The organism is Sulfitobacter delicatus (assembly GCF_900102535.1).
In the GTDB taxonomy this organism is placed as follows: domain Bacteria; phylum Pseudomonadota; class Alphaproteobacteria; order Rhodobacterales; family Rhodobacteraceae; genus Sulfitobacter; species Sulfitobacter delicatus.
This window is the reverse complement of the sequence record NZ_FNBP01000002.1, coordinates 573,638-628,443: the sequence shown is the minus strand read 5'-3', so window position 1 is coordinate 628,443 and position 54,806 is coordinate 573,638. Positions and strand designations below refer to the sequence as shown.

General features: G+C 62.2%; 57 protein-coding genes (1 of these 57 cut by a window edge). 26 read left to right on the top strand and 31 right to left on the bottom strand.

Annotation, left to right across the window (positions count from 1 at the left end; translation table 11 throughout):
* The first annotated feature begins 68 nt into the window (after positions 1-68).
* Positions 69-569, top strand: a complete 501-nt coding sequence (locus tag BLS57_RS06295) for an Lrp/AsnC family transcriptional regulator (RefSeq protein ID WP_093740248.1) — start codon at positions 69-71, stop codon at positions 567-569.
* Position 570: 1 nt separating this feature from the next.
* On the opposite strand, the gene BLS57_RS06290 is transcribed toward BLS57_RS06295, so the two are convergent.
* The 5 genes from BLS57_RS06290 to lgt form a co-directional block, all read right to left on the bottom strand.
* Positions 571-1,326 (bottom strand): Hint domain-containing protein, encoded by a 756-nt coding sequence (locus BLS57_RS06290; protein ID WP_244153608.1) that lies wholly within the window; start codon positions 1,324-1,326, stop codon positions 571-573.
* A 296-nt stretch (positions 1,327-1,622) separates the two neighbouring features.
* Positions 1,623-1,766: a hypothetical protein gene (locus BLS57_RS19725; protein WP_167356380.1), complete on the bottom strand. Its 144-nt coding sequence runs from the start codon at positions 1,764-1,766 to the stop codon at positions 1,623-1,625.
* Between the two features lie 270 nt (positions 1,767-2,036).
* Positions 2,037-2,792 (bottom strand): peptidoglycan editing factor PgeF, encoded by a 756-nt coding sequence (pgeF, locus tag BLS57_RS06285; RefSeq protein WP_093740246.1) that lies wholly within the window; start codon positions 2,790-2,792, stop codon positions 2,037-2,039.
* Positions 2,789-3,847 (bottom strand): class I SAM-dependent methyltransferase, encoded by a 1,059-nt coding sequence (locus BLS57_RS06280; RefSeq protein WP_093740244.1) that lies wholly within the window; start codon positions 3,845-3,847, stop codon positions 2,789-2,791. Before BLS57_RS06280 ends, pgeF begins: the two co-directional genes overlap by 4 nt.
* Positions 3,844-4,728 carry a prolipoprotein diacylglyceryl transferase gene (gene lgt, locus BLS57_RS06275; RefSeq protein ID WP_093740380.1) on the bottom strand — a complete coding sequence of 295 codons (885 nt, stop codon included), beginning with the start codon at positions 4,726-4,728 and terminating at the stop codon, positions 3,844-3,846. The genes BLS57_RS06280 and lgt overlap by 4 nt, the downstream gene beginning before the upstream one ends.
* A gap of 95 nt (positions 4,729-4,823) precedes the next feature.
* On the opposite strand from lgt, the gene BLS57_RS06270 reads away from it, so the two are divergent.
* The 5 genes from BLS57_RS06270 (at position 4,824) to BLS57_RS06250 (ending at position 8,010) form a co-directional block, all read left to right on the top strand.
* Positions 4,824-5,066, top strand: coding sequence for an accessory factor UbiK family protein (locus tag BLS57_RS06270; protein ID WP_093740242.1), 243 nt, complete (start codon positions 4,824-4,826; stop codon positions 5,064-5,066).
* 319 nt (positions 5,067-5,385) lie between these two features.
* Positions 5,386-5,886 carry a type III secretion system chaperone family protein gene (locus BLS57_RS06265; protein ID WP_093740239.1) on the top strand — a complete coding sequence of 167 codons (501 nt, stop codon included), beginning with the start codon at positions 5,386-5,388 and terminating at the stop codon, positions 5,884-5,886.
* Positions 5,887-5,916: 30 nt separating this feature from the next.
* A complete protein-coding gene (proC, locus tag BLS57_RS06260; RefSeq protein WP_093740237.1) occupies positions 5,917-6,732 on the top strand; it encodes a pyrroline-5-carboxylate reductase in 816 nt (271 codons plus the stop codon).
* Positions 6,725-7,063: a tRNA-binding protein gene (locus tag BLS57_RS06255; RefSeq protein ID WP_093740235.1), complete on the top strand. Its 339-nt coding sequence runs from the start codon at positions 6,725-6,727 to the stop codon at positions 7,061-7,063. The genes proC and BLS57_RS06255 overlap by 8 nt, the downstream gene beginning before the upstream one ends.
* On the top strand, positions 7,060-8,010 hold the full coding sequence (locus tag BLS57_RS06250; RefSeq protein WP_093740233.1) for a 2-hydroxyacid dehydrogenase: 951 nt from the start codon (positions 7,060-7,062) through the stop codon (positions 8,008-8,010). The genes BLS57_RS06255 and BLS57_RS06250 overlap by 4 nt, the downstream gene beginning before the upstream one ends.
* On the opposite strand, the gene BLS57_RS06245 is transcribed toward BLS57_RS06250, so the two are convergent.
* Positions 8,007-8,588, bottom strand: coding sequence for a thymidine kinase (locus tag BLS57_RS06245; RefSeq protein WP_093740231.1), 582 nt, complete (start codon positions 8,586-8,588; stop codon positions 8,007-8,009). The genes BLS57_RS06250 and BLS57_RS06245 overlap by 4 nt on opposite strands.
* Positions 8,589-8,709: 121 nt before the next feature.
* Here BLS57_RS06245 and arsH point away from each other — a divergent pair, with 121 nt between their 5' ends.
* Complete coding sequence (gene arsH, locus BLS57_RS06240) at positions 8,710-9,426, top strand: arsenical resistance protein ArsH (protein WP_093740229.1); 717 nt, start codon at positions 8,710-8,712, stop codon at positions 9,424-9,426.
* Positions 9,427-9,454: 28 nt separating this feature from the next.
* On the opposite strand, the gene BLS57_RS06235 is transcribed toward arsH, so the two are convergent.
* Positions 9,455-10,579: a beta-ketoacyl-ACP synthase III gene (locus tag BLS57_RS06235; RefSeq protein WP_093740227.1), complete on the bottom strand. Its 1,125-nt coding sequence runs from the start codon at positions 10,577-10,579 to the stop codon at positions 9,455-9,457.
* A gap of 184 nt (positions 10,580-10,763) precedes the next feature.
* Here BLS57_RS06235 and BLS57_RS20020 point away from each other — a divergent pair, with 184 nt between their 5' ends.
* Entirely contained in the window at positions 10,764-11,261 is a 498-nt protein-coding gene (locus BLS57_RS20020) for a BrnA antitoxin family protein (protein WP_167356379.1), read from the top strand.
* Positions 11,262-11,578: 317 nt separating this feature from the next.
* Here BLS57_RS20020 and carB read toward each other — a convergent pair whose 3' ends face one another.
* The 3 genes from carB to BLS57_RS06215 all read right to left on the bottom strand — a co-directional run bounded on the left by carB (position 11,579) and on the right by BLS57_RS06215 (position 17,155).
* Positions 11,579-14,938, bottom strand: a complete 3,360-nt coding sequence (carB, locus tag BLS57_RS06225) for a carbamoyl-phosphate synthase large subunit (RefSeq protein ID WP_093740223.1) — start codon at positions 14,936-14,938, stop codon at positions 11,579-11,581.
* Between the two features lie 105 nt (positions 14,939-15,043).
* A complete protein-coding gene (locus BLS57_RS06220; RefSeq protein ID WP_093740221.1) occupies positions 15,044-16,279 on the bottom strand; it encodes an SAM-dependent methyltransferase in 1,236 nt (411 codons plus the stop codon).
* 93 nt (positions 16,280-16,372) lie between these two features.
* Complete coding sequence (locus tag BLS57_RS06215; protein ID WP_093740219.1) at positions 16,373-17,155, bottom strand: alpha/beta fold hydrolase; 783 nt, start codon at positions 17,153-17,155, stop codon at positions 16,373-16,375.
* 45 nt (positions 17,156-17,200) lie between these two features.
* Between BLS57_RS06215 and BLS57_RS06210 the strand changes: the two genes are divergently transcribed.
* Positions 17,201-17,584, top strand: coding sequence for a hypothetical protein (locus BLS57_RS06210; protein ID WP_093740217.1), 384 nt, complete (start codon positions 17,201-17,203; stop codon positions 17,582-17,584).
* A gap of 15 nt (positions 17,585-17,599) precedes the next feature.
* On the opposite strand, the gene BLS57_RS06205 is transcribed toward BLS57_RS06210, so the two are convergent.
* Positions 17,600-17,998: a (R)-mandelonitrile lyase gene (locus BLS57_RS06205; protein WP_093740215.1), complete on the bottom strand. Its 399-nt coding sequence runs from the start codon at positions 17,996-17,998 to the stop codon at positions 17,600-17,602.
* Between the two features lie 272 nt (positions 17,999-18,270).
* Complete coding sequence (gene glyA / locus BLS57_RS06200; protein ID WP_093740213.1) at positions 18,271-19,548, bottom strand: serine hydroxymethyltransferase; 1,278 nt, start codon at positions 19,546-19,548, stop codon at positions 18,271-18,273.
* Between the two features lie 184 nt (positions 19,549-19,732).
* Between glyA and BLS57_RS06195 the strand changes: the two genes are divergently transcribed.
* Together BLS57_RS06195 and BLS57_RS06190 are read left to right on the top strand one after the other, a co-directional pair.
* The gene (locus tag BLS57_RS06195) at positions 19,733-20,494 is read left to right on the top strand and encodes an NAD kinase (RefSeq protein WP_093740211.1); all 762 of its coding nucleotides are present in this window, start codon (positions 19,733-19,735) and stop codon (positions 20,492-20,494) included.
* Between the two features lie 247 nt (positions 20,495-20,741).
* Positions 20,742-20,939 (top strand): CsbD family protein, encoded by a 198-nt coding sequence (locus BLS57_RS06190; protein ID WP_093740209.1) that lies wholly within the window; start codon positions 20,742-20,744, stop codon positions 20,937-20,939.
* A gap of 64 nt (positions 20,940-21,003) precedes the next feature.
* Here the strand turns inward: BLS57_RS06190 and BLS57_RS06185 are convergent, their stop codons facing one another.
* From BLS57_RS06185 to BLS57_RS06175, 3 genes are all read right to left on the bottom strand, one after another.
* A complete protein-coding gene (locus BLS57_RS06185) occupies positions 21,004-22,245 on the bottom strand; it encodes a saccharopine dehydrogenase family protein (protein WP_093740207.1) in 1,242 nt (413 codons plus the stop codon).
* 20 nt (positions 22,246-22,265) lie between these two features.
* The gene (locus BLS57_RS06180) at positions 22,266-23,360 is read right to left on the bottom strand and encodes a carboxynorspermidine decarboxylase (protein WP_093740378.1); all 1,095 of its coding nucleotides are present in this window, start codon (positions 23,358-23,360) and stop codon (positions 22,266-22,268) included.
* 200 nt (positions 23,361-23,560) lie between these two features.
* Positions 23,561-25,453 carry a propionyl-CoA synthetase gene (locus BLS57_RS06175; protein WP_093740205.1) on the bottom strand — a complete coding sequence of 631 codons (1,893 nt, stop codon included), beginning with the start codon at positions 25,451-25,453 and terminating at the stop codon, positions 23,561-23,563.
* A gap of 168 nt (positions 25,454-25,621) precedes the next feature.
* Between BLS57_RS06175 and BLS57_RS06170 the strand changes: the two genes are divergently transcribed.
* Both BLS57_RS06170 and BLS57_RS06165 read left to right on the top strand, forming a co-directional pair.
* Positions 25,622-26,377 (top strand): MipA/OmpV family protein, encoded by a 756-nt coding sequence (locus tag BLS57_RS06170; RefSeq protein WP_167356378.1) that lies wholly within the window; start codon positions 25,622-25,624, stop codon positions 26,375-26,377.
* 141 nt (positions 26,378-26,518) lie between these two features.
* A complete protein-coding gene (locus BLS57_RS06165; protein WP_093740201.1) occupies positions 26,519-26,629 on the top strand; it encodes a malic enzyme in 111 nt (36 codons plus the stop codon).
* A 57-nt stretch (positions 26,630-26,686) separates the two neighbouring features.
* On the opposite strand, the gene BLS57_RS06160 is transcribed toward BLS57_RS06165, so the two are convergent.
* Complete coding sequence (locus tag BLS57_RS06160; RefSeq protein ID WP_093740199.1) at positions 26,687-28,960, bottom strand: NADP-dependent malic enzyme; 2,274 nt, start codon at positions 28,958-28,960, stop codon at positions 26,687-26,689.
* Between the two features lie 209 nt (positions 28,961-29,169).
* On the opposite strand from BLS57_RS06160, the gene BLS57_RS06155 reads away from it, so the two are divergent.
* From BLS57_RS06155 to BLS57_RS06135, 5 genes are all read left to right on the top strand, one after another.
* Entirely contained in the window at positions 29,170-29,562 is a 393-nt protein-coding gene (locus BLS57_RS06155) for a cytidine deaminase (RefSeq protein ID WP_093740197.1), read from the top strand.
* Positions 29,563-29,565: 3 nt separating this feature from the next.
* Positions 29,566-30,870: a thymidine phosphorylase gene (locus BLS57_RS06150; protein WP_093740195.1), complete on the top strand. Its 1,305-nt coding sequence runs from the start codon at positions 29,566-29,568 to the stop codon at positions 30,868-30,870.
* Entirely contained in the window at positions 30,870-32,060 is a 1,191-nt protein-coding gene (locus tag BLS57_RS06145) for a phosphopentomutase (RefSeq protein WP_093740193.1), read from the top strand. The genes BLS57_RS06150 and BLS57_RS06145 overlap by 1 nt, the downstream gene beginning before the upstream one ends.
* Positions 32,061-32,127: 67 nt before the next feature.
* Complete coding sequence (gene upp / locus BLS57_RS06140) at positions 32,128-32,769, top strand: uracil phosphoribosyltransferase (RefSeq protein WP_093740191.1); 642 nt, start codon at positions 32,128-32,130, stop codon at positions 32,767-32,769.
* Between the two features lie 90 nt (positions 32,770-32,859).
* Complete coding sequence (locus BLS57_RS06135) at positions 32,860-34,311, top strand: SPOR domain-containing protein (RefSeq protein ID WP_093740189.1); 1,452 nt, start codon at positions 32,860-32,862, stop codon at positions 34,309-34,311.
* A gap of 72 nt (positions 34,312-34,383) precedes the next feature.
* Here BLS57_RS06135 and BLS57_RS06130 read toward each other — a convergent pair whose 3' ends face one another.
* Together BLS57_RS06130 and BLS57_RS06125 are read right to left on the bottom strand one after the other, a co-directional pair.
* Positions 34,384-35,397 (bottom strand): hypothetical protein, encoded by a 1,014-nt coding sequence (locus BLS57_RS06130; protein ID WP_093740187.1) that lies wholly within the window; start codon positions 35,395-35,397, stop codon positions 34,384-34,386.
* 87 nt (positions 35,398-35,484) lie between these two features.
* Positions 35,485-37,110, bottom strand: a complete 1,626-nt coding sequence (locus BLS57_RS06125; RefSeq protein WP_093740376.1) for an AMP-binding protein — start codon at positions 37,108-37,110, stop codon at positions 35,485-35,487.
* Positions 37,111-37,204: 94 nt separating this feature from the next.
* Here BLS57_RS06125 and BLS57_RS06120 point away from each other — a divergent pair, with 94 nt between their 5' ends.
* Entirely contained in the window at positions 37,205-38,137 is a 933-nt protein-coding gene (locus tag BLS57_RS06120) for a DMT family transporter (protein ID WP_093740185.1), read from the top strand.
* On the top strand, positions 38,134-38,778 hold the full coding sequence (locus tag BLS57_RS06115) for a sulfotransferase family protein (RefSeq protein ID WP_093740183.1): 645 nt from the start codon (positions 38,134-38,136) through the stop codon (positions 38,776-38,778). The genes BLS57_RS06120 and BLS57_RS06115 overlap by 4 nt, the downstream gene beginning before the upstream one ends.
* A gap of 201 nt (positions 38,779-38,979) precedes the next feature.
* On the opposite strand, the gene BLS57_RS06110 is transcribed toward BLS57_RS06115, so the two are convergent.
* From BLS57_RS06110 to BLS57_RS06075, 8 genes are all read right to left on the bottom strand, one after another.
* Positions 38,980-41,184 (bottom strand): 3-hydroxyacyl-CoA dehydrogenase NAD-binding domain-containing protein, encoded by a 2,205-nt coding sequence (locus tag BLS57_RS06110; RefSeq protein WP_093740181.1) that lies wholly within the window; start codon positions 41,182-41,184, stop codon positions 38,980-38,982.
* Positions 41,185-41,204: 20 nt separating this feature from the next.
* Positions 41,205-41,501, bottom strand: coding sequence for an acetyl-CoA acetyltransferase (locus BLS57_RS06105; protein ID WP_093740179.1), 297 nt, complete (start codon positions 41,499-41,501; stop codon positions 41,205-41,207).
* Positions 41,501-42,715, bottom strand: coding sequence for an acetyl-CoA C-acetyltransferase (locus BLS57_RS06100; protein WP_093740177.1), 1,215 nt, complete (start codon positions 42,713-42,715; stop codon positions 41,501-41,503). The genes BLS57_RS06105 and BLS57_RS06100 overlap by 1 nt, the downstream gene beginning before the upstream one ends.
* 17 nt (positions 42,716-42,732) lie before the next feature.
* Positions 42,733-43,371, bottom strand: a complete 639-nt coding sequence (locus BLS57_RS06095) for a glutathione S-transferase family protein (RefSeq protein WP_093740175.1) — start codon at positions 43,369-43,371, stop codon at positions 42,733-42,735.
* Positions 43,372-43,504: 133 nt separating this feature from the next.
* Positions 43,505-44,656 carry an acyl-CoA dehydrogenase family protein gene (locus BLS57_RS06090; protein WP_093740173.1) on the bottom strand — a complete coding sequence of 384 codons (1,152 nt, stop codon included), beginning with the start codon at positions 44,654-44,656 and terminating at the stop codon, positions 43,505-43,507.
* 17 nt (positions 44,657-44,673) lie between these two features.
* The gene (locus tag BLS57_RS06085) at positions 44,674-44,886 is read right to left on the bottom strand and encodes a hypothetical protein (protein ID WP_093740171.1); all 213 of its coding nucleotides are present in this window, start codon (positions 44,884-44,886) and stop codon (positions 44,674-44,676) included.
* Positions 44,887-44,936: 50 nt separating this feature from the next.
* Positions 44,937-46,718, bottom strand: a complete 1,782-nt coding sequence (locus BLS57_RS06080) for an acyl-CoA dehydrogenase C-terminal domain-containing protein (RefSeq protein ID WP_093740169.1) — start codon at positions 46,716-46,718, stop codon at positions 44,937-44,939.
* A gap of 58 nt (positions 46,719-46,776) precedes the next feature.
* Positions 46,777-47,178: a MerR family transcriptional regulator gene (locus BLS57_RS06075; protein ID WP_093740167.1), complete on the bottom strand. Its 402-nt coding sequence runs from the start codon at positions 47,176-47,178 to the stop codon at positions 46,777-46,779.
* A gap of 205 nt (positions 47,179-47,383) precedes the next feature.
* On the opposite strand from BLS57_RS06075, the gene BLS57_RS06070 reads away from it, so the two are divergent.
* Together BLS57_RS06070 and BLS57_RS06065 are read left to right on the top strand one after the other, a co-directional pair.
* Positions 47,384-48,130 carry a helix-turn-helix transcriptional regulator gene (locus BLS57_RS06070; RefSeq protein ID WP_093740165.1) on the top strand — a complete coding sequence of 249 codons (747 nt, stop codon included), beginning with the start codon at positions 47,384-47,386 and terminating at the stop codon, positions 48,128-48,130.
* A gap of 105 nt (positions 48,131-48,235) precedes the next feature.
* Positions 48,236-48,481 carry a hypothetical protein gene (locus tag BLS57_RS06065; RefSeq protein WP_093740163.1) on the top strand — a complete coding sequence of 82 codons (246 nt, stop codon included), beginning with the start codon at positions 48,236-48,238 and terminating at the stop codon, positions 48,479-48,481.
* 18 nt (positions 48,482-48,499) lie between these two features.
* Here BLS57_RS06065 and BLS57_RS06060 read toward each other — a convergent pair whose 3' ends face one another.
* On the bottom strand, positions 48,500-48,880 hold the full coding sequence (locus tag BLS57_RS06060; protein ID WP_093740161.1) for a MerR family transcriptional regulator: 381 nt from the start codon (positions 48,878-48,880) through the stop codon (positions 48,500-48,502).
* Positions 48,881-48,998: 118 nt separating this feature from the next.
* Here BLS57_RS06060 and BLS57_RS06055 point away from each other — a divergent pair, with 118 nt between their 5' ends.
* From BLS57_RS06055 to BLS57_RS06045, 3 genes are read left to right on the top strand one after another with little or no spacing between them, the layout of a single operon-like run.
* Positions 48,999-49,421, top strand: coding sequence for a PaaI family thioesterase (locus tag BLS57_RS06055; RefSeq protein WP_093740374.1), 423 nt, complete (start codon positions 48,999-49,001; stop codon positions 49,419-49,421).
* Positions 49,418-49,930 carry a PaaI family thioesterase gene (locus BLS57_RS06050; RefSeq protein ID WP_093740159.1) on the top strand — a complete coding sequence of 171 codons (513 nt, stop codon included), beginning with the start codon at positions 49,418-49,420 and terminating at the stop codon, positions 49,928-49,930. Before BLS57_RS06055 ends, BLS57_RS06050 begins: the two co-directional genes overlap by 4 nt.
* A gap of 31 nt (positions 49,931-49,961) precedes the next feature.
* The gene (locus BLS57_RS06045; protein ID WP_208597528.1) at positions 49,962-51,299 is read left to right on the top strand and encodes an MATE family efflux transporter; all 1,338 of its coding nucleotides are present in this window, start codon (positions 49,962-49,964) and stop codon (positions 51,297-51,299) included.
* Here the strand turns inward: BLS57_RS06045 and arsC are convergent.
* Genes arsC through BLS57_RS06025 form a run of 4 tightly spaced genes read right to left on the bottom strand, consistent with a single transcriptional unit; the run spans position 51,296 to position 53,452 of the window.
* On the bottom strand, positions 51,296-51,637 hold the full coding sequence (gene arsC / locus BLS57_RS06040; RefSeq protein WP_093740155.1) for an arsenate reductase (glutaredoxin): 342 nt from the start codon (positions 51,635-51,637) through the stop codon (positions 51,296-51,298). The two genes, BLS57_RS06045 and arsC, sit on opposite strands and share 4 nt — an antisense overlap.
* The gene (locus BLS57_RS06035; protein ID WP_093740153.1) at positions 51,634-52,677 is read right to left on the bottom strand and encodes a quinone-dependent dihydroorotate dehydrogenase; all 1,044 of its coding nucleotides are present in this window, start codon (positions 52,675-52,677) and stop codon (positions 51,634-51,636) included. Before BLS57_RS06035 ends, arsC begins: the two co-directional genes overlap by 4 nt.
* On the bottom strand, positions 52,674-53,105 hold the full coding sequence (locus BLS57_RS06030) for a DUF1330 domain-containing protein (RefSeq protein ID WP_093740151.1): 432 nt from the start codon (positions 53,103-53,105) through the stop codon (positions 52,674-52,676). The genes BLS57_RS06035 and BLS57_RS06030 overlap by 4 nt, the downstream gene beginning before the upstream one ends.
* Positions 53,102-53,452 carry a DUF952 domain-containing protein gene (locus BLS57_RS06025; protein WP_093740149.1) on the bottom strand — a complete coding sequence of 117 codons (351 nt, stop codon included), beginning with the start codon at positions 53,450-53,452 and terminating at the stop codon, positions 53,102-53,104. The genes BLS57_RS06030 and BLS57_RS06025 overlap by 4 nt, the downstream gene beginning before the upstream one ends.
* Positions 53,453-53,582: 130 nt before the next feature.
* Between BLS57_RS06025 and BLS57_RS06020 the strand changes: the two genes are divergently transcribed.
* Positions 53,583-54,806, top strand: partial view of a bifunctional metallophosphatase/5'-nucleotidase gene (locus tag BLS57_RS06020; protein WP_093740147.1) — the 5' portion only. It continues 333 nt past the right edge of the window; only the first 1,224 of its 1,557 coding nucleotides appear in the window; its start codon is at positions 53,583-53,585; its stop codon lies off the right edge, out of view.

Sequence of the window (54,806 nt, the reverse complement as noted above, 5' to 3'; positions counted from 1 at the left end):
CTAATGTGAAACTTTATTGCGCGTGCCCTGTGGGCTGCTATAAGAATCGAAAATTCATTGAGGGTAATATGGCGGGTACACGACTAGATCCGATCGACCGGATGATCTTGGCCGAATTGCAATCCGATGGCCGGATGACGAATGTCGAACTGGCCAAACGTGTGGGGATCTCCGCGCCGCCTTGCCTGCGCCGAGTTCGAACGTTGGAAGAGCAAGGCTATATCAAAGGCTATCACGCCGATGTCGATGCCCGCGAGTTAGGGTTCGAAGTTCAGGTTTTCGCGATGGTTGGGCTGGCCAGTCAGGCCGAAGCCGATCTAAGCGCTTTCGAGGAAAAATGCCGCGGTTGGCCGTTGGTGCGCGAGTGCCATATGCTTAATGGCGAGGTCGACTTTATTCTGAAATGTGTGGCGCCTGACCTGTCCAGCTTTCAGAGCTTCCTAACCGGAGAACTGCTCACGACGCCGAATGTTGCCAGCGTAAAGACCAGTCTGGTGATCCGTGGGGCCAAAGACGATCCCGGCGTGCCTTTCGATGTGCTGGAAGCCCGGCTGGCGACTGCACCCTAACTCAGTGAAGGTCGCCCTCCGGTGCGGCTTCGGGCGCGCGGGGATGGGCCAGTGGGCCAAAATCAGTGGCATGGCCAATCTGCGGAAACATTGACAGAAACCTGTCGCGCAGATTTTGCGTGACCGCCCGCGTGGCTTGCGCACCGGGGTGGAAGGTCTCCATCTCCAGCCCGCCAGCTTTAATCACCGCGTGACGTGACAGGCAAATGTGGAACAGGCGTACCGGAGTCGGCGGCACCACTTCGATTACATTCACACCGTCAATAAACTCGCGCACCGGCGTGAGCAGCCGCGTGCCACCGGCCTCGGCCCGCAGGTGATGCGGCGTATGCAGAACACGGGCAGCGGGACCAACGGTGAGGAATGAACTGGGGCGACCCTCGCCAAAGCTATCCGACATGATCCGGATGAGGGGCATCCGTCGCCCTGCATCTGCGGGGATGAAGTTGCTTGACCCGATCCAGACCAACTCTGCTGGCTCACCGGAGGATGTGTTGATCATATCGCCCGGCTGGAGGTCTTCGATCGCGACATCGCCCTGCACGGTCTGGATCAACGTCCCACGCGCAAAAGCCGCAAAGGCGGCTTCAAAGAGCGGCAGCGCCGGGGCGTTGTCCTGCCCGATGAAAAGCGACCCGTCTGCACGCAGAGCCGCAACCTCGTAGTTGCGCATCGGCATGGGCGCAGGGCGGGTGTCATCTCCCTCGGGGGCGCTATTGGTCGGGCGGCGGTTGGCCATGGCAGCGGTCGGCGTCATTTTGAAACCTCTTGATCAGTCACATCCGCATCGGCCCCCACCGACGGCACGGAAATGAAGCGATGTCATTTCATGTGGTCTGTAAGATCAAATCGCCATGTTGTCGGCACATTGTCAAAGTTTCCGCGACATTAAGGTTGGATTTCAGGATAATTTGGCGCAAAGCTGCCGTTCTGTTTCCGCAGCGCTCTCAGCACCTGCCACATTTAGGCAGAAAAATACCCCCCGGCGCGAATCAACGCGGCGGGAGGCTGTTTGGGACACCGGCTCGGCGAGCCGCCCGGTGCTGGGAGAAATTAGGCGGTTTTGCGGGCAAGCGGAGCGGCGTTGCGCTTTGCGATGAAAGCCGCGCGACGTGCGCCGCGTGCCCAAGGCATGACGGTGTCGTTCTTGGCGGCGGTTTCGACGACCGACTTGATGAAACGCTGGTTCTTTTTCATAGCTCTGTTCCTCTTGCGCTTATCGGGGCATTTGCCCGGCTTGAGATCACTATGGCAGCGCAATCGGGCCGGTTTTTGACGATCCAAGAAAAGCTTGAACGATGAGTAGGTGCGCTTCTGGATGATTTGTGGAGATTTTGCCGTAATTCGAAAGGCTAGTCGAAACAGTATGTTAGCTGACTAAGGCAGTGTCGAGGTGCACCATCCACGCCGCTATCGGTCAGCAATACGGCGCAAAGGGGGCAGGGATCGCCGCAGTCGTGCCGGGGTTCAGAGGGTAATGGCCGAGATCAGCCGCCCGTAATCGGCTTCTTTCGCATGGGTGGTGCGGCGGTAGGAGTAGAATCGCTCAGGATCGCCATAGGTGCAGTGGCGCGTCCATTCTGCATGACCCACGCCAGCAGCGCGCAAGCGGTTCAGGCCAAAGCCCGGCAGGTCAAACAGCAGCCTGTCCCCATCGCCTTGGGTGAAGTAGCGGGCAAAGGCCGGGTCTTCGGCCATGAAGTTGTCCATGAATTCCGGCCCGACCTCATAGGCCCGCTGGCTGATCGACGGGCCGATCACGGCAGTAATTTTATCACGCGTAGCACCGAGGTCGACCATGGCATCGACCGTGGCGTCTAATATCCCATCAAGCGCACCACGCCAGCCGGCATGGGCCGCGCCGATTACACCGGCTTCGGCATCGCCGAAGAGTACAGGCTGGCAATCAGCGGTCAGGACCGACAGCGCGATGCCGGGGGTTTTGGTGACAAGCGCGTCCGCGCGGGGTTTGTCCTGCGGCGGCTCGGTCACGGTAACGACGGTTGCGGAATGCACTTGATGAACGCCGGCAAGGTGACCGGGTTGCACCCCCATCGCCTCGGCTGCGCGGGCACGGTTAATGCTCACGATCTCGGACTGGTCGGAGCTGCCGCTGCCGCAGTTCAGTCCGGCAAAAACGCCCGAGGATGCGCCGCCGCGCCGGGTAAAGAACCCGTGTCGAAAGTCGGCGAGTGCGTCTGATGTCAGTATTTCCAGCGTCATGCTTCGGTCCCCGGAGGCGGGGCTTGGCCGGTCGGGTAGAGCCCCATCACTTTGAACAGGTTTCCCATTTCCGTGGGGTGCGTCAACCGCCGATGTGCAGCGATGTGCGACTGGAGGGGGGCGCCGGTCAAGCCTTGAGCCAGCTTTTGCGCACGGTCCGTGATGCCGAGACGTTCGAGAAAGACCCCTTGCGGGGCGAGGCGGCTATAGGCGCAGGGGCAAGCCAACGCCAAAGCTTCGAAATCGACATGGGCGGTCAGGTCGGCCTGTCCGGGGGTGGCCAGCGGGTCGGCCGGGGCGTGCTTCTCCAGCGCCTGCAGCGTATCGCCGAGCGCGCGCCAATCGCCGTAGTCGATGATCAGCGCTGCACCGCTTCGTTTAGCAATGCGGTCGCCGATCTCTTCCACGACCTCTGTCGCTGGACCGCGCAATTCGACGAGATCGCCGTCCTTCGTGTCTTCCATCCGATGCGACAGGGCAGGCTGCGGAGCGACAGGGCCGAGGCCAAAAGTTAGTTTGCCGTCAGCGGCGCCGACAAGACGTTCCGCCCAGCCATCGCCCTGCCGTATGAACTGGCGAATGGGAAGGGCGTCAAAGAACTCATTCGCGATCAGATACAGCGGCGCATCTGGCAGATCGGCGATGCTGTCGCACCATATAATATCATGGCCCGCAAGCGTTTCGCGCTGTGCCGCGCGTAGGGTAGGGGAGGCCTCGACCAAACAAATCTGTGCCGCATCAATAAACCCTGGCACCCGCGCGCAGGCACGCAGCGCATCGGCCATCAGCGTGCCGCGTCCGGGGCCGAGCTCGGCCAGCGTAAAGGGGCTAGGCGTGCCCTGATCCAGCCAGCTTTGTGCGAGCGAAAGGCCGACCAACTCACCAAACATTTGGCTAATCTCAGGCGCGGTGGTGAAATCGCCCGCTTCACCAAAGGGATCGCGCGTCGTGTAGTAGCCCCATTCGGGGTGCAGCAGGCAGGACTGCATATAGGCGTCGAGCCGCATGGGTCCTTCCAACGCAATACGCGCCAGCAGATGGTCCTTTAAGCTCATGCGCGCCGCCGTGCGCGCAGGATGAAGAAGACGCCGACGGCGATCATTGGCAGCGAGAGAATCTGCCCCATGGTCAGCCCCCAGCCGCCGACTTGCCACGCCAGGCCCAGAGGATTGCCCGGGGTGACAAATTGCGCATCGGGCTGGCGCAGAAACTCGACAGCAAAACGCGCAGCACCGTAGCCCGCGAGGAAAGTGCCCCCGATCAGACCGGGCATCTTCAGCGCCCCACCCCGCCATGCCATCCAGATCAGCAACCCTCCGAGCAGCAGACCTTCAAGCAGCGCTTCGTAAAGCTGCGAGGGGTGGCGCGCACAGATGCCTGCTACGTCTGGGCAATATTGTGCGGCCCCGCCGGGGAAAGCGATGCCCCAAGGCACATCGGTCGGACGGCCCCAAAGCTCGGCATTGATGAAATTCGCCAGCCGCCCAAGAAACAGCCCCGGCGCCAGCCCGAGAGAGACCATATCCCCGGTCGAGATAACCGGAATGCGATGCCGCCACGTATAGAACAGCCCCGCAAGAATCACACCAAGCGCGCCCCCGTGGAAGGACATCCCGCCCTCCCAAAGCTGCAGGATCGCTGCGGGGTTCGACAGGTAGTAGGCCGGTTGGTAAAACAACACATAGCCCAAGCGCCCCCCGAGGATCACACCAAGGATGACCCAGAAAAGCAGGTCCTCGACCTGTCCGGGCTGCATCACCGGGCTGTTGTTCTTCCACAATTGCGGACGTTTCACTGCCGCCGTGGCGATGCGCCACCCCAGCAGAATGCCCACGATATAGGCCAGCGCATACCAGCGCAGCGCAAAGGTGGTGCCAAACAGGCTAACCGAGAAGATTTCCGGCGCGATGTCGGGGAAGGGGAGCATGGCTATCATGTCGCTGATTGAGCAAGGCCGCGCGGGGAAGTCAACCTTGCGGGTAAGGGCTGCGCGCCCCATATAGAGGCTAACATGACATCCGGAGGCCAGACATGCAGACCCGTAACAAGTTTTTCGACGACGTTTCACAGATGATGACAAATGCGATGGGCGTGGCCCAGGGCGCCAAGGATGAGGCGGAGACGGCCTTTAAGGGCATGCTGGATCGTTGGCTCGCAGATCGCGACTTTGTGACCCGCGAAGAGTTCGACGCCGTGCGTGCAATGGCGCAGAAGGCCCGCGAGGAAAATGAATCGCTGAAAACGCGTCTGGAAAAGCTCGAAGCTAAAGGCTGACCCAAAGGGCCCTTATCGCTCAGACGGACGCTTTACTGCTGCCCCCGCCGGGGCAGTGGCTCAATTTGCTAGGACGTTTCGGTCCAGCCCAGAAATTACCCCATTCCCCCAATCCTAGATGTTTTCCGCGACTTACCCACAATTTATTGCGGTTATCCCCTACGATTTGTGTTTATCCCCAAGAAAAACCTTGCCAGATCGGCCCTGCCGGACCACCATATATTGTATAGGCGAGGTAAAGTTACACGTCTATTTGTGCAGGCTTCCATGGTTGGTAGCGTCCCGGCGCTCCGCCCGGAACAGATTGAGAGGTGGCGAAATGGCCCTGTCCGAGCATTACCTTGAAGAAGACATTCACCCCATTGATATCGTGGAAAATTTAGCAGCCCATCACGATTGGGAATTCGACCGCGTGGCGGACGACCAGATCGCTATGGCTGTAGAAGGCCAGTGGCGGACCTATTCCATCACCCTTGCTTGGTCCGCTTATGACGAGACCCTACGTCTGATCTGCACATTTGAGATGGAGCCCCCGGCGGAAAAATTGCCAAAGCTTTATGATTTGTTAAACCTCGTGAATGATCAATGCTGGGCAGGCGCTTTCACCTTCTGGGCCGATCAGCAGCTGATGGTTTACCGCTACGGCCTTGTCCTGTCGGGCGGCCAGCATGCAGGGCCCGAGCAGATCGACACAATGATTGGCGCCGCTGTGATGAGCGCTGAACGCTACTACCCCGCGCTGCAATTGCTGGTTTGGGGCGATCAATCTCCCAAAGCCGCGATGGATGTCGCCATTGCAGAGGCTTACGGGCGGGCGTAACAAAGTCCCCGAACAACTTCGGGGGGAACGATGAAAGACAGCAGAGTAGCGCGTGACGGTTTGGTTTTACTGGGCTGTGGCAAGATGGGTTCTGCGATGCTTGCGGGCTGGCTGGCCCGCGGGCTGCCAGCAGGTGCAGTCTGGGTGGTGGACCCGAAGCCCTCGGACTGGTTGCAGGGCACTGGGGTAAACCTGAATGCCAAGCTGCCCGCGGCCCCGGCTGTTGTGCTGGTTGCCGTAAAACCGCAGATGATGGCCGAAGCGCTGCCGACCCTGCAGACCATGGGCAATGGCGATACGCTCTTTGTCAGTGTCGCCGCAGGCACAACCATCGGGTATTTCGAGAGCATCCTCGGCGCTGAGACGCCGATCGTCAGGGCCATGCCCAACACGCCCGCCGCTATCTCCAAAGGGATCACCGCGATCGTCGGTAATGCGAAGGCAGGAAGCCGGTCGTTGGACGAAGCAGAAGCGCTTCTCAGTGCTGTGGGCGAGGTTGTGCGCCTTCAAGAAGAAGCGCAGATCGACGCTGTCACCGGGGTCAGTGGCTCTGGCCCGGCCTATGTTTTCCACATGATCGAATGCATGGCCGCCGCTGGCGTCGCACAGGGGTTGCCTGAGGAACTGGCGCTGCAATTGGCCAAGGCAACCGTCGCGGGCGCAGGGGCTTTGGCGATGGAGGCCGAGGAGGACCCGGGCCAATTGCGTGTGAATGTCACAAGCCCGAACGGCACGACGCAGGCAGCGCTAGAGGTGCTAATGGATGCGCAAAACGGCTTCCCCGCTTTGCTGGACCGCGCCGTCTCCGCTGCCGCTGATCGTTCGCGGGAGCTTGCCAATGGCTGAGATTTCCTTCGACGATTTTCTGATAGTAGACATCCGTACAGGAACGGTCACCCGCGCCGAAGCTTTCCCCGAAGCGCGCAAGCCTGCAATCAAACTCTGGGTCGATTTCGGGCCCGAGATCGGCGAGCGGAAGACGTCTGCCCAAATCACTGCGCACTATACGCCTGAGATACTTGTGGGCCGTCAGGTCGTGGCGGTGGTGAACTTCCCACCCCGGCAGATCGGACCGTTCATGTCCGAAGTATTGGTGCTCGGCCTGCCGGACGCGGATGGCGAGATCGTGTTGCTTTCGCCGGATCAAAAAGTGCCTGATGGAGGGCGGATGCATTGAAAAAGATATTGATTGCCAGACCTTTGACCGACGAAGTGACAGAGGCGCTTTCGGGTTGTGACGTCACCGTTCGCCAGGAGACTGCGCCCCTAAGCGCCGATGAATTGCGTGCAGCACTTCGGGACTATGACGCGGTGATGCCGACGTTGGGAGATGCCTTTTCGGCTGAGGTCTTTGCAGATGTGCCCCAGCCGCGCTGCAAGCTGCTCGCCAATTTCGGTGTCGGCTATAATCACATTGACGTCAACGCCGCCCGCGCCGCCGGGGTGGCGGTCACCAACACCCCCGGCGCGGTGACGGACGCTACGGCAGACATCGCCATGACATTGATGCTCATGTGCGCCCGTCGTGCGGGTGAGGGCGAGCGGCTGGTGCGATCCGGCGCTTGGGAGGGCTGGCATCCGACCCAAATGTTGGGGCTTCATCTGAGCGGGAAACGGGTCGGCATTGTCGGCATGGGGCGGATCGGTCAGGTGATTGCGCAGCGTTGCCATTTCGGCTTCGGCATGGACATCAGCTATTTCAACCGTAGTGCCAAGGACTTGGCTTTCCCGGCAACGCGTGTCGAAAGCCTTGAGGAACTGGCGGGCAAGGTTGATGTGCTCGTCGTAGCCGTCCCCGGCGGTGCTGAAACGCGTCATCTGATTGGCGCGACAGTTCTCGCAGCGATGCAGCCCCATGCGCTCCTGATCAACATTGCCCGCGGCGATGTGGTGGAAGAGGCGGCCTTGATCGACGCCCTGCAAGCCGGGCGGATCGGCGGTGCGGGGTTGGATGTTTATGAGTTCGAACCCAAGGTGCCGCAGGCGCTCCGCGACCTCGACAACGTCGTGCTGCTGCCGCATTTGGGCACGGCAGCTCTAGAGGTGCGGGTCGATATGGGGTTGATGGCGGTCGCGAATTTGCAGGCTTTTCTTGACGGTCAGCCCTTGCCGAACGCCGTCTAGCTGTCACCCACAGCAGCGCGCCAATGACGGCGGCAGAGCGAGACATAGGTCTCATTGCCGCCGATCTGCACCTGCGCACCAGCCCGCATGACATGGCCTTCGGCGTCTTGGCGCACGACCATCGTCGCCTTCTTTCCACAGTGGCAAATGGTGCGCACTTCGCGCATCTCATCGGCCAGCGCGAGCAGGGCAGCGGAGCCGGGGAAGAGCTTGCCTTGGAAGTCGACACGCAGGCCGTAGCACATGATCGGCACGCCTAGGTCATCGACGGCGCGGGCGAGTTGCCAGACCTGCTCGGCTTCTAAAAACTGGGCTTCGTCGATGAAGATACAGGCGCAGGGGCCGTCGGCGAGGCGGGCTTTGACCTTGGCCAAGAGGTCTTCTCCGGGGCCGAAAGTATCCGCCTTTTGACCGATGCCAATCCGCGAGGCGATGCGGCCTTCGCCTGCGCGGTTGTCGAACTGCGCGGTCAGCAAATAGGGCACCATGCCGCGTTCCACGTAGTTATGCGCGGCTTGTAGCAGCACCGTGGATTTACCGGCATTCATGGTCGAGTAGTTGAAGTAAAGCTTGGCCATGGGTCGGGTGTTACGCCGCCCGCCGAGGCGGATCAAGATTGAATGACCAAGGCGGGCTGCGGGATGACATCGGGGCGGCGAGGGGGTAAGGGGCAAGCAGGTTCTTATTGGGGATAGCGTGATGACAGATGGCTTGGACAACCTGCGCAAAGAGGCATTGCCGCAGATTGATGTGGCGGCATTGAAGGCGGCAGATGATCCGGGGCATAAGCCACGGATTTTGTTGCTATATGGCTCGCTGCGCGAAGTCAGCTATTCGCTCAAAGCGGCGCAGGAAGCGGCGCGGATATTGGAATATCTAGGTTGCGAGACCCGTATATTTGACCCGTCCGGTCTGCCGCTGCCGGATGACGCGCCTGCGGAGCATCCGAAAGTCGTGGAACTACGCGAGCTGGCCGTTTGGGCCGAGGGTATGGTCTGGTCCAGCCCCGAGCGGCATGGGGCGATGACCTCGATCATGAAAGCGCAGATCGATTGGCTGCCGCTGTCGCTGAAAGGCGGCATTCGCCCGACACAGGGCAAGACGCTGGCCGTGATGCAGGTCAGCGGTGGGTCGCAATCCTTTAACGCGGTGAACCAGATGCGTATTCTAGGCCGCTGGATGCGGATGGTGACGATCCCCAATCAATCCAGCATCCCAAAGGCGTGGCTGGAGTTCGACGAGGGCGGACGTTTGCCGCAGGGGCCGTTTCTGGCCCGCATTGTCGACGTGATGGAGGAACTGGTTAAGTTCACATGGTTGGTGCGTGGCCGGGCGGAGTACCTCGTTGATCGTTATTCAGAGCGCGTGGAAAGCGCTGACGAGGTTCATAAGCGAGTATCGTTAAAAGACACTTAACCTGCGGTGATCCGCAGCCCGGAAACGCTTAGTCGCGTTTCCGGACGAGGACGGAGCCCACTGAATAGCCCGCGCCGAAGGAGCAGATCAGTCCTGTGTCACCATCCTCCAAGTCGCTGGAATGTTTGGCAAAGGCGATGATCGACCCGGCAGAGGAGGTGTTGGCGTAGTCTTGCAGGATGTTGGGCTGTTCACCCGGTTCCGGCTCGCGGCCCAGCACTTTGCGGCCAATAAAATCATTCATGGATTTGTTGGCTTGATGCAGCCAAACCCGTTTCAGATCAGAGGATTGCACGTCGTTGTCGGCCATGTGGTTGCCGATATGTTCGGCGACCATGGGCAGCACTTCTTTGAAGACTTTGCGGCCGTTTTGCATGAATTGCATGTCGCGGCGGTCAGCCAGACCATCGGGGCGGGAGCGGCGCAGGAAGCCGTTGTTGTTGCGGATGTTGTTGGAATAGTCGGTCGCGCAACGTGTTGAAATGATATCGAAACAGGGGCCGCTTGCGTCTTCGGCGCGTTCCACCAGCGTGGCGGTGGCAACGTCGCCAAAGATGAAATGGCAGTCCCGGTCGCGCCATTCGAGGTGGGCGGAGCAGATCTCGGGGTTGACCACCAAGGCGGAGCGGATGGAGCCGGAGCGGATCATGTCGGCGGCGGCTTGGATGCCGAAGGTGGCGGAGGAGCAGGCCACGTTCATGTCGAAGGCGAAGCCTTTGATTTCCAATAGGTCTTGGATTTCGATGGCGACGGCGGGGTAGGCGCGCTCTAGGTTGGAGGCGGCGCAGATGACGAGGTCGACATCCGCGGCGGTTTTGCCCGCTTGGGCGAGTGCTTTTTGAGCGGCGTCGACGGCCATTTCGGCCATGAGGGACGGCTCTTCGTCGCTGCGCTGGCGCAGCAGGGGGTGCATGATATTGGGGTCGAGAATCCCTGATTTATCCATGACATAGCGCTGCTCGATGCCGCTGGCTTTGACGATGAACTCCTCGGACGAATGGGGCTTGGGCGCGATCTTGCCGGCCTCAATCGCTTCGGCGTTTTCAGCGTTATAGAGGTCCGCGTAGGCGTTGAAGGCTTCGACCAGTTCGGCGTTGGTGATGGTCTGTTTCGGGGTGAAAACGCCCGTGCCGGTGATGGCGGCTTGGTACATCAGAAGTATCCTTTCTCGCCAAAGGCTTGGCTCATCTTGTTCATTTGGTTGGGCCATGGGGATTAACCCTTTGGTCATTGTCACAGCCTGTACACCGGGCGTGCACGGCGCGTGCATACGGTGGTCAGAGATTATTTTAACGAACTTGCAACAGACTTGCCACGGCTTTGACACAGGAGGACCTATGGCCAAGCGCGGGCATGTGCAGCGGATGCATATGAACTATTTTACCGACGTCATGCAGCAGGTGAAATGGGACGTGCATCAGGCGGTCTTGGACAATGGGGCGGTGCCCGACGACTGGCACGAGATTGCGCGGGCGCGGGGGCGGCGGCCCAAGGTGCGGCTGACGATCCGGCTGGAGGAGGATGTGGTGAAGTTCTTTCGCGCCATGGGGCGGGGCTATCAGGAGCGGATGAACGATGTGCTCCGGGCCTGGATGCATGGGCGGTTGGCCGGGGTGATCAACGGGCCGGAGGCGGAGGATTTGGAGGTGGCGTTGTTGATGCAGTATTCGCGGCCGCGGACGGGGGAGGTTGAGATGGCGCATCACGGGGTGGTGCGGCGGGATGACGGGCGGCTCTATTCGTTGAATGAGGAGCGGTATTTGGCGGAGGAGGAGTTGACGGGGGACGCGGAGGCGCTGGGGGTGTTTCGGTCGTGTCGGGGTGGGGAGGGGTGAGGGGGCTTGGGAAGAGAGTGGTGAGGGGGGCGCCCTCCCTGGGGGGCGATTTGGTTCGTGTATGAGGCGGGTGCGGGGGCAGGAGGCGCTTGGGGTGTGGGGAGAGTGACGTTGCAAGATCGCCCTCCGGGGGGAGGGAGGGCGATGCCCGGTGTGCCACCGGGCGGGTGGGTGGCTGACAGGTTCGGCGCTAGTCGCCGACGGTAGAACGGTGAGTGCTAGGGGGCGGAGCGTGTGGGGTTAGCCCCGGTGCTCCGCCCGTTCGAAGCTCAGACTGTCCACTGGACAGTCTGCCCACGCGAGCGCGGGATCGCTTCTCACCCCTGCAAGGCCTTCACCCCGATCTCATCCTCAGCCTGCGCCTTGATCGCCAAAGCGGCGGCATGGGCGCCTGCGGCGGTGGTGAAGTATGGGATCTTGTCGTAGAGCGCGATGGAGCGGATCGACTTGCTGTCTTCCACCGCCTGCGCGCCTTCGGTGGTGTTCATCACCAGATGCACGTCGCCGTCCTTCATCAGGTCGGTGATGTCCGGGCGGCCTTCGTAGACCTTGTTCACCACGTTGCACGCATGGCCGTTCTCGGTCAGCCATTCCGCCGTGCCGCGGGTGCCGATGAGGGTAAAGCCCTGGGCCAGCAGAATTTCTGCGGCGGCTAGCATGTCCGCGCCCTTGTCGGTGTCCTTGACCGAGAGGAAGGCACAGCCCTTGCGCGGCAGGGGGTTGCCTGCGCCCATTTGGGCTTTCAAGAACGCCCGCGGGAAGTCGCGGTCCCAGCCCATGACCTCGCCGGTGGAGCGCATCTCTGGCCCCAAGAGCGTGTCGACGCCGGGAAAACGGGCGAAGGGCAGCACGGCTTCTTTGACCGAGAACCATGGCATGTTGGGGTCCGCAAGTGTCATCGGGTCGCCCAGCGGCAGGGTGTCCTCATAGGCGGCGGAGGCGTCGTAGGGGGCGCGCAGGGGGAAGTTGGCTAGAGGCTCTCCGGCCATGATGCGGGCGGCGATGGAGGCGATGGCAGAATCCGTCGCCTTGGCCACGAAGGGCACGGTGCGCGAGGCGCGGGGGTTGACTTCGATGAGGTAGATCTCGCCGTCTTTGACCGCGAACTGGATGTTCATCAGGCCGACGACGTTGAGCGCCAATGCGAGCGCACGGGTCTGCTCTTCGACCTCGGCGATGATCTCGCGTGGGAGCGAATAAGGCGGCAGGGAGCAGGCGCTGTCGCCGGAGTGGACGCCGGCCTCTTCGATGTGCTGCATGATGCCCGCGACATGGACATCTTTGCCGTCGCAGAGCGCGTCGACGTCCAGTTCCACGGCGCCCGAAAGGTAGCTGTCGAGCAACACGGGGCTGTCGCCGGAGACGACCACGGCGTTGGTGATGTAGCGCTCAAGGCTGGCTTGGTCGCGGACGATCTCCATCGCGCGGCCACCCAGAACGTAGGAGGGGCGGATGACCAGCGGGAAGCCGATCTCCTTGGCGATTTCCATCGCTTCGGCGTCGGAATGAGCGATGCCGTTACGGGGCTGCTTGAGGCCAAGGTTCAGGACAAGCTGTTGGAAACGCTCACGGTCTTCGGCCAAATCGATCATGTCGGGCGTGGTGCCGAGGATCGGGATGCCCGCTTCTTGCAGACCGTTGGCAAGCTTCAGCGGGGTCTGGCCGCCGAACTGGACGATGACGCCGTGCAGCGTGCCGTTTTCCTGCTCGACGCGCAGGATTTCCATGACGTGCTCGAAGGTTAGCGGCTCGAAATACAGGCGGTCCGAGGTGTCATAGTCGGTCGAGACCGTCTCGGGGTTGCAGTTGACCATGATGGTCTCATAGCCCGTGTCGGTCAGCGCGTAGCAGGCGTGGCAGCAGCAGTAGTCGAACTCGATGCCTTGGCCGATGCGGTTGGGGCCACCGCCGAGGATGACGACCTTTTTGCGGTCCGACGGGCGCGCTTCGCATTCGGCTTCGCCCATGAGCGGGGTCTCATAGGTTGAGTACATGTAGGGCGTCTGCGCTTCGAATTCGGCGGCGCAGGTGTCGATGCGTTTGAAGACGGCTTTGACGCCGAGGGCGAGGCGGGCGTCGCGGACGGCGGCTTCGCGCTGGTCGGTCAGGATGGCGAGGCGGGCATCGGTGAAACCCATCATCTTGAGGTCGCGGAAGCTGTCGCCGTCGGTCGGCAGACCGTTTGCGCGGATGGCTTCTTCGGCCTTGATGATCTCGCGGATACGGGCGAGGAACCACGGGTCAAACATGGTATGCGCGTGCAGATCGACGTCGCTCATGCCGTGGCGCATGGCTTGGGCGATGGTGCGCATGCGGTCGGGGGTCTGGGCGGTGATCGCTTTGACGAGTGCCGCGGTGTTCTCCGGCGCGTCGTTCGGCAGGTCGGCGTTGAAGCCTTGGATAGCGATCTCGTCAAAGCCGGTGAGGCCGGATTCCATGGAGGCGAGGGCTTTTTGCAGGCTCTCGTGGATGGTGCGGCCAATCGCCATGGCTTCACCGACGGATTTCATCGCGGTGGTGAGATGCGGCTCGGCGCCGGGGAATTTCTCGAAGGCGAATTTGGGGATTTTGGTGACGACGTAGTCGATGGACGGCTCGAAAGACGCGGGCGTGACACCGGTGATGTCGTTGTCGAGCTCGTCCAGTGTGAAACCCACGGCGAGTTTCGCCGCGATCTTGGCGATGGGGAAGCCGGTGGCTTTGGAGGCCAGCGCCGAGGAGCGGGAAACGCGGGGGTTCATTTCAATCACGACCATGCGGCCATCGGCGGGGTTCACGGCCCATTGCACGTTGGAACCGCCGGTCTCCACGCCGATCTCGCGCAGCACGGCGATCGAGTGGTTGCGCATGATCTGGTATTCTTTGTCCGTCAGCGTCAGGGCCGGGGCCACGGTGATGCTGTCGCCAGTGTGGACGCCCATCGGGTCGATGTTCTCAATCGAGCATACGATGATCGCGTTGTCGGCGGTGTCGCGCACGACTTCCATCTCGAACTCTTTCCAGCCGAGCAGGGACTCGTCGACGAGGATTTGGCCCATGGGGGAGGCGTCCATGCCCGAGCGGCAGTAGAATTCGTAGTCTTCGCGGTTATAGGCCACGCCACCGCCGGTGCCGCCCATGGTGAAGGCGGGGCGGATGATGGCGGGCAGGCCCACATATTCCAGCGCTTCGAGGGCGAGGTTCACGCCTGCGGCGAGGTCTTTCTTGCCGTCGTCGCGCATCGGCGCGGTGACGATGGTGGCTTTAGGGTTTTCGATGCCCAAACGGTCCATCGCGTCGCGGAAGAGCTTGCGGTCTTCGGCCATCTCGATGGCTTCGCGCTTGGCGCCGATCATTTCGACGTTAAATTTCTCCAGCACGCCCATTTCTTCGAGCGCGAGCGATGTGTTCAGGCCGGTTTGGCCGCCCATGGTGGGCAGCAGCGCGTCGGGGCGTTCTTTTTCGATGATTTTGGCGACGATCTCGGGGGTGATCGGCTCGATGTAGGTGGCATCGGCGAGGCCGGGGTCGGTCATGATCGTGGCGGGGTTGGAGTTGACGAGGATGACGCGGTAGCCTTCCTCTTTCAGCGCCTTACAGGCCTGAGCGCCGGAATAGTCGAACTCGCAGGCTTGCCCGATAACAATCGGCCCCGCACCAATGATCATGATCGACTGGATGTCGGTACGTTTTGGCATGGCGGCCCCCTAAATTTGCAAATTGTCCTGCCTTATAGGGATGGCGGCGGGGGCTGCAAGGGGGGAATGGGCCGGGGCCTTGGAAAAAAGGGGTTTGGCGCGGGTTCAGCTTGTCGTTGCGCGCTGCGGGGGCAGGCGGCTTGGGTGGCGGTAGAGGTAATCGCGCGTCAGCGGTACCGAATCGCGTTTGCGGGCCAGTTGGAATTGATAGACGGCCTGGGCCTGATGCTCGAAAGAGGCAATGCAGATGGCGAAGTAGTAGCGGAACATGGCGAGGAAACGGTCGTCATACATCTCGCGCAGCTTGTCACTGTTGGCCTCAAACCGTTTGCGCCATGCCCGCAGGGTGCGGGCGTAGTGCAGGCGCCAGATTTCAATGTCGCTTTGCCACAGGCCGGCGCGCTCCATCGGGCCTGCGATTTCCGACAGCGACGGGACGTAGCCCCCCGGGAAGATGTATTTGTTGAGCCATGCGCTATGCGGCATCGGCGGTGCGCTGCGGCCGATGGCGTGGATGAGGGCGATGCCATCCGGGGTCAGCAGATCGTGCAGTCGGGTGAAATAGGTGTCGAAGTTGGGCAGGCCGACGTGCTCCAACATGCCGACGCTGACGATACGGTCAAAGATGCCTTGGGTGTCGCGGTAGTCTTCGAGGAAGAATTGCACGCGGTCAGAGAGACCCTCGGCCTCGGCGCGGGTGCGGGCGGTGCGGAGTTGGTTTTCCGATAAGGTGATGCCGGTGACACGCACGTCATAGTCGCGGGCCAGCGTCAGCGCGAGGCCACCCCAGCCGCAGCCGATGTCGAGCACATGTTGGCCCGGCTCAAGGCAAAGCTTAGCGGCGATATGGGCTTTCTTGGCCTCTTGCGCGGCTTCGAGCGACATTTTTGGATCGGTGAAATAGGCGCAGGAATATTGCATGTCGGTGTCGAGGAAGAGGCGGTAAAGCTCATCCGACATATCATAGTGATGCGCCACATTGGCCCGCGCCCGGACCGGGCTGTTGCGTTGCACGATGCGGCGCAGGTGGTAGCGGAAGCGGTCCGAGGAGACGACCCAAGCGGGCATGTCGCCCGCGTCGCGGTTGCGCAGGAGCACGCGCAGCAGGTCGTCGAGATTGGTGTCGATCAGGACCAGCGAACCGTCCATGAAGGCTTCGCCCAAGGCCAGTTCGGGATGCAAACATAGGGCGCGGATGGTGGCGGGATCGTTGATGGCGATCTGCACCGTTTCGCCAATGTCGGGGCCGTAGTGGCGGCTGTCCCCATCGGGGAAACGCACCAGCAATCGGTCGCGTACCATCATGCCGTTCAGAAGTTGGTCAAGCAGTCCCTTCCACATGTCTTCCCCCATGCGCTGCCCAGAGGGGTCGATGCAGGTGCCACGTCCCCATGATACGCCTATAGACTACGCGAAAAACGCGTTTTGGTCAATTCAGACAGGGTCTTGGGGCAGGTCGGCGTCAAGGAAGACGCGCAGGGCAGCTTCGAACTCGCGGGGTTTTTCGGCGTGCAGCCAGTGGCCTGCGTCGGGGATTTTGGCAAAGCGGGCTTGGGAGAAGAGGTCTTTGATCGGGGCGCGGTGCTCGGGGCGGACATAGTCCGACGCGCCGCCCGACAGGAACAGCGTTGGCCCGTCGAACTGGCCTGAGACATCCTCGGGCCAGCCGATGATTTGCGGCATCTCGGCCTCCAGCGCGTCGAGGTTGAGCCGCCAGCGTTTGCCGGGAACATCCAGCGATTGGGTGAAGAAGCTTTGCAGGGCGCGTTCGACTCCTGCCTCGGCCAGTTGCGCTTCGGCGTCCGAGCGGCGTTCGACGCGGGCAAGGTCGACGTCGCGCATGGCGTCGATGAACATCTGTTGGGTGTGGCCATAGGCGACGGGGGCGATGTCGGCGACCACGACGCGGCGCAGCAGGTCTGGGCGGGTGAGGGCGAGCATCATCACCGCCTTGCCGCCCATGGAGTGGCCGCAGATATCCACTGGGCCGCCGAGGTGTTCGATGAGTTCGGCGAGGTCTTGGGCGAGGTCCGCGTAGCTGTGGCTGTCGTGATGCGGGCTGTTGCCATGGTTGCGCATGTCGACGGTCACGGTGCGGCGCGTATCGGCGAGGCGTTTGGCGATCACGCCCCAGTTGCGGCCCGAGCCATAGAGCCCGTGGACAATGAGCAGCGGCGGGGAGGCGGCGGTGTCGCCATATTCGGTGTAATTCAGCATGGGGGCAAATTAGGGCCATTGCAGGCCGGGGGCCAGAGCGATTAGATGCGCGCCATGATTGATGCCAATGAATTCACCAGCCGGGCCGAAGCCCTGCGCGCTTTGTTCAAAGACAAGCTGCGGATCAAGTCGCATGACCTGCATCAGGCCTTTGGCCGTGCCGGGCGGGATTTGCCGCGGGGGCTGAGGGCCGATGGGCGGTTGCTGAGCCGCACTGAGCGGGTGGTTGGCAATCCGCTTATTGCGCGGCAGTTGGAGCCGACACCGGTATGGGCCGCGCTGGACCGGGTGAACGCGCATCTGCGGGCGGTGGATGTGGGCTATCGCCGTCGCGGGCGGCTGTTGGATATTGCCGCGACGGTGGCGTTTAATCTGATCGTGGTGATTGCGGGTTTTGTGCTTTGGCTGTGGTGGCGCGGCTACGTCTGAGCCGCGCTGATTGGCTTAGGCCGGGTCGTAGTCTGCGTCTGAGACTTTTTCCAACCATTCGACCGCTTCGCCGACCTGCGCTTCTTGCAGGGCGATATGGGTCATCGTGCTGTCAGGTGCGGCACCGTGCCAGTGTTTTTCGCCCGCATCAAACCAGACGACATCGCCTTCGTTAAGCGTTTGCACCGGGCCGCCTTCGGTCTGGGCGCGGCCTGTGCCTTGGGTGACGATGAGCGTTTGGCCCAAGGGGTGGACGTGCCACGCAGTGCGGGCGCCGGGCTGGAAGGTGACGCTGACACCGCGCAGCCGCGCCGGAGCGGGGGCGGAGATCAGCGGGGTCATTTGCACCTCGCCGGTGAAGTAGTCTTCGGGGCCGGGCTCACTGGGGCGGCTGTTTGCGGGGTGGACGATCATATGGGTTCTCCTTTGGGGGAGAATGTGGCGCGGTGGTGGGGGATCGGCAAGGGATAGCGTTGAGTTAGAGGGCGGCGCCAGACCGCGGGTGGGCATCGGATCAGACGTGGTTGCCACTTTATCTGTCAGGTTTGATGTGTGGTCGCGAGGGAGTGCTTAGTCGCTAAAGCGCCCGCCCATGGGGCGGTCGGGCGCTGCCCGGCGGCGCGGGGCGCCTTGATTCCGGGCTGGAGTGGCAGATGGCCCCCGCAGTGCTGCAGGGGCCAAGTGTTTCAGAGGTTCGGATACATCGGGAAGTTCTGGCACATCGCCTCAACCTCAGCGGCCACCTTGGCCTCAACCTCAGCATTTCCCTCAGCCCCATTGGCGGCCAGCCCATCAACCACTTCGATGATCCAATCCGCGATCTGGCGGAACTCAGCCTCACCAAAACCGCGCGTCGTGCCTGCGGGAGAGCCCAGACGAATGCCCGAGGTGACCATCGGCTTTTCGGGGTCAAACGGCACGCCGTTCTTGTTGCAGGTGATATGCGCCCGGCCCAGCGCTTTTTCAGTGTCGTTGCCTTTGACGCCTTTGGGCCGCAGATCAACCAGCACCACATGGGTGTCGGTGCCGTGGGTCACGGTGTCGAGCCCGCCTTTGATTAACTGGTCCGACAGCGCTTGTGCATTGGCGATGACCTGTTTGGCGTAGTCTTTGAAACCCGGTTGCAGCGCCTCGCCAAAGGCCACGGCCTTGGCAGCGATGACATGCATCAGGGGGCCGCCCTGAATGCCGGGGAAGATGGCCGAGTTGACCTTTTTCGAGATCGCCTCGTCATTGGTTAGGATCATGCCACCACGCGGGCCGCGCAGGGTCTTGTGGGTGGTGGTCGTCGCGACATGGGCGTGGGGGAAGGGCGAGGGATGCTCGCCTGCGGCCACGAGGCCCGCGAAATGGGCCATGTCGACGAGAAGATAGGCACCGACGCTGTCGGCAATCTCGCGCATTTTGGCAAAGTCGATCTGGCGCGGGATGGCGGAGCCGCCGGCGATGATCATCTTGGGCTTATGCTCAGTGGCCAGTTCGGCGACCTGGTCATAGTCCAGCAGGTTGTCTTGTTTGCGCACGCCGTATTGCACCGCGTTGAACCATTTGCCGGATTGGTTCGGCTTGGCCCCGTGGGTCAGGTGGCCCCCGGCATCAAGGCTCATGCCCAGAATGGTGTCGCCGGGTTGCAGCAGGGCGGTGAAGACGCCTTGGTTCGCTTGGCTGCCGGAGTTTGGCTGCACGTTGGCGAATTGGCAGTCGAAGAGCTTGCAGGCGCGCTCGATGGCGAGGTTCTCGGCCACGTCGACATGTTCGCAACCGCCATAGTACCGACGGCCCGGATAGCCTTCGGCATATTTGTTGGTCATGATGCTGCCCTGCGCTTCGAGCACCGCAGTGGAGACGATATTCTCGCTGGCGATCAGTTCGATCTCGTCGCGCTGGCGGCCCAGTTCGTCGCGGATGGAAGCGGTGATGGCGGGGTCGGAATCAGCTAGGGATCTGGTGAAGAAATCGGACATCTGAGGTTCCTCTATGGGGGCAGGTTGCGCGTGTTGCCTATCGGAAACATTGCAAAAGGTGAAGGCTGTAAACCGACCGATGGGAAGATATGTGCGGCAGCGCTGGTGGTGTGCGGAATAATGTGATTGTTTTGGCCCCAAACGCCGACCATCGGAAACTTTGCTCCCGGATAGATCGCCCGCCATGTCGCAGAAAATCGCCTTTGTTGCCAGCCGCGCCAGCGTCGCTCAGACCGCGCGGGCCGCTTTGATCGGGCGCTATGGGGATGTGAGCCCCGCGGAGGCGGATGTGATCGTGGCGCTGGGCGGGGACGGCTTCATGTTGCATACGCTGCACAGCACGCAAGAGTTGGACGTGCCGGTCTATGGGATGAACCGGGGGACCATTGGGTTCTTGATGAATGAATATCACGAGGACGCGTTGCAGGAGCGCTTGGCGGCGGCAGAGGAAGCGGTGATCAATCCGCTGGTCATGGAGGCCACGCATATCGACGGCAGCCGCGCGACGGCGCTGGCAATCAATGAAGTGTCTTTGCTGCGCGCTGGGCCGCAGGCGGCGAAGCTGCGGATCACCGTGGATGGGCGCCAGCGGATGGAGGAGCTGGTCTGTGATGGGGCGCTGGTGGCGACGCCTGCGGGGTCGACGGCCTATAATTATTCCGCGCATGGGCCGATCCTGCCGATTGGCGCGGATGTGCTGGCGTTGACTCCGGTGGCAGCGTTCCGGCCCCGGCGCTGGCGCGGGGCGTTGCTGCCCAAGAGCGCTACGGTGCGGTTTGATGTGCTGGAGGCGGATAAGCGCCCGGTGATGGCAGATGCGGACGGCAAGTCGCACCGGAATGTGGCGACGGTTGAGATACGGTCAGACCCGACGATTTCGCATCGGATTTTGTTTGATCCGGGGCATGGGTTGGAAGAGCGGTTGATCTCGGAGCAGTTTAACTAGTCCCGCCCGGCGGCACGCCGGGCAGCGTCTTGTATTAGGCAAGCTTCCAGCATGACCCGCCCCCCTGGGGCGGCGCTTTCAGCACCACCCCGCGGGCCGGCGCTGCCCTCTGCTATTCGATGCAATGCTGGCGAGTGGCGGCCCATTGCCTACTCGGCAAAGTGGAGGAACCACGGACTCCCCCTTCGCGTTTCCCCTATGAAAGCGGCTTTTCCGCATTTCACAGCCAAAGAAAAGGAGACCTGCAATGAATTGGGATCGTATCGAAGGCAATTGGAAACAGATGACCGGCGCGGCGAAGGCGCAATGGGGTGATCTGACGGACGACGAAATCACAGAGACCCGCGGCAACCGGGAACAACTGGTTGGCAAGGTTCAGGAACGCTATGGCGTGGCCAAGGATGAGGCTGAGCGCCAAGTGGATGACTTCGCCGCAAAATACTAAACCGCGCGGCCATCGAACATAGAAAAAGGCGCCCAGATCGGGCGCCTTTTATGTGTCGGTAGCTTTAAGCTTTATGCCACTCGCGGTCGCCCTTGTCGTCCTTCACACGGGTCGGCAGGCCGATGTCATCCAGTAGGGTGAAGAGCGGCTTGGGGTCCAGCTCTTCGACATTGACCATCGTGCCGGTGTCATAGGCGCCATCGGCAATCAGCATCGCGAAGGCCACGGGCGGCACGCCAGCGGTGTAGGAAATACCCTGCGAGCCGACCTCATTATAGGCGTCCTTGTGATCGGCGACGTTGTAGACAAAGACTTCAACCTCTTCGCCGTCCTTCACGCCTTTCACCAGATCGCCAATGCAGGTCTTACCGGTGTAGTTCGGCGCAAGGCTGGACGGATCGGGTAGCACGGCCTTCACGACCTTCAGCGGCACGACTTCCAGCCCCTCGGCGGTGGTCACTGGCTGCTCGGACAGAAGGCCGAGGTTCTGCAAAACAGTGAAGACATTGATGTAGTGGTCCCCAAAGCCCATCCAGAAACGCACGTCGGCCTCGGGGTAGTTCGCGGCCAAGGAATGCACCTCGTCATGGCCCGACATATAGGCCTTTTGCTTGCCGACGACGGGCAGATCCCATTCGCGGCCCACTTCGAACATCTTGTTCTCTTTCCATTCGCCTTCTTGCCAGCTGTAGACGGTGCCGGTGAATTCGCGGAAGTTGATTTCCGGGTCAAAGTTGGTCGAGAAATACTTGCCATGATCGCCCGCGTTGATGTCGACGATGTCGATGGATTTCACTTCATCCATGAACTCATCGACGGCGAAACGGGCGAAAGCGTTGACCATGCCGGGATCGAAACCAGCGCCCAAAATCGCGGTCACACCGGCTTCGGCACAGGCCTCTCGGCGCTTCCATTCGTAGTTGCCATACCATGGCGGTGTCTCGCAGATTTTGCGGGGGTCTTCGTGGATCGCGGTGTCGATATAGGCGGCGCCGGTCTGGATGCAGGCTTCGAGCACGGTCATGTTGACGAAGGGCGAGCCGACGTTGATGACGATCTGGCAGCCGGTATCTTTGATGAGCGCTGCGACGGCGGCGGTGTCCATACCGTCGACTTCATGCGCATTAAACACGCCGTCCTGTTTCATCGCGTTCTTCTCATGCACGCTGGCGATGATCGCCTCGCATTTTGAGACCGTGCGGCTGGCGATATGCAGATCGCCCAATTTGTCGTTATTCTGCGCGCATTTATGCGCCACAACCTGTGCGACGCCGCCCGCGCCGATGATAAGAACATTGCGTTTCATGTAGGGTACCTCTCTCAATGTCACGACAGGGCGGCGGCGAAATCGTCATAGTCGAAATCGCGCACCATTCGGGTGGTTCCGTCCAACTCGCGGATGGCGATGCTGGGCATCTTGACGCCGTTGAACCAGTTTTTCTTGACCATCGTGTAGCCAGCGGCGTCCTGAAAGGACAGCCGGTCGCCCGCCTTTAGCGGCGCGTCAAAGCGGAACTCGCCGAAGATATCGCCCGCGAGACAGGATTTGCCGCAGATCATCCATGCGTGGTCGCCCGTATCGGGCGCGATCTTGGCGGGTTCGCGGTAGATCAGCAGATCGAGCATATGCGCCTCGATGGAACTGTCGACCACGGCGAGGTTCTTGCCGTTGAACATCGTGTCCAAGACGGTGACCTCCAGCGTCGCGGCCCCGGTGATCGCGGCTTCACCCGGTTCCAGATAGACCTGCACGCCAAAGGCTTCGGCAAATGATTTGAGACGCAGGGCGAGGCGGTCGAGCGGGTAGTCTTTGCCCGTGAAATGGATGCCGCCGCCGAGGCTGATCCACTGCATCTTGTCGAGCACTGCGCCGAAGCGGTCTTCGATCAGGGTGAGCATCTCGTCGAAGCGCTCGAAACTGTCGTTCTCGCAATTGTTGTGGAACATCAGCCCGGTGATCCGGTCCGAGACGGCGTCGATCGCCGCCGGGTCATGCTCGCCCAGACGGCTGAAGGGGCGGGCGGGGTCGGCGAGGTCGAACTCCGAGGTCGAGACGCCGGGGTTCACGCGCAGGCCGCGAATGTGGCCTTGGGACTGCGCATCGAATTTGTCGAGTTGGCCGATGGAGTTGAAGATGATCTTGTCAGCATGGCCCAGCACTTCGGCGATCTCGTGATCGGCATAGGCGACGGAATAGGCGTGGGTTTCGCCGGGGAATTTTTCGGCGCCCAGTCGCACTTCGTAAAGCGATGAGGAAGTCGAGCCGTCCATATACTCGGACATGAAGTCGAAGACCGACCATGTGGCGAAACATTTCAGCGCCAGCAGGCAGCGGGCACCGGAAAGCGCGCGCAGGCGGGCGATCTTTTCGAGGTTGTCCTTCAGGTGGGACTTGTCGATCAGGTAATAAGGGGTCTGCACTGTCAAACCTTTCTGGGCATGGCCCGCCGAGCATGTCGTCATGGTCTGCGCCGGGAATGGTGCATTGCGGGGGCGCTTCGCATATTTTGGCCGCAGCGCGCAATTCAAAAAATGCGACCGGGGCGACGCAGATGCCGACACCTTGGCCCGTAAGGGTAGAGGCCGCGCTGCTGGGGGCAAGCGCGGCTTATGGGGGAGGCTCAGCTTTTGGGGTAGCCGATGGTGCCGAGCGCCTCGCGGATTTCATCCAGAATGGCGGGATCGTCGATCGTCGCGGGCGGTTTGAACTCCGCCCCGTCAGCGATCTTGACCATCGTCGCCCGTAGGATTTTGCCCGAGCGGGTTTTGGGCAGACGGTCCACCACCACCGCGAGCTTGAAGGACGCCACGGGGCCGATCTGCTCGCGCATGCGTTTGACGCACTCGGCGACGATTTCGTCATGGGGGCGGTCCACGCCTTTGGTCAGGCACAAAAAGCCCACGGGCAATTGCCCTTTCAACTCATCGCTGACCCCGACCACGGCGCATTCGGCCACATCGGGGTGCCCGGCGAGGACTTCTTCCATCGCGCCGGTCGACAGGCGGTGGCCCGCGACGTTGATCACATCATCGGTGCGCGCCATGATCCAGACATAGCCGTCTTCGTCGATCATGCCCGCGTCGCCAGTCTCGTAATAGCCGGGGAAGGTGGTGAGGTAGGATTTGCGGAAGCGCTCTTTGGCGTTCCACAGGCCGGGCAGGGTGCCGGGGGGGAGGGGCAGTTTGATGGCAATCGCGCCAAGCTCGCCCGGCGGTTGGGGCTGGCCGCTCTCATCAAGGATCTGCACGTCATAGCCCGGCATCGGCACGGTGGGGGAGCCGACCTTGACCGGCAGCGGCTCCAGCCCGACCGGGTTGCCGACGATGGTGTAGCCGGTCTCGGTCTGCCACCAGTGGTCGTAGACGGGTTTGCCCAGCTTTTCCTGGGCCCATTCGACGGTGTCGGGGTCGGCCCGTTCCCCCGCGAGGTAGAGCGCGCGGAGGCTCGACAGATCGTATTTCTTGATCTCTTCGCCGTCCGGGTCTTCGCGTTTCACAGCGCGGATCGCGGTGGGGGCGGTGAAAAAGCTTGCGACCTTATGCTCTTCGATCACCCGCCAGAAAGTGCCTGCGTCGGGGGTGCCGACGGGTTTGCCTTCAAACACCACGGTGGTGTTCCCGGCAATCAGCGGCGCGTAGCAGATGTAGCTATGGCCCACGACCCAGCCCACATCCGACGCGGCCCAAAAGACTTCGCCCGGTTTGACGTTATAGATGTTCTCCATCGTCCAGTTCAGCGCCACCAAATGCCCCGCTGTCGGGCGCACCACGCCTTTGGGCGCGCCGGTGGTGCCGGAGGTATAGAGGATATAGGCCGGGTGGTTGCCCTCAACCGGAACGCAGGGCGCGGGGCGTACGCCGTCTTGGGCGGCGTACCAGTCGATGTCGCGGCCCCGGATCAATTCGCAGGGTTTTTGGCCGCGTTGGAAGATGATGCAGGTCTCGGGTTTGTGCGTAGCCTGTTCGATGGCCCCGTCGAGCAGCGGTTTGTAATCCACCACACGGCCCGGCTCCAACCCGCAGGAGGCGGCGATGATCGCCTTGGGTTTGCAGTCGTCGATGCGCACGGCCAGTTCGTTGGCCGCGAAACCGCCAAAGACAACAGAGTGAATCGCGCCAATGCGGGCGCAGGCCAGCATTGCCTCAATCGCTTCCGGGACCATCGGCATGTAGATCACGACGCGGTCGCCTTTCTCCACCCCCTGCGCCTTGAGCGCGCCGGCGAGGGAGGCGACATGGGCCTGAAGCTCGCCATAGGTCAGCTGGGTTTGCGTGCCGGTGATGGGGCTGTCGTGGATGATCGCCACGCGTTTGCCGTTGCCCTGATCCACATGGCGGTCCACCGCGTTGTAGCAGGTGTTGACGCTGGCATCCGCGAACCATTCATAGAGGTCGTCGCCCCGGTCAAAGAGCGCCTTCGTGGGCGGTGTGTCCCATTCGATGGCCTCGGCCTGCTCCAGCCAATAGGCCTCCGGGTCGTCCTTCCAGCGGTCGTAGGTCTCGCGGTATCCCATGGTGATCTCCTCCTGCCTTTTGTGCCGCGGGGGGCTTGGGGTGGTGCAAGCCACGCGCGGTGGCACAAAGTGGCGCGAAGGAGCGGGTTCGGCAAGGGCGCTTGGCCCTGTTCCTTTGAGACAAACATGCTAGGTAGCGACAAAACCCGCCAACCTGGAGCCTGCCTCATGCGTTTTGCCCTTCCCCTCGCTGCCTGTCTTTCTGCTGTCGCCGCATTGCCCGCTGTGGCGCAAGACCGGGCGTTCAACTTTTCCCTGCGCGGCGGGGTTGGGGCGGCGCCTGATTATCCGGGGGCCAGCACCTATGGCGCCACGCCTGATCTGGGCTTTACCTTTGGCTCGCTTGAATGGGGCGGGCGCAAGATCGGCAATGGCATCGGGGCCGCGCCCAAGACCGGCTTCGGCTTTACGGGCGCGTTCCGCTATATGGGCGAGCGTACGGCATCGGACAATCCGGAACTGGCAGGTCTCGAGGACATCGACGCCGCCGTTGAACTGGGCTTTGGCGTGATCTACCGCGAGGTGAACTGGCAGGTCTTCGGTAAGGTCCGACGTGGTTTTGGCGGGCATGAGGGGGTCACCGGCGACATTGGTGCAGATGTGATCTTCCGCCCGAATGAGCGTTGGACCATCACCGCAGGCCCGCGTTTCAGCCTTGGCAATGACACCTATGCCGACACTTATTTCGGGGTCGATACGGCCACGCCAAACTTTGCTGCCTATGAGGCCGAGGGCGGTCTGCTGGGCGCGGGCGTCGAGGTTGAAGCGACCTACCGTCTGGATGAGGCTTGGGCCATCGAGGGCGCCGTGGCCTATCAGCATCTGCTGAATGACGCCGCCGACAGCCCGATCACGCAGGCCGGGTCCGAGGACCAGTGGACCATGCGCATTGGTGTCAGCCGCGCCTTTAACTGGCGGTTCTAAGCGGGTTTGCGCCGCCCACCGGGGCGGTGCGTCGTTTCCGACATCAATGTCGAAAATGGATCAGTTTGGGGCCGCGATTTTGCGATGATGAGGGCAGGCGCGGCATGATGCGCGCGCCCCTCATATGCAAAGGGTTCACCCATGGGTGACAAGATCGGCAACAAGAAAAAACAAGCCAAAGCGGCGGCAAAGCCTGCCTCCAAGGCACCCAGCTCGGTCGCGGACATCAAACCCGCGGCACCGCGCAAGTAACTCCGGCTTTGGCCGAGCAGCGCCGCCCCCTGAAAAACGGGGGGCGGCGTTTTGCGTTTAGCCGTAATGCGCCACCGGCGTGCCCGCGATGGCGCCGACGTTGAGCAGCCCGCGTGCGGTGATCGACGGCGACACGATATGCGCCCGGTTGCCCATGCCCATCAGGATCGGGCCAACTTCCAGCCCGCCGCCCTTCATTTTCAAAATGTTGCGCACGCCCGAGGCCGCGTCGGCATGGGCAAAGACCAGCACATTGGCCGCGCCTTCCATCCGGTTGCAGGGCAGCAGCCGTTCGCGCAGATCGGCGTCGAGCGCGGTGTCGATGTTCATCTCGCCCTCGTAGCAGAAGTCATGCTGGCCCGCGTCGAGGATCTGCAAAGCGGCACGCAGACGTTTGCCGGAGCCTTCGCCCTGATTGCCAAACTGGCTTTGCGAACAGAGCGCCACCTTCGGCTCGATCCCAAAGCGCCGCACATGGCGGGCAGCCCCGATGGCAATTTCGGCGATTTGTTCGGGGGAGGGGTGCAGGTTCACTTGTGTGTCGGCGATAAACAGAGGACCATCTTCCAAGATCATCATCGACAGCGCGCCATGCGGGCGGAACCCGTCGCGGCCCAGCACTTGGTTGACGTAATTAAGATGCCAGCCGAACTCCCCAAAAGTGCCACAGATCAGGCTGTCCGCCTCACCGCGATGCACCATGACCGCGCCGATGGCGGTGGTGTTGGTGCGCATCACGGCGCGGGCGATGTCGGGGCTGACGCCACGGCGGCACATCAGGCTGTGGTAGGTCTCCCAATAATCCCGGTATCGCGGGTCGTTTTCGGGGTTCACCAGATCGACGTTCTGGCCCAGTTGCAGGTTAAGTCCCGCCTTTTCGATGCGCCGTTCGATCACCTCGGGGCGGCCAATGAGGATGGGACGCTCGACCGTTTCTTCGATGATCGCTTGGGCGGCGCGCAGCACACGCTCGTCTTCGCCCTCGGCAAAGACCAGACGGCGCGGGGAGGTGCGGGCCGATTCAAAGACGGGGCGCATGATGAGGGCGGATTTGAAAACCGACCCGTCAAGGCGGCGTTTGTAGCCGTCGAGGTCGTCGATGGGCCGCGCCGCCACGCCGGTTTCCATCGCGGCTTTGGCCACGGCAGAGGAGACGACGCCAATGAGGCGCGGATCGAACGGTTTGGGGATCAGGTAATCGGCGCCGAAGGTCAGCTGTTCGCCCTGATAGGCCGCCGCCGCCTCGGCGCTGGTGGTGGCGCGGGCGAGGGCGGCGATGCCGTCGATGCAGGCGATCTTCATCTCGTCGTTGATCGTGGTGGCGCCGACGTCGAGCGCGCCCCGGAAGATGAACGGAAAGCAGAGGACGTTGTTGACCTGATTGGGAAAATCGCTGCGGCCAGTGGCGATGATCGCGTCGGGGGCGACCTCGCGGGCCAAGTCGGGCAGGATTTCGGGCGTGGGGTTCGCCAGCGCAAAGATGATCGGGCGGCTGGTCATTTTGCCAACCATATCAGGCGTCAGAACGCCGGGGCCGGAGAGGCCGAGGAACATGTCCGCATCGTGGATCACATCATCCAGCGTGCGCAGATCGGAGTTCTGCGCATATTCCGCTTTGATCGGATTCATGTCCTCGGTGCGGCCCTCGTAGACCAGACCGTTGATGTCACAAAGCCAGACATTCTCGCGCTTTACGCCGAGTTTCAGCAGCATGTTGAGACAAGCAATGCCCGCCGCCCCACCGCCGGTGGAGACGATTTTGATGTCTTCGAACTTCTTGCCCGCCACATGCAGCGCGTTCTTAGCTGCGGCACCTACGACGATGGCGGTGCCGTGCTGGTCATCGTGGAAAACGGGGATGTTCATCCGCTCGCGGCAGATGCGCTCTACGGTGAAACAGTCCGGCGCTTTGATGTCTTCGAGGTTGATCGCGCCAAAGCTTGGCTCCATCGCGCAGACGATCTCGGCCAGTTTTTCGGGGTCGGCTTGGTCCAGCTCGATGTCAAAACAGTCGATATTGGCGAATTTCTTGAACAGAACCGCCTTGCCCTCCATCACTGGTTTGGAGGCCAGCGCGCCGATATTGCCCAAGCCCAGCACTGCGGTGCCATTGGTGACCACGGCGACCAGATTGCCGCGCGAGGTATAGCGCGCGGCGGTGTCGGGGTCTTTCTGGATCTCAATGCAAGCCTCGGCCACGCCGGGCGAATAGGCGCGGGCCAGATCGCGGCCATTGGCCAGCGGCTTGGTGGCGCGGACCTCAAGTTTGCCGGGGCGGGGGTGCTCGTGATAGTCCAATGCGGCTTGGCGTAAATTGGGGGCGTCGGTCATCGTTTGTGCTTCTCCCGAATAATGGTTTAGCGTTAAACTATTTTTCGCGCCCGCGCAAAGCGCCTTTTTACAAAGGCGCGTGGGGGCCAGCCCCCATCGCCCTCGCGGGCGATTCCCCCGAAGTATTTTGGGCCAAAAAGAGGGGCGTGTCGTTTTGCATCGCATAGGGTGGGGCGATTTTCTATAGTGCCGCAAAAAGGGAGATCGTAATGAGTGATTTGCGCGAAGCGGCAGTGAAGGTGCGTGAGAACGCCCATGCGCCATATTCGGAATTTAAGGTTGGCGCGGCGATCCGGACGGCATCGGGTGCGGTATTTAGCGGCTGTAATGTTGAGAATATCGCCTATCCACAGGGGACCTGTGCCGAAGCAGGGGCGATTGCGGCGATGGTTGCGGCGGGCGAGCGTGAGATTGCTGAGGTCTATGTGGTGGCGGGCAGTGATCTGCCGGTGACGCCTTGTGGGGGCTGTCGGCAGAAGTTGGCGGAGTTTGGCGGCGGTGATGTGACCGTCGTTATGGCGACTGTTGGTGGCGAAGAGCAGCAGATGACTTTGGGTGACTTGCTGCCGGGGGCCTTTGGCGCGGCCCATATGAAGGGCTGAGCGATGAGCGCGCGGGATATTTTGGCGCGGTTGCGGCATGGGCAGCCGTTGGACGGCGCGGCGCTGGCGTGGATGGCGCAGGCGTTGGCGGATGGCGGCGTAAGCGACGCGCAGGCCGGGGCCTTTGCGATGGGTATCTGTCTCAACGGGTTGGACGATGCCGGGCGTGTGGCCTTAACGCTGGCGATGCGCGATTCAGGGCGGGTGTTGCAGTGGGACCTTGGCGGGCCGGTGCTGGATAAGCATTCCACGGGCGGTGTGGGCGATTGCGTGTCGTTGGTCCTTGCGCCAGCGCTGGCGGCTTGTGGGGCTTACGTGCCGATGATCTCGGGGCGCGGTTTGGGGCATACGGGCGGCACGCTGGACAAGCTCGAAGCGATCCCCGGTGTGACGACGCAGTTGGAAGAGGCGCAGTTTCGGGCGGTTGTGGATGCAGCGGGCTGTGCGATTGTCAGCGCCAGCGGCGATATCGCCCCGGCGGACAAGCGGCTTTATGCGGTGCGGGATGTGACTTCGACGGTGGATTCGCTGGATTTGATTACGGCGTCGATCCTGTCAAAGAAGCTTGCCGCCGGGCTGGATGGGCTGGTGCTGGATGTGAAGGTCGGCTCCGGCGCGTTCATGAAGGATATGGACGAGGCGCGTGCGCTGGCGCAGGCGCTGAGCAGCACGGCCACGGCGGCGGGCTGTCCGACAACGGCGGTGATCAGTGACATGAACCAGCCGCTGGTGCCGAGCCTTGGCAATGCGCTGGAGGTGGCCGAGGTGATGCGCGTGCTGACCGGGGCGGCGGAAGGGCCGATCTTGGAGGTTGCAGGGGAGCTCGGCGGCGGATTGTTGGCCAGCGGTGGGCTGGCCGCAGATGCGCAGGCGGGGGCCGAGGCGATCTTGGCGGCTGTGCGTGATGGGCGGGCGCTGGAGCGCTTTGCGCGGATGCTGGCCGGAATGGGCGCGCCGGTGGGGTTTGCCGAGGATTGGCAGCGGTTCCTGCCCGAAGCGCCGGTGATCTGCGCGGTGAAAGCGCCACGCGACGGGGTAGTGAGCGCCATTGATGGTGCGGCGCTTGGCATGGCGGTGGTTGGCCTTGGCGGCGGGCGTGTGGTCGAGGCGGATCAGATTGATCCGGCGGTGGGGCTGTCGGAAGTGGTGCGCCTTGGGGCGCGGGTCGAGCACGGGGAGCCATTGGCGATGGTCCATGCGGCGCGCAGCGAGGCGGCGGATGCCGCGGCAGAGGCGGTCTTGGCCGCGATTAGCTTGGGCGATGCGCCGGTGGCGGAACCGAAATTGATTTTGGAAAGGATCGGCTGATGGCACGTGCGTTTCTGGTGGTGATGGATAGCGTGGGCATCGGCGGCGCGCCGGATGCGGGGAATTTCTTTAACGGCACCCTGCCGGATACGGGGGCCAATACGCTGGGACATATTGCCCAGGCCTGTGCGGCGGAGCAGGCTGAAGAGGGGCGCAGCGGGCCGCTTCATATGCCCAATCTGGACCGGCTCGGGCTAGGGGCGGCGTTGAAATTGGCCAGCGGTGTTGAGGCCGCGGGGCTGGGGGCCGCACCGCAGGGTCGCTGGGGGGCAGCGACCGAAGTGTCGCAGGGCAAGGACACGCCTTCGGGGCATTGGGAGTTGGCGGGTTTGCCGGTGCCTTGGGCGTGGCATTATTTTCCTGACGAGACCCCGGCGTTTCCGGCAGAGCTGTCGGCGGAAGTGGCGCGGCTGGCGGGGACTGAGGGGATTTTGGGCAATTGCCATGCCTCGGGCACTGCGGTGATCGAGGAATTGGGCGCGGAGCATTGCGAGAGTGGTTGGCCGATTTGCTATACTTCTGCGGATAGCGTCTTTCAGATCGCGGCGCATGAGGAGGTCTTTGGCCTCGACCGTTTGCTGAAGCTTTGCGAAGACCTTGCCCCGCGTTTGCATGAGATGAAGGTGGGCCGGGTCATTGCGCGGCCTTTCACGGGCGAAGCGGGGGCCTTTGAGCGCACCCCGAACCGGCGCGATTTTGCAATCATGCCGCCGAAGCCCGTCTTGACCAATTGGGTGCAGAACGCCGGGGGGCGCGTCTATGCGGTAGGCAAGATCGGTGACATCTTCTCGATGCAGGGCATTGATGAATTGCGCAAAGGGCCGGATGCGAAGTTAATGGAGCATCTGCACAATCTGGTGGCGACTGCCGAAGACGGCAGTCTGACCTTTGCCAATTTCGTGGAGTTCGACAGCAACTTTGGCCACCGCCGTGACGTCTCGGGCTATGCCCGCGCGCTGGAGTGGTTTGACGCCGAGATCGGCAAGGTCATCGGCGCGATGCGCGAGGGCGACATGCTGGTGGTGACAGCCGATCACGGCAACGACCCGACATGGGCGGGCAGCGATCACACGCGAGAGCGGGTGCCGGTGGTGGTTACGGGCACCGGGGCAGGGGAGTTAGGACAGATCGGCTTTGCCGATGTGGCTACGCTGGTGGCGCGGCATTTGGGGGTAGAGGTTCCCGGCTAGGGCAGCCTGTGCTTGCGAGCGGGGGGCTTGTCCGGCTAGAAGCAGTGCAAATCAAGGAGCCTGCCGCATGACCGATACCCCCGCACATCTGACCATCGTCGATCACCCTTTGGTGCAGCACAAGCTGACCATCATGCGCGACAAGGGCACCTCGACCGCTGTGTTCCGCCAGTTGCTGCGCGAGATCAGCCAGCTTTTGGCCTATGAGGTCACGCGCAACCTGCCGATGACCACGACGCGCATCGAAACGCCGATGCAGGAGATGGACGCGCCGACGCTCGATGGCAAGAAATTGGCGCTGATCTCGATCCTGCGGGCGGGCAATGGCTTGCTTGACGGGGTGCTTGAACTGATCCCCTCGGCGCGGGTCGGTTTCGTCGGGCTTTACCGGGATGAGGAAACGCTTCAGCCGGTGCAGTATTACTTCAAAGTGCCCGAAGCGATGGAGGACCGTTTGGTCATCGCGGTGGACCCGATGCTGGCCACCGGCAACTCCTCGGTCGCGGCGGTTGATCTGCTGAAAAAGTCCGGGGCGACCAATATCATCTTCTTGTGCCTGCTCGCCTCGCCCGAAGGGGTGGCCACAATGAAGGCGGCGCATCCCGACGTGCCGATCGTCACGGCGGCGCTGGACGAGTCGCTGAACGAGAAGGGATATATCATTCCCGGCCTCGGCGATGCAGGTGACCGGATGTTCGGCACCAAGTAATCGGGCCTTTCCCGCGTTTTAGCGCGCGTCACGCTTTACTCAGGGCGCGCGCTGAGGCATCCTTTCTACCAGATCGTGTGGGGGCATCAGATGACACTTACCAGAACTATTGCCATGGCGGTGTTTGCCGCATCGCTTAGCGCCGCTGGCGCGCAGGCACAAGACAGCCGCAGCCAACCGGCGGAATTCCCGTCGGCGTCCTATAAGGGCAAGCAATATGTCGACAGCGCGGGCTGTGTTTTCATCCGCGCCGGGATTGATGGCAACGTGTCTTGGGTGCCGCGCATGAGCCGGGCGCGCAAGCAGGTCTGCGGGTTCCAGCCCACGGGCGGTGTGCAGGTCGCCGCTGCCTCTGCGAAGCCAGCGGAAAAGGTTGAGAAGATCACAGTTGCCGCAGCGCCGGCGAAGGCCAAGCCCGCGCCCAAGCGCGTGAAGGAATTGCCTGTCGCGCGGCCCGCGCCGCAAAAGGTCGTGCGCCGTGTGGCCCCTGCGCCGAAACGTGCACCGGCTCCGGTTGTCGTTCACCAGCCCGCACCGGCCCCTGTGCCAGTTGCGCCGGTCCGGCAGGTCACCCTTTCGGCCCCTGCGCCGATGACATCGGCCAGCGCATGCCCCGGCGCCTCGCCATTGTCACAGCAATACATGCGCGCCGGATCGGGGTATTCCGTGCGCTGTGGTCCGCAGGCCGAAGCAATTGTCGCCCATCGCAGCGCGCCCAGCGTGCCGCAGCGCGGACAGGCGCCGCGCCCCTATCGCAGTGCGGCGGTGATGCACTCTGCAACACAAGCGCCCGCCCGCATCGTCGCCCCGCGCGCTGTGGTCAGCGCGCCGGTGCCCAGCGGACCGGCTCCCCGCGCCGTTGGCACAGATACGCGGATCGTGCCGAAACATGTGGCGATCAATCGTATCAACACCACCAATGTGAAAGTGCCCCACGGTTACCGTAAGGTCTGGGAAGACGACCGCCTGAACCCGCACCGTGCGGAGCAAACGCTTGAGGGCCGCGCCGACATGCTGCTGGTCTGGACCCAGACCGTGCCGCGCCGCCTGATCAATCGTGCCACGGGTGAAGACGTCACGGCCAAGGTGCCGCTGGTCTACCCTTACCTCGATGTCGAGACGCAGCAGCGCAAGCTAGGTGTGGTCAAGATCGTTCACCGCGACGGCCAGGTGATGAAACGGGTGCTGCGGTACCGCAAGGCCGCGCCGAAACATAAAAATTCCCGGCCCCTCCGGACGGAGGTGACTTATTCCAGCCGGTCTGCACCTGCTGCCATCGCAAAGCCAGTGCAACGCGCAGCGCCGCAAGTGAGCGGCAAAGCGGGCTACGTGCAGGTCGGCGTCTTTGGCAACCCGTCCAACGCCCAACGCGCAGCGCGTCAGATTTCGCAAATGGGGCTACCGGCCCGCATCGGCAAACAGACCCGCGGCGGCAAGACCTATCACAGCGTTCAGGCCGGGCCGATTGCAGGCGGCTCAACACAGGCCGCCGTCACACGCCTGCGCCGCGCCGGGTTCGGGGATGCTTACCTGCGCCGCTGAGATCTGTTTCTGTAGAACGAAAAAGGCCAGCCGCGGGATCACCGGGCTGGCCTTTTTCGTTGCAGAGCGCGCTTACCCTCCGCAGATGTTTTGCAAGCGCAGCCAATCGGCGTCTGACAGCAGCGGCGCGGTGAGCTTGCCGTTCATCGGGTCGCCCTCAATCATCGGCAGGGTCGTCTCACCTGTGATGTCGCGGGCATAGGCATAGGGCGTGCTGCGCAGTTCGGCCTTGGCGAAACGGGCAAGCTGGCCTTGGATCTGCGGCTTGACGGTTTCTCGGGTGAGCAGGGTCTCGGCATAGGCGTTCAACGCATCGGGGGCGATGTCGCCGGTGGTCAGCAGGCGGAAGGTCTCGCGCAGGCCGACAGTGTCGAGTAACTCGCGCAGCGGGTCGCGTGCGGCGCGGGCCACGTCTTCGGTCAGGATATAGCCTGCCGCCACATCGGGTTCTTCATGGTCTTCCAGCACGCTGCGGTCCAGCACGATGAGACGACCGGGCAGGTGCAGGCTGGGGCGGGTCATATCGGGCAGCACGGCGAGGCGTCCGGCCTCTAACCGTTTGGCGAGCCGGTTCAGCGCGACGTTGCCGCCGGGGGTCTCGCAGACCGGGCCGGAGACACGTTCGAGCCGTTTGAGCAGCGCAGCCCCTAGGGAGACCCGCTTCACCTCTGGCACCACCTTTAATGCATGGTCTTGCAGGGCTCCGGGCATCCATAAGACGGCGAGGGCCGCGACCACCGCGACCGAGGCCACCATGCCCAGCCAGCGCAACCGGCCCGGGCGGGGACGGCTGCGGTTGATCGCGCGGCGCAGCTTTTCGATGGCCTCGATCATCTCGGTTTCATCGTCAGGCAGTTCCAGCGTTTCGCCCGGATCGCCATCGGGATGATAAAGCGCCGGACGTTGGCCAGCATTGGCCCGCTCTACGGCTGCCAAGGACCAATGGGTGAGGGCTTGATCCTTCAGATCGCTGATCACCAGCGTCGCGTCACCGATTGAGACAATGACCTCGCGCCGCTGCGCATCGGGCGAGGCGCGCCAAAGACCCGTCGCTTCGAGCCGGGCGTATTTCGTGAGGGCGGTCATGGGGTTCTGCTGCGGGCCTTGGTGTTTTGGGCACTCTACCACGCGGCGCGGGATCAGCAATGGTAGGTGACATAATGCGGCCCCGCGTCACATTTCCGCAGCCCTTTTGCGCAGTTCGAACTTCTGGATTTTCCCGGTGGAGGTTTTGGGCAACTCACCAAAGATCACGCGTTTGGGCGTCTTGAACCCCGCCAGCGTTTCGCGTGCGAAAGCAATCAGGTCCGCTTCACTGGCGCTGGCCCCCGGTTTCAACTCGACAAAGGCACAGGGGACTTCGCCCCATTTCTCATGCGGTTGCGCCACCACGGCAGCGAGGTTGACCTCCGAATGACCCATCAGCACGCCTTCGACCTCGACGCTCGAGATGTTCTCGCCGCCGGAGATGATGATGTCCTTGGCGCGATCGGCGATCTGGATATAGCCGTCTGGATGCTGCACGGCGATGTCGCCGGAGTGGAAATAGCCGCCCTCAAAGGCCTCTTGCGTGGCCTCCGGGTTCTTGAGGTAGCCTTTCATCACCGAATTGCCGCGGATCATAATCTCGCCCTGCGTCTTGCCATCCATTGGGGTCTGGGTGATTTCCGGGTCGGTCACGGTGATGTCTTCCATCATCGGCATGGCGACACCTTGGCGCGCTTTGATCGCCGCCCGGTCAGGTTCGGAGAGCGCGTCCCAGTCCCCCTGCCAGAGGCATTCAGTGACATGGCCGAAGGTTTCGGTCAGGCCGTAGACCTGTGTCACGTTGAACCCCAGTTTCTCAATCTTGGACAGGGTCGCGGGGGCAGGGGGCGCGCCGGCGGTGAAGACTTCGACGCTGTGGTCAAAGGCGCGGCGGTCATCGTCCGTCGCGTTGACCAGCATGTTCAGCACAATCGGCGCCCCGCCAAAATGGGTGACGCCGTGATCGGCGATGGCGTCATAGATCGCTTTTGCAGTGATGTCGCGGCAGCAGACCAAGGTGCCACCCAGCAAGGGCATCATCCATGTGTGGTTCCAGCCGTTGCAGTGAAACAGTGGCACGATCTGCATAAAGACGGGGCGAAGTACCATCTGCCAAGAGACGACCGTGCCCATGGTCATCAGATAGGCACCGCGGTGGTGGTAGACCACGCCCTTGGGCCGCCCGGTGGTGCCGGAGGTGTAGTTCAGCGCAAGGCTTTCCCATTCGTCCTGCGGCATGATCCAGTCGAAGCTGGGATCGCCCTCTGCCAGCAGCCTTTCGTATTCCGGGTGACGTCCACTGGCCGGGAAGCCTGCATTGGCGTCGGGCACTTCAATGAGTGCCGGGGGCGGGCCGTCCATCTTTGCACAGGCGGATTCGGCGAGGTCTAGAAACTCGCTATCGACCAGCAGCACCTTGGCCTCGCCATGGTCAAGGATATAGGCCACCGTTCCTGCATCGAGCCGGATGTTGATCGTGTTAAGCACCGCGCCGCAGGCGGGCACGCCGAAATGCGCCTCGGCCTGTGCGGGCAGGTTGGGGATCAGCGTGGCCACGACGTCGCCGGGAGTGACACCGATCGACGCCAGAACAGATGCCAGCCGGGTGCAGCGGTCATGGTATTGCGCATAGGTGGCGCGGTGGTCGCCGTAGATCACCGCCGTCTGATCGGGAAAGACCCGTGCCGCGCGGCGCAGGTGGGACAGAGGCGTCAGCGGCACGAAATTCGCCGCGCATTTCTCCAGCCCGCTTTCGTCTGACATCCACCCCATGTGACCCTCCCCAAGGCGTTCCATTCGATTTGGGGTTGAGTATTGCTGTGGGCGCGTGACTTTGCAAAGAGGGAGAAGCGAAAAAGGGGGCAGGATGCAGGACGAGGCGGTGAAATCAGGGTTGGCGGCGCTGTATGCCGTGGGCGGCATGGCGGCCTTGGGGCTGACGGATAACTTTGTGCCCTATATCTCCGAGCGCGGATCGCTGTGGCAGTTTCACTTTGTCCGCGGGATTATGGCGGTGGCGATCTTGGCGGTGCTGGCGGGCTTCGGCTTTGGCATCCTGCGCCCGCAGCGGGTCTGGGCCGTGGCGGGGCGCAGTCTGTTTCAGGCGGGTGCGATGTTGATCTATTTTGGCTGTCTGGCGTTTTTGCCGATTGGTGTGGTGGTGGCGGGGCTGTTTACCTCGCCGCTGTTTGTGCTGATGATTTCGGCGCTGTTTCAGGGCAAACACGTCGGGCGCTGGCGGTGGGGCGCGGTAGCAGTCGGGTTCGCAGGTGCGGTAATGGTGATCCGGCCTAATCCGAATGATCTCGATCTCGTGGCCTTCCTGCCGCTGCTGGCGGGGGTGCTTTATGCCATCGGTGCCGTGGCGACGCGGGCTTGGTGCGAGGGCGAGAGCACGATGGTGATGACCGCCGGTTTCTTTGGCATGTTGGCGGTGATGGGCGGCATTGGGATGTTAGTGCTGCCGGGGGCCGAGGTTACGGGAACCGAAGGTTTTGTCAGCCGCACATGGGGGCCGCTCGATGCCGCCATGTGGTTCTGGATCGCGGTGCAGGCGGTCGGCTCATTGGTCGGCATCGGTCTGCTGGTGCGTGGCTATCAGTTAGGCGAGGCCGGGCATGTGGCGATATTTGAGTACTCGCTGCTGATCTTTGCCAGCTTCTGGGCCTGGGTGCTTTGGGGGCAGACGGTCTCTGCGCTTGGGTTTGTCGGCATGGCGATGATCGCAGGTGCGGGGGCGGTGATTGCCCTGCGCAGTGAGGAGCCGTCGCCCCTGCGCGCACCGGAGGCCACCGAGTGATTATCAGCCATGGCCGTCGCTATGTTTTTGTACACATCCCCAAGACCGGGGGCACCTCGCTGGCGCTGGCGCTGGAGGGGCGGGCGATGAAGGACGACCTCATGCTGGGCGACACGCCCAAGGCGCTGAAGCGGCGGCGGCGGTTGCAGGGGGCGCAAGCGGCGGGGCGGTTGTGGAAACATTCGACGCTGGCGGATGTGGATGGGCTGGTGAGCGCGGAGGAGTTGGACGGGCTGTTCTGCTTTACCTTGGTGCGCAATCCTTGGGACCGGGTAGCGAGTTATTATCGTTGGTTGCGAGCGCAGGGGTTTGACCATCCGGCGGTGCATTTGGCTAAAGCGGAGAGTTTCGCGGGGTTCTTGCGGCATCCTCAGACGCAGGCGAGTTTGCGCGCTTGGCCTGCACGGCGGTATATGGAGGATGCGGCGGGGCGGGAGTGCTGTGATTTGTATATCCGGTTGGAGCATTTCGCGGCGGATGCGCAGCCGTTGTTTGACCATCTGGGGTTTGCGTTGGAGTTGCCAACCGTGAATGCCTCGGAAGGGGCAGGGGCGGTGTATACCCCTGAGTTGCGCGATATTGTGGCCGATGTCTGCGCCGAGGACATCGCGCGGTTCGGCTACGCTGACGACGTCCCCTAGGCCCGGAATCAAGCCGTAGGCGCCGGGCCATCGCCTGCCCGCCCCCCGGGTAGGCGATTTGGTGAGGCTAGGTGCGACATTGAGACAGCACATCATGGCTGAGACATAAAGTGGCAATAGGCCCTGCTGGATCGCCGACCCGCGGGCAGGCGCTGGCCCTTGTAGTCCCAATAAAAAGGGGCGCCGAAGCGCCCCGATCTATCATGCAGCCTTGCTGGCATCCGGATTAAACCGCCCGTAAAAGCTCTGCCCCTTGCTCGCCATCTCCCGCAGCAATTCGGGGCAAGCGAAACGCTCCCCGAACTTTTCGGTCAACTGGTCACAACGCTCCGCCGCATAGGGCGCGCCGATCATGTCGAGCCAGCTCAGCGGGCCGCCGGACCAAGGCGCAAAGCCCCAGCCAAGGATCGCGCCCACGTCGCCCTCACGGATGTCCATCAGCACGCCATCCTCCAGCGCCCGCACGGCCTCCAAGACCTGCGAGAACAGCAGACGGTGCTGCACCTCGATCAGATCGGGCTGGTCGTCGGCCACGGGGTATTTGTCCCCCATGCCCTGCCACAGCCCTTCGCGCTTGCCCGTGGCGTCATAGCTGTAGAAACCAGCGTTCGCCTTGCGGCCCAGACGGCCCTCGTCTTCCATCCAGAAGACCAGAGGGTCGAGATCGTCGTTCGGATAATCCGCCCCCATCGCTGCCTTGGTCGCTCGGGCAATCTTGGCACCCAGATCAATCGAGGTCTCATCCATCAACTGCAACGGCCCCAGCGGCATGCCGACGAGCTTGGCGGCGTTCTCGATCAGCGCAGGCTCAACACCTTCCTGCACCATCCGCACACCTTCGTTGATGTAAGGAATGATGCAGCGGTTGGCATAGAAGAAGCGTGCATCATTGACCACGATCGGCGTCTTGCGGATCTGGCGCACATAGTCGAGCGCCTTGGCCACGGCCCGGTCACCGGTCTGCTGACCTTTGATGATCTCCACCAGTAGCATCTTCTCAACGGGCGAGAAGAAGTGGATGCCGATGAACTGCTCCTGACGGCTCGACGCTTTCGCCAGATCGGTGATCGGCAGGGTCGAGGTGTTGGAGGCAAAAATGCAATCCTCGGGGATCACGGCTTCGACCTTCTGGGTCATCTCGGCTTTCACCTTGGGGTCCTCAAAGACCGCTTCGATGATCAGATCGCAGCCCTTCAAAGCATCCAGATCAGTGGTCGCGGTGATCAGGTCCAGTGCCTTGGTCTTTTTCTCCTCAGTCGATTTCTTACGGGCGATGCCCTTGTCAAAATAGCTCGCGGAATAGGCTTTGCCCTTGTCAGCGGCTTCCTGTGTCTGGTCGATCAGTACAACCTCAATGCCAGCCTGAACCGACACCAACGTAATGCCCGCGCCCATCATGCCCGCGCCCAGAACGCCCAGCTTCTTAACCCGCTGGTCCGGCACACCTTCGGGCCGCACGGCGCCTTTCTCTAGCGCCTCCTTGTTGAGGAAGAGCGAGCGGATCATATTGCCCGAGGAGGGGTTCATCAGCACATTGGTGAACCAGCGCGCCTCGATCTTGAGCGCCGTGTCGAAAGGCACCAGCGCGCCTTCATAGACCGCCGACAAGAGCGCCTTCGCCGCCGGATAGACGCCCTGCGTCTTGCCATTCACCATCGCATTGGCGCCAACAAAGGTCATGAAACCCGCCGGATGATAGGGCGCACCCCCCGGCATCTTGTAGCCCTTGGCATCCCAAGGCTTAACCAGATCGGCACCCTTGGCATTCAGCACCCAGTCGCGCGCGGCGGCCATCGGGTCCTCGCTCACCTCGTCAATGATCCCAGCCTTCACCGCAGCGGCAGGGGCGACCATCTTGCCTTCCAGAAGGAAGGGCGAGGCCGCCATGGCCCCCAGCTTGCGCACCATCCGTGTGGTGCCACCAGCACCGGGGAAGATGCCCACGAGGATCTCTGGCAAGCCAATCCGCGCCTTCGGATTATCCGCCGCAAAGGTGCGATGCGTCGCCAACGGCAGTTCCAGCCCGATGCCCGCAGCCGTGCCGGGGATCACGCAAGCGACAGGCTTGCCGCCCTTGTTGCTCTTCGGGTCCATGCCCGCGCGCTCGATCTTGCGCAGCAGGGCGTGCATCTGCATCGTGCCTTCAAACAAGCCCTTGGCCGGATCGTCGCCCGCGTCTTCTTTCATCTTCGCCAGCAGGTTCAGGTCCATGCCACCGGCAAAAGAGCCTTCCTTGCCCGAGGTGATGACGATGCCCTTCACAGCCTCATCAGCCAGCGCATCGTCGATATGGGCCTCCAATTCCCGCAGCCCGTCAAAGGACATGACGTTCATGCTCTTGCCCGGCACGTCCCATGTGATGGTCGCGATGCCTTCGGCGTCTTTGTTCAATGTAAAATCGGTCATTGGTCTCTCCCTCAAATGGGTTAGGGGCGCTGAAACGTGTAGTCAGCGAATTTTTCCAGCAGCGTCTCGATCAGGGCCAGCGTGGCTTCGGGGCCCGCGTCGCAGTCGTCGGCACTGAGCAGGATGCGTTTGGACTGGCCAAATGCCTCGCGGTCAAAGCTGTCGCTGGGATCGTCGCGGTGTTTAAAGAACAGGGCAGGATCGGTGCAATAAAGCCGCACATAATCGCCACCGCGTTCGACCTTGATCTGCAAGTCCGGCGAGCCACGGGCTGCGGCAAGCGCCGCAACCGCGTGGAATGGATGGTCGGAGGCCATCAGACGCGCTCAATGATGGTGGCTGCACCCATGCCCGAGGCGATGCAAAGCGTGGCAAGGCCAACTTCCTTGTCGGCGCGCTCCATCTCATCGAGCAGAATGCCGATAATCATCGCACCGGTCGCGCCCAGAGGGTGGCCCATGGCAATGCCGCCGCCGTTCACGTTCACCTTGCTGTCGTCCACATCAAAGGCCTGCATGAAACGCATGACAACGGCGGCAAAGGCTTCGTTGACCTCGAACAGATCAATGTCGCCGATATTCATGCCGCTGTCCTTGAGGATCTTCTCGGTCACCGGCACCGGGCCGGTAAGCATGATGGTCGGGTCGGTGCCGATCTTGGCGGTGGCGCGGATGCGGGCGCGGGGCTTAAGCCCGTGCTGCTCGCCAAACTCCTTATTGCCGATCAGAACGGCGGCGGCACCGTCAACGATGCCCGACGAGTTGCCCGCATGGTGGATATGATTGATCCGCTCCAGATGCGGGTATTTCATCAACGCGACCTTATCAAAGCCGGGCATGACTTCGCCCATCTGCTGGAACGCTGGGTTCAGCCCGCCAAGCGACTGCATGTCGGTCTGCGGGCGCATGTATTCATCCCGGTCTAGGATCGCGAGACCGTTCTGGTCGCGCACGGTGATGACCGATTTGTCAAAGCGGCCTTCTTCCCAAGCCCGAGCAGCGCGCTGCTGGGACTGCATGGCAAGCTGGTCCGCTTCATTGCGGGTAAAGCCGTATTCAGTGGCAATGATGTCCGCCGAAATACCCTGCGGCACGAAGTATTTTTCCATCGCCAGCGTCGGGTCCACCGCGATCGCCGCCCCATCGGCACCCATCGCGACACGGCCCATCATCTCGACACCACCGGCAATATAGCCATTGCCCGCGCCGCCTTTGACTTGGTTCGCCGCGAGGTTCACTGCCTCCATGCCCGAGGCACAGAAACGGTTGATCGCGAGGCCGGGGATGCGCTCATCAAGGTCCGAGGCCAGCACCGCCGAGCGCGCCAGACAGCCGCCCTGTTCCATCACTTGGGTGACGTTGCCCCAGATCACATCCTCGACAGCGTGACCTTCCAGATTGTTACGCTCTTTCAGGGCATTCAGCGTCAGCGCCGACAGCCGCAGCGAGGTGACCTCGTGAAGGGCGCCGTCTTTGCGGCCTTTGCCACGGGGGGTGCGCAGGGCGTCGTAGATGTAAACGTCTTGGGTCATGTTCATGTCCTCCGGGATCAAGCGCGGTCAGCAGGGCTGCCGGGCATCAGGTCGTATGGGGCTTTCCAGCCCGGTGTTTCGCTCAAACGCGTGAGCCACGCGTCGATATGGGGCCAGTCGCTGCGGTCAAAGCCAAAAGGCTCGGGGTAATAAAGATACCCGCAGCAGCTGAGGTCTGCGTTTGTTAACTCATCGCCCACGATCCAGTCGCGGCCGTCGAGATGGTCATTCAGCACGCCGTAGGCCGCCTTGAGCCGGCCTTGGTTAAAGGCAATGACCTCGGCGGGGCGTTTGTCTTCGGGCAGGAAGTTCATCAAGAAACGGGTCATCCCGGCGACAGAGCTGAGTTTGTGGTTATCCCACAACACCCACCGCAGGATTTCGCGGCGTTCCGTCGCGTCGCGGCCGCCGAATTTGCCTGACTTTTCCGCGACGTAATCCTGAATGACACCCGATTGCGTGAGCCGCAGATCGCCATCAATCATCACCGGCGCTTCGCCCATATTGTTGATCTGTTCGCGGTAGTCCGGCTGCCGCGTCTGGCCGCCGAAAAAGTCGACCTTCACCGGCTCCCAGTCCAGACCTGAAAGTTCCAATGCAAGCGCCGCCTTATAGGCATTGCCGGATTCGCCAAAGCAATAAAGTTGAATGGTCACGTGTCTATCCTCCTCAAATGTCATCGCCCGCAGCGCCGTCGGACGGTATTTGTAAAAGGATGAAGGGGGCAGGGGGGCCTTATCTTCATCCTTTCTTAAATACCTCTGCGCTGCGCTTTCGGTACGCGCGCGGTTAAAGGCTGCGCGCGATCAGTTCCTTCATGATCTCATTGGTGCCACCATAGATGCGTTGCACCCGCGCGTCGGCCCACATTTCACCGACGGCGTATTCTTGCATGAAGCCGTAGCCGCCGTGCAGTTGCAAGCAGGCGTCAAGCACTTCGCCTTGGGTGTCGGTGAGCCAGTATTTCTGCATCGCGGCCTTATCGACGGTCAGCTCGCCGCGCAGGTGCTCGGCGATGCATTCGTCGAGGAAAGCGCGGGAGACGGCAGTTTTGGTTTTCACTTCGGCCAGTTGGAAGCGGGTGTTTTGAAACTGGGTCAGCGGGCCGCCGAAGGCTTCACGTTCTTTGCAGTAAGCGATCGTGCGCGCGACCGCGCCTTCCATGGCGCCCACCGCACCGCAGCCGATGATGAGGCGCTCTTGGGGGAGTTGCCGCATCATCTGGTAGAAGCCTTGGCCCTCGTCTTGACCGAGGATGTTTTCGGGCGGGATTTCGACGTTGTCGAAGAAGAGCTCGGAGGTGTCGGCGGCGTGCAGGCCGATTTTGTCGAGGTTGCGGCCGCGTTGGAAACCTTGAGCGCCATCGGTTTCGACGACGACCAGTGAGACGCCTTTGGAGCCTTCTTTGGGGTCGGTCTTGGCAGCAACGATGATCAGATTGGCGTGTTGGCCGTTGGTGATGAAGGTCTTTTGGCCGGAAAGCTTATAGGCGTTGCCGTCGCGCACGGCCTTGGTCTTGATCCGCTGCACGTCCGAGCCGGTGGAGGGTTCGGTCATCGCCAGTGCGCCGACCAGCTCGCCGGAGACCATTTTGGGCAGCCAACGTTTCTTTTGGTCTTCGGTGCCATAGGCGAGGATGTAATGCGCGACGATGCCCGAATGGATGCCGTGGCCCCAAGAGGCGAGGTTGGCGCGGGAGCCTTCGATCAGGATCGCGGCTTCGTGGCCAAAGTCACCGCCTGCGCCGCCGTATTCTTCGGGCACCGAGGGGCAGAGCAGGCCGAGCTCACCGGCTTGGGCCCAAGTCTCGCGGTCCATCTGACCCTGTTTGCGCCATTTCTCGAATTTGGGCGCCCATTCGGTGTTGATGAACTGCGCCGACATATCGGCGATCATCTGGTGTTCGTCGGTCATCCATGTGGATGTTTTGCTTTGCGTCATCCGCCCCTCCCCAGGGTTCAGCGTTTGCGGCTTTCCAGTTCGGCGTTGAACAGGCGCAGCCGCGTAGTCAGGTTTTCTTCGTTCATGACCGAGTTGAAATTCTCGAACAGGAACGACAGTGCTTCCCCTTCATCAAGACCTGCATCCGTGCTGAACTTCTTGAGCCTGCGGTAGCCTTCTTCGGTCATGGCGACGGGGAAGCGGCGGGTCAGGCGGAAGCGTTTGGGCATGGTCTCTCCGGGTGTTGGGCAGGGTGGGGGACAGGCCCCCACCACCCGTTTTAGAAGTTTGCGGCCTCCAATGCCATGACCGTGTCCGCGCCGGATTGGATGCGGGTCAGGTGCAGGGCCGTCGCAGGCAGCTGCCGTGCCATATAGTAGCGCCCGGTCGCGAGCTTCGTCTCGTAGAACGCGGCGTCACCGCTGCCGTTCTTCAGGGCTTCTTTCGCCGCCAGACCCATCTTGGCCCACATCAGACCCAAGCAGACATGGCCGAACATATGCATGAAGTCGTTCGACCCTGCGAGCGCGTGGTTCGGGTTCTTCATGCCGTTTTGCATGAAATACATACCCGCCGATTGCAGGTCTTTGCTGGCCGCTTTCAGTGGGTCAAGGAAGGCCGCGTCGAACTCGGCGTCTTGGCCGGCGTTGTCCTTGATGAAGCCTTTGATCAGGTCAAAGAAGGCCATGACATGCTTGCCGCCGTCTTGGGCCAATTTGCGGCCCACGAGGTCGAGCGCTTGGACGCCGTTGGCACCTTCGTAGATCTGGGCGATGCGGGCGTCGCGGGTGAACTGGGACATGCCCCATTCTTCGATATAGCCATGGCCGCCGTAGACCTGCTGGGCCTTCACGGTCATGTCGTAACCTTGGTCGGTCAGGAAGCCTTTGATGACCGGGGTCAGCAGGGAGACGAGACCATCGGCGTCTTTGTCATCGGCGCGGTGGGCGGCGTCGATCATGGTGGCGCCCCAGAGGATGAAGGCGCGGGCGGCTTCGACGAAGCTTTTCTGGTCCATCAGCGAGCGGCGGATGTCGGGGTGCACGATCAGCGGATCGGCGGGCTTGTCAGGGAACTCAGCCCCGGTGACGGCACGGCCCTGAAGGCGGTCGTTGGCGTAGATCACGGCGTTTTGGTAGGCCACATCGGCCTGCGCCAGTCCCTGCATGCCAACGCCGACGCGGGCTTCGTTCATCATGGTGAACATGGCGCGCATGCCCTTGTGCTCGGTGCCCAGTAGATAGCCGGTAGCGCCGTCGTAGTTCATCACGCAGGTGGAGTTGCCGTGGATGCCCATCTTTTCTTCGATGGAGCCGACGGAGACGCCGTTGCGCTCGCCCAAGGAGCCGTCTTCATTGACCATGAACTTGGGCACGATGAAGAGCGACACGCCTTTGATGCCTTCCGGGCCGCCTTCGATCTTGGCCAGCACCAGATGGATGATGTTGTCGGCCATGTCGTGCTCACCGGACGAGATGAAAATCTTCTGGCCGGAGATTTTGTAGCTGCCGTCGTCCTGCGGCGCGGCTTTGGTGCGCATCAGGCCCAGATCGGTGCCGCAATGCGGCTCGGTCAGGTTCATGGTGCCGGTCCATTCGCAGGAGACCATCTTGGGCAGGTAGGTGTCTTTCTGCGCGTCGGTGCCATGGGCGAGGATCGCGGAGGCGGCGCCGTGGGTCAGGCCCTGGTACATGGTGAAGGCTTGGTTGGCGGCGGAGAACATTTCGCCCACGGCGGTGCCCATGACATAGGGCATGTTCTGCCCACCGTACTGTTCGGGCATGTCGAGACCGGGCCAGCCGCCTTCTTTGACCTTCTCAAAGGCTTCTTTGAAACCTTTCGGCGTATAGACCACGCCATTCTCCAAACGGCAGCCTTCCTTGTCGCCCACGGCGTTCAGCGGGGCGAGGACTTCGGAGGTCAGCTTGCCCGCTTCGTCCAAAATGGCGGAGGTGAAATCAGGCTCCAGCTCGTCATAGCCGGGGGTCTGGCTTTCGGTGACTTTCAGCACGTCATGCAGGACAAATTGCAGGTCTTTGGTGGGGGCTGTGTAGCTGGGCATCTATGCTCTCCGGGTGGTCTTTTTATGGATGTCGTGGCGCGGCGCGGAGCCGCTAGGTTTATTCGGCGGCGCGACGCGGCTGGTTCATGGAGGCGATCATCTTTTCCCCCCATTTCAGCTGGTCTTTGAGGTCATCAATCGCCTCGTTCAGCTCATCGCGGCGGGATTCGAGATCGGCCAGACGGGCGCGGGCCACGTCATAGGCGGCGGCGATCTGGGTCTGCTGCTGGTCGCCCATGTGGTAGAGGTCGAGCAACTGGCGGATTTCTTCGAGGCTGAAGCCAAAGCGTTTGCCGCGCAGGATCAGCTTGAGCCGGGCACGGTCGCTTTTGGTGAACAGGCGTTTTTGACCTTCCCGCAGCGGGAAGAGCAGCTCTTTCGCCTCGTAAAAGCGCAGAGTGCGCGGGGTCACCTCAAAGGCGTCGCACATCTGGCGGATGGTCAGGGTGTCGGCGGTCATTTCATGTCTCTCCGAGCGTCATTACAGGACTTCAGGTGGGGACTTGCTCTGCTCTTACAATGGAAGTTGACGTTGACGTAAGCGATACGTTGCGTCACTTTCTAAATCGGGCAGCAACACGTAATATTACGCCGAATACCAGTTGCCGGGTGCCTCAGTAAAAAGGCACCTTTGACGAAACGGCGCAGGCAAACTGAGGCGGTGCATGTCAAAGAGAATCTCGTTAGATCACTTTGCGCAATGCTGTGCTGAGGCTGAGGATGGTGTGGCACTGTCGCGATGCGGCCTGAACTTCTACTCCGGCTTTGGCATCCATTTGGTGAGCTACCATGGCGACAATAGTGAGGCCACGGCGGTTCAGTTCGAACGCGATCTCAGCGTTACCGATGCGGTCCGCTGGACGTCGGAGATACTGGACCCGGATCAGTTAAAGACCAGCCCGATCGAGAATCTCGCGCGGCGGCGCATGGCCCCATTCTACTGGTCCGAAGTCGAAGAGCTCACGCGGCTGACAAAGACTGAACAGGTCTATATGCGCAGGTTGCAGCAGTTGCGCCCCCACGGTGGTTTGGCGGTTCATGTTCACGGACCGCAAGGGGCGGCGGCGGTCGTTAACCTCGGTTTTGGTCCGGACGCACCTGAGCTTTCCAAGAACGACATCTTTACCCTGCACAGCGCCGCCCAGACCGCGCATCTGCGCTATTCTGTCATGATGGAAGACGTTGAGGCGCGCGATGCGGGTCTGTCCCCGCGAGAGATCGAAGTGCTGGAGTGGATCGCCACCGGCAAAAGCAACGGGGTGATTGCCGAGATCTTGGGTATTTCCCCGCATACAGTAGACACCAATGTGCGCCGCATTTTTTCCAAGCTTGAAGTTAACGACCGTACCACGGCTGCGATCCGCGGCTTGGGGGCAGGGCTGCTGCGTAAGCCGAAACGGGATCGATCATAAACCTTTGTCGAATTGGTTCGGCTATTGGTTGTCACGTGGTTGCGGGACAAGACTCGAAACAGGCCCGGTCTTAAGAAGGTAGCCTTACCTAACAAGGGTTCGAGCATGTCTAAGCAGCAAAGCATTAAGCATCCCGCAGAGGGTGCCAATGTCTCTGCGCGGCCAACTGGCGCACAGGATGACACCAAAGCGCGCGTTCTGCGCGATCTGAAAGCCGCGTCCGATCTGGTCGAAAGCGGCGCTTTTGATCTGGCAGGTCACGCCAATAATGACACGGTTTCTGATATGATCCGGGTGGTGGCCGACTTGCAGCTGTTGATCACGCAACTGACGCCGCGCCGGAACCAGTAATCGACGGGGTCCGACTGGTCAGGCGGACTCCTGTCCGATCGCCGCAGCCGTATCGTCGCGCAGCTTTTGCAACTCGGCCATAGCCTCGTCTAACTGCGCGCGCTGCTCGGCCAGTTCTTCCAACTGCCCATCCGCCATCGTCACCCAAGCGCGCATCTGCGCCTCGGTGCCTTCTTTCTCATAGATCAGCAGCCACTGGCGGATGTCTTCCAGCGCAAAGCCGAACTTGCGGCCGCGCAGGATCAGCTTCATCCGGGCGCGCTCGCGCGGGCCATAGAAGCGGGACCGCCCTTCGCGGTGCGGCTGCAGCAATTCGATATATTCGTAATAGCGCAGGGTGCGTGGCGTCACATCGAAAGCCGCGCACATCTCTTTGAAAGTCAGGCGTTCATCATCCAAAGCATCTACTCCCTGCGGGCAAACTATGGTCAGCGGCAGGGATGCGCAACCGGTGCTCTTGCCCTTTCGCTATCCCCCCGTGATAAAGGGTAAAACCAGCCGCGAGGGACCGGACCGCATGTCGGACAAGTTAAAAATGGCGCGCCAGTTCATTCAGGCCCTGCCGCATTCCATGGCGCTTGGCATGGAACTGCGTGATTTGGGCGATGGCTCTGCCGAGATCACCATGCCTTACGATGAGAAGCTGATCGGTGACCCCAAGACCGGGGTGATTCACGGCGGCGCGGTCTCCGCCCTGATGGACACCTGCTGTGGTGCTGCGGTGATGAGCCACCCGAGCAACCCGGCGGCCACGGCGACGATGGACCTGCGCATTGAATACCTGCGCGCTGCGACCCCCGGTCAGTCCATCACCACACGCGCGACCTGCTATCACGTGACCCGCTCGGTAGCGTTCGTCCGCGCCACGGCGACGGATGAGGACGCCGAGAACCTTGTGGCTACCGCAACAGGCACTTTCACCGTGGAGGGCCACAAATGAGTGAGCGTCGCAAGCCAGAGCCAGTTCAGGTCATCAAACAACGCCGCGACGGGGTGCTGCGCGCGCTGGTCGAAGGCGTGCCCTACATCCAGTTTCTGGGCATCCAGTTGGAACGTCGCGGCGATGAGCTGACTGGCGTCATGCCCTATACCGACCAACTTATCGGCAACCCGATCCTGCCTGCGCTCCACGGCGGCGCGACGGCAGCGTTTCTGGAGGTCACGGCGATCATCACGCTCAGCTGGGGGCTGATCTGGGAAGACATGGAAAGCGGTGCACTGAATCTCGACAATCTGGATGGGGACCACCTGCCGCGTCTGCCCAAAACGATTGATTTCACCGTCGATTACCTGCGCACTGGTCTGCCACGCGATGCCTATGCGCGCGCGCGGATTAACCGCTCCGGGCGGCGCTATGCCAGCGTGCATGTCGAGGCGTGGCAGGACAACCGCAGCCGCATTTTCGCCCAGGCCACGGGCCATTTCGTAATGCCCCAGCGGCGTGGCTGAGACGGAGGCCGAACCGCTTACCGACGCTGATCTGCGGGCGGTCGAGCGCGGCACGCTGGCCGCCCGCGATGTGGTGACGCACCGCCGTGTGCTCAAGATCGCGATCCCCATCGTCATTTCCAACGCCACAGTGCCGATCCTCGGCGCGGTGGATACCGGCGTGGTCGGCCAGTTGGGCGCAGCGGCCCCCATCGGCGCGGTGGGGCTGGGGGCGATCATCCTTTCGGCGCTCTATTGGATTTTCGGCTTTCTGCGCATGGGCACCGTCGGGCTAACGGCACAGGCTGCTGGCAATGGAGAAGAGGGCGAGGTCGCGGCCCTCTTGACGCGCGGCTTACTGATCGGCGCGGGCGCGGGGCTGGTGCTCATGGCGTTGCAACTGCCGCTGTTCTGGGCGTCCTTTCAGGTGGCTCCCGCCTCCGACGAGGTCGAAGGGCTGGCGCGGCAATATATGGCGATCCGCATCTGGTCTGCGCCCGCTGCGATCTCGATCTATGCGATCACCGGCTGGCTGATTGCCCAAGAGCGCAGCCGTGCGGTGCTGGTACTGCAGGTCTGGATGAACGGGCTGAACATATTGCTCGATCTGTGGTTCGTGCTGGGCCTCGGCTGGGGTGTCGAGGGCGTTGCGATTGCCACTTTCCTTGCCGAATGGAGCGGTGCGGTTCTTGGTCTGTGGTTCTGCCGCGCAGCCTTCGTGCAGCCTGCCTGGCGCGACTGGGTGCAGGTCTTTGACGGGCCGCGTTGGAAGCGGATGATGCAGGTGAACACCGACATCCTGATCCGCTCGCTGCTGCTGCAGGCGATCTTTGTCTCCTTCCTCTTCATGGGGTCGGGCTTGGGCGATGTCACACTGGCGGCCAATCAGGTGCTGCTGCAATTCCTGATGATCACCTCTTACGGGCTGGACGGGTTTGCCTTTGCCGCCGAGGCCATCGTCGGGCGCGCCTATGGCGCGGGCCAGCGTGAAGTCCTGCGGCGCGGCTCGGTGTTGACTTCGGGCTGGGCGCTCTTGGTCAGCGTGCTGCTGGCGCTGGCGTTTGCATTGGCGGGCGGGGCGATCATTGATCTGATGGCCAAAGCGCCCGAGGTGCAGGACGTTGCGCGGCTCTATCTGCCCTATATGGTCGCGGCCCCGCTCTTGGGTTGCGCGGCCTATATGCTCGACGGCATCTTCATCGGGGCCACCCGCTCGCGCGATATGCGCAACATGATGCTGGTGTCGTTCCTGTTCTATGTCGCGGTGGCGCTGTTGCTGGTGCCGAACCTTGGCAACCATGGGTTGTGGATTTCGCTGCTGGTGTCCTTCGTGGTGCGGGGCATCACGCTGGGGCTGCGCTATCCGGCGCTGGAGCGCGCGGCGGGTTAGAGCAGCGCTCTTACGGCTTCCGGCGGGCGCCCAATCACGGCGCGGGTATCGCGGAAGGCGATGGGCCGTTCGATGAGGATAGGGTGGGCAGCCATGGCGTCGAGAAGCGTGTCTTCGGGGCTGTCTTTACTAAGGCTCAGGTCCTTGAACACCTTCTCGCCCGTTCGCATTATCTCAACGGCACCCAGCCCAAGCGCATCGCGCGCCGCCAGAATCTCATCCCGCGAAGGCGCATCATCGAGATACCGGCGTAAAGTTACCGGCACGCCCGCGTCTTCGATCAAGGCCAGCGTCTGACGCGATTTCGAGCAGCGCGGATTGTGCCAAAGAGTAATCACAGCCAGTCCTCACGCTTGCTGCCCACCGCATCGGCGACATTCGCGAAACCATCTTGGGCCAGCAGCTTGTCCAGCCCCGTGGTGATCTCTTCGACCAGCCCAACGCCGCCAAAGACCAGCGCGGTGTAGAGTTGCAGCGCAGAGGCGCCGGCGCAGATTTTAGCGTAGGCGGTTTCGGCATCCGAGACGCCCCCGACACCGACCAGCGGGATGTCCGTCAGCCCCGAGAGCCGCGCCAAAACGAGGGTCGAGCGTTCGAACAACGGCGCGCCCGAGAGGCCGCCCGCCTCAGGCGCATGGGCGCTGGCAAGGCCGGTCCGGTCCAGCGTGGTATTGGTGGCGATGATCGCCGCGACACCGGCGTTCTGGGCGACTTCGGCCACGTCTTCGATCTCGGCCTCGGTCAGATCGGGGGCGATTTTCAGGAAGACCGGCGTGGCACCGCGCACTTCCATCACGCCTTCAAGCAAGGCTGCGAGGGCGGCTTTGCCCTGCAAATCGCGGAGCTTTTCGGTGTTGGGGGAGGAGACATTGACGGTCGCGAAATCGACGTGATCGCGGGCGACGGTCATGACCTTGGCAAAATCGGCCGCCCGGTCTTCGCTGGTCTTGTTGGCCCCGAGGTTCAACCCCACCGGCACGCCAGACCCTCGGCGCGAAAGCCTTGCGCAGATCGCTTGCATCCCGTCGTTGTTAAAGCCGAACCGGTTGATCGCGGCGCGGTCTTCGGTCAGGCGAAACAACCGCGGGCGCGGGTTGCCGGGCTGGGGCAGGGGGGTGGCAGCACCGACCTCGATAAAGCCAAAACCCGCACGCGACAGCGGCGCGACGGCGGTGGCATTTTTGTCAAAGCCCGCTGCCAGCCCAACCGGGTTCAGCAGGTCCAGCCCCGCCAATGTGGTCCGCAAGCGCGGCGAGGTCTGCGGGCCGGGGGCAGGGGCTAGCCTGCCGCGCAGAGCGCGGATCGCCAGACCATGGGCGGCTTCGGGGTCAAGCTGGTGCAGGGCGCGCAGGCCGAGCCGTTCGAGCAGCGGCGTCATGCAAAACCCTCGGTCAGCGGCAGGGCGCGGGAGCGGATCAGCCGGGAGGTCTCCACCGCGGCTTGACGGTGCACAACGGCGGCTTGATATTCCGGGTCCGAAATCATTGCGAGGAAGGCGTGGGCAGACGGGTAGCGGGCGATGAACATGATGTCCCATGCTTCATCCTGCGGGCCGATCAGCGTCACGTCAAAGGCGCCGCGCCACAGGATGCTGCCGCCCACACGGGCCAGCACCGGGGCGCTGTCGCGGCCATAGGCGGCATAGGCCTCGGCCCCTGTCAGCCCATCGCGCGCGGCCTCGTGATCGCCAGGGTAGTTCGCCTTGTCGCGCAGGCGCACGAGGTTCAGCATGTCGATCTGCTGATCCCGATCCAGCCCCTTGAAAGCGTCGAACTGGGCGCGTTCGGGGTCGATATAGCCGGTCATGCGCTGGCCTCGCCCAAACCTGCGGGGAACTGATGCACCCCGTCAACGAGCGGTAGCGGCTGGGCCCAGAGCACGTCATCCATCGTCAACTGGCGGTAGAGATGCGGGAACAGCGCCCCACCACGCGACGGCTCCCATTCCAGCGCGTCGCCAAGGGCGTCACTGTCCACGGCCAGCAGGAACAACCCATCGACGCCAGCGAAATGCTTAGCGGCGGTTTCCTCGGCCTGTTCGGCGGTCGAGAAATGGACATAGCCATCGGTGACATCAATCGGCGCCCCATCGGTGGCCCCGTCTTTGCGCAGCGCCGCCCATTCGTCGGCGCGGAATATCTTAAAAATCAGCATAACTTCTGATGCCCGCCACGAGGCCGGTGGTCAAGGGGCCGAGGGTGACCATGGGGCAGGCAATATGACCTTTGACACGCGCACGGCACCGCGCCACGATGCCGATATAACAAACAACAGGGGAACTATCATGAAACGATTCCTGACCGCAGGTGCGGTTCTGGCGCTGAGCACTGGCATGGCCGCGGCTGAGTACAATCTCACCATCCTGCACACCAATGATTTCCACGCCCGCTTTGAGCCGATCAGCAAATATGACGGGCCCTGCAGCTCTGAGGACAATGGCGAAGGCAAGTGCTTTGGCGGCTCCGGTCGTTTGATGACCGCAATCACAGAAGCGCGCGACCGGGCGGAGAACAGCATTCTTGTGGATGGCGGCGACCAGTTTCAGGGCACGCTGTTCTACACCCATTACAAGGGCATGCTCGCGGCCGAAATGATGAACAACATGGGCTATGACGCGATGACCGTGGGCAACCACGAGTTCGACGATGGCCCCGAAGTGCTGCGCGGCTTTATGGACGCGGTGGAGTTCCCGGTGCTGATGTCCAACGGTGATGTCACGAACGAACCGCTTTTGGCCGACAAGCTGGCGAAATCCACCGTGATCGAGAAGGGCGGGGAGCAGATTGGCCTCATCGGTCTGACACCGCAGGATACCCATGAGCTCGCCAGCCCCGGCGACAATGTCACCTTCTCCGATCCCGTTGCGGCGGTGCAGGGCGAGGTGGATTTGTTGGCCGCTAAAGGCGTGAACAAGATCATCGTTCTCAGCCACTCTGGCTATAGCGTCGATCAAAAGGTCGCGGCAGAGACCACCGGCGTCGACGTGATCGTGGGTGGCCATACCAATACCCTGCTCAGCAACACCAATGAACGCGCCGAGGGGCCCTATCCGACGATGGTGGGCGAAACGGCGATTGTTCATGCCTATGCCTATGGCAAGTTCTTGGGCGAGTTGAACGTCACCTTTGACGACGAAGGCAACATCACCAAAGCCGAAGGCGAGCCGCTGATCATGGACGCGGCGGTAACCGAAGACCAGCCCACGGTGGACCGGATCGCCGAGGCGGCCAAACCGCTTGAAGAAATCCGCAACCGCGTGGTTGCCGAAACCTCTGAAGCGATTGATGGCGAACGTGGCAGCTGCCGGGCGCAAGAATGCTCTATGGGCAACCTTGTTTCGGATGCGATGTTGGACCGTGTGAAGGATCAGGGCATCGACGTTGCGATTTCCAACTCGGGCGGTTTGCGTGCTTCTATCGATGCAGGCGAAGTGACCATGGGCGAAGTGCTGACGGTACTGCCGTTCCAGAACACGCTGTCGACCTTCCAGGTCAGCGGCGCGACGCTG

Bases quoted from the DNA above. Each gene is read 5' to 3' on its own strand.
- BLS57_RS06295 (WP_093740248.1), top strand. From the start codon at position 69: ATGGCGGGTACACGACTAGATCCGATCGACCGGATGATCTTGGCCGAA.
- BLS57_RS06290 (WP_244153608.1), bottom strand. From the start codon at position 1,326: ATGACGCCGACCGCTGCCATGGCCAACCGCCGCCCGACCAATAGCGCC.
- BLS57_RS19725 (WP_167356380.1), bottom strand. From the start codon at position 1,766: ATGAAAAAGAACCAGCGTTTCATCAAGTCGGTCGTCGAAACCGCCGCC.
- pgeF (WP_093740246.1), bottom strand. From the start codon at position 2,792: ATGACGCTGGAAATACTGACATCAGACGCACTCGCCGACTTTCGACAC.
- BLS57_RS06280 (WP_093740244.1), bottom strand. From the start codon at position 3,847: ATGAGCTTAAAGGACCATCTGCTGGCGCGTATTGCGTTGGAAGGACCC.
- lgt (WP_093740380.1), bottom strand. From the start codon at position 4,728: ATGATAGCCATGCTCCCCTTCCCCGACATCGCGCCGGAAATCTTCTCG.
- BLS57_RS06270 (WP_093740242.1), top strand. From the start codon at position 4,824: ATGCAGACCCGTAACAAGTTTTTCGACGACGTTTCACAGATGATGACA.
- BLS57_RS06265 (WP_093740239.1), top strand. From the start codon at position 5,386: ATGGCCCTGTCCGAGCATTACCTTGAAGAAGACATTCACCCCATTGAT.
- proC (WP_093740237.1), top strand. From the start codon at position 5,917: ATGAAAGACAGCAGAGTAGCGCGTGACGGTTTGGTTTTACTGGGCTGT.
- BLS57_RS06255 (WP_093740235.1), top strand. From the start codon at position 6,725: ATGGCTGAGATTTCCTTCGACGATTTTCTGATAGTAGACATCCGTACA.
- BLS57_RS06245 (WP_093740231.1), bottom strand. From the start codon at position 8,588: ATGGCCAAGCTTTACTTCAACTACTCGACCATGAATGCCGGTAAATCC.
- arsH (WP_093740229.1), top strand. From the start codon at position 8,710: ATGACAGATGGCTTGGACAACCTGCGCAAAGAGGCATTGCCGCAGATT.
- BLS57_RS06235 (WP_093740227.1), bottom strand. From the start codon at position 10,579: ATGTACCAAGCCGCCATCACCGGCACGGGCGTTTTCACCCCGAAACAG.
- BLS57_RS20020 (WP_167356379.1), top strand. From the start codon at position 10,764: ATGGCCAAGCGCGGGCATGTGCAGCGGATGCATATGAACTATTTTACC.
- carB (WP_093740223.1), bottom strand. From the start codon at position 14,938: ATGCCAAAACGTACCGACATCCAGTCGATCATGATCATTGGTGCGGGG.
- BLS57_RS06220 (WP_093740221.1), bottom strand. From the start codon at position 16,279: ATGTGGAAGGGACTGCTTGACCAACTTCTGAACGGCATGATGGTACGC.
- BLS57_RS06215 (WP_093740219.1), bottom strand. From the start codon at position 17,155: ATGCTGAATTACACCGAATATGGCGACACCGCCGCCTCCCCGCCGCTG.
- BLS57_RS06210 (WP_093740217.1), top strand. From the start codon at position 17,201: ATGCGCGCCATGATTGATGCCAATGAATTCACCAGCCGGGCCGAAGCC.
- BLS57_RS06205 (WP_093740215.1), bottom strand. From the start codon at position 17,998: ATGATCGTCCACCCCGCAAACAGCCGCCCCAGTGAGCCCGGCCCCGAA.
- glyA (WP_093740213.1), bottom strand. From the start codon at position 19,548: ATGTCCGATTTCTTCACCAGATCCCTAGCTGATTCCGACCCCGCCATC.
- BLS57_RS06195 (WP_093740211.1), top strand. From the start codon at position 19,733: ATGTCGCAGAAAATCGCCTTTGTTGCCAGCCGCGCCAGCGTCGCTCAG.
- BLS57_RS06190 (WP_093740209.1), top strand. From the start codon at position 20,742: ATGAATTGGGATCGTATCGAAGGCAATTGGAAACAGATGACCGGCGCG.
- BLS57_RS06185 (WP_093740207.1), bottom strand. From the start codon at position 22,245: ATGAAACGCAATGTTCTTATCATCGGCGCGGGCGGCGTCGCACAGGTT.
- BLS57_RS06175 (WP_093740205.1), bottom strand. From the start codon at position 25,453: ATGGGATACCGCGAGACCTACGACCGCTGGAAGGACGACCCGGAGGCC.
- BLS57_RS06170 (WP_167356378.1), top strand. From the start codon at position 25,622: ATGCGTTTTGCCCTTCCCCTCGCTGCCTGTCTTTCTGCTGTCGCCGCA.
- BLS57_RS06165 (WP_093740201.1), top strand. From the start codon at position 26,519: ATGGGTGACAAGATCGGCAACAAGAAAAAACAAGCCAAAGCGGCGGCA.
- BLS57_RS06160 (WP_093740199.1), bottom strand. From the start codon at position 28,960: ATGACCGACGCCCCCAATTTACGCCAAGCCGCATTGGACTATCACGAG.
- BLS57_RS06155 (WP_093740197.1), top strand. From the start codon at position 29,170: ATGAGTGATTTGCGCGAAGCGGCAGTGAAGGTGCGTGAGAACGCCCAT.
- BLS57_RS06150 (WP_093740195.1), top strand. From the start codon at position 29,566: ATGAGCGCGCGGGATATTTTGGCGCGGTTGCGGCATGGGCAGCCGTTG.
- BLS57_RS06145 (WP_093740193.1), top strand. From the start codon at position 30,870: ATGGCACGTGCGTTTCTGGTGGTGATGGATAGCGTGGGCATCGGCGGC.
- upp (WP_093740191.1), top strand. From the start codon at position 32,128: ATGACCGATACCCCCGCACATCTGACCATCGTCGATCACCCTTTGGTG.
- BLS57_RS06135 (WP_093740189.1), top strand. From the start codon at position 32,860: ATGACACTTACCAGAACTATTGCCATGGCGGTGTTTGCCGCATCGCTT.
- BLS57_RS06130 (WP_093740187.1), bottom strand. From the start codon at position 35,397: ATGACCGCCCTCACGAAATACGCCCGGCTCGAAGCGACGGGTCTTTGG.
- BLS57_RS06125 (WP_093740376.1), bottom strand. From the start codon at position 37,110: ATGGGGTGGATGTCAGACGAAAGCGGGCTGGAGAAATGCGCGGCGAAT.
- BLS57_RS06120 (WP_093740185.1), top strand. From the start codon at position 37,205: ATGCAGGACGAGGCGGTGAAATCAGGGTTGGCGGCGCTGTATGCCGTG.
- BLS57_RS06110 (WP_093740181.1), bottom strand. From the start codon at position 41,184: ATGACCGATTTTACATTGAACAAAGACGCCGAAGGCATCGCGACCATC.
- BLS57_RS06105 (WP_093740179.1), bottom strand. From the start codon at position 41,501: ATGGCCTCCGACCATCCATTCCACGCGGTTGCGGCGCTTGCCGCAGCC.
- BLS57_RS06100 (WP_093740177.1), bottom strand. From the start codon at position 42,715: ATGACCCAAGACGTTTACATCTACGACGCCCTGCGCACCCCCCGTGGC.
- BLS57_RS06090 (WP_093740173.1), bottom strand. From the start codon at position 44,656: ATGACGCAAAGCAAAACATCCACATGGATGACCGACGAACACCAGATG.
- BLS57_RS06085 (WP_093740171.1), bottom strand. From the start codon at position 44,886: ATGCCCAAACGCTTCCGCCTGACCCGCCGCTTCCCCGTCGCCATGACC.
- BLS57_RS06080 (WP_093740169.1), bottom strand. From the start codon at position 46,718: ATGCCCAGCTACACAGCCCCCACCAAAGACCTGCAATTTGTCCTGCAT.
- BLS57_RS06075 (WP_093740167.1), bottom strand. From the start codon at position 47,178: ATGACCGCCGACACCCTGACCATCCGCCAGATGTGCGACGCCTTTGAG.
- BLS57_RS06070 (WP_093740165.1), top strand. From the start codon at position 47,384: ATGTCAAAGAGAATCTCGTTAGATCACTTTGCGCAATGCTGTGCTGAG.
- BLS57_RS06065 (WP_093740163.1), top strand. From the start codon at position 48,236: ATGTCTAAGCAGCAAAGCATTAAGCATCCCGCAGAGGGTGCCAATGTC.
- BLS57_RS06055 (WP_093740374.1), top strand. From the start codon at position 48,999: ATGTCGGACAAGTTAAAAATGGCGCGCCAGTTCATTCAGGCCCTGCCG.
- BLS57_RS06050 (WP_093740159.1), top strand. From the start codon at position 49,418: ATGAGTGAGCGTCGCAAGCCAGAGCCAGTTCAGGTCATCAAACAACGC.
- BLS57_RS06035 (WP_093740153.1), bottom strand. From the start codon at position 52,677: ATGACGCCGCTGCTCGAACGGCTCGGCCTGCGCGCCCTGCACCAGCTT.
- BLS57_RS06030 (WP_093740151.1), bottom strand. From the start codon at position 53,105: ATGACCGGCTATATCGACCCCGAACGCGCCCAGTTCGACGCTTTCAAG.
- BLS57_RS06025 (WP_093740149.1), bottom strand. From the start codon at position 53,452: ATGCTGATTTTTAAGATATTCCGCGCCGACGAATGGGCGGCGCTGCGC.